56 protein-coding genes, 2 tRNA genes, 2 pseudogenes and 1 riboswitch (1 of these 61 running past the window's edge) are annotated in these 55,490 nt (G+C 64.5%); of the genes and pseudogenes, 14 read left to right on the top strand and 46 right to left on the bottom strand.

The window, feature by feature from the left end; all coding sequences use genetic code 11:
* Positions 1-1,878, top strand: partial view of a metallophosphoesterase gene (locus tag N7640_RS01875; RefSeq protein WP_279901666.1) — the 3' portion only. 942 nt of this gene lie to the left of the window's left edge; the window shows 1,878 of its 2,820 coding nt (coding positions 943-2,820); its start codon lies off the left edge, out of view; it ends in the stop codon at positions 1,876-1,878.
* 128 nt (positions 1,879-2,006) lie between these two features.
* Here N7640_RS01875 and N7640_RS01870 read toward each other — a convergent pair whose 3' ends face one another.
* The 32 genes and pseudogenes from N7640_RS01870 to N7640_RS01715 all read right to left on the bottom strand — a co-directional run bounded on the left by N7640_RS01870 (position 2,007) and on the right by N7640_RS01715 (position 29,738).
* The gene (locus N7640_RS01870; RefSeq protein WP_279901667.1) at positions 2,007-2,282 is read right to left on the bottom strand and encodes a hypothetical protein; all 276 of its coding nucleotides are present in this window, start codon (positions 2,280-2,282) and stop codon (positions 2,007-2,009) included.
* Positions 2,275-3,257: pseudogene (locus tag N7640_RS01865) on the bottom strand (integrase domain-containing protein). Before N7640_RS01865 ends, N7640_RS01870 begins: the two are co-directional and overlap by 8 nt.
* 103 nt (positions 3,258-3,360) lie before the next feature.
* Positions 3,361-3,908 (bottom strand): annotated as a pseudogene (locus tag N7640_RS01860) (integrase arm-type DNA-binding domain-containing protein); the annotation flags it as partial.
* A gap of 161 nt (positions 3,909-4,069) precedes the next feature.
* Positions 4,070-4,145, bottom strand: a tRNA-Thr gene (locus N7640_RS01855).
* 356 nt (positions 4,146-4,501) lie between these two features.
* Positions 4,502-5,707 carry a methyltransferase gene (locus N7640_RS01850; protein ID WP_279901669.1) on the bottom strand — a complete coding sequence of 402 codons (1,206 nt, stop codon included), beginning with the start codon at positions 5,705-5,707 and terminating at the stop codon, positions 4,502-4,504.
* Positions 5,708-5,778: 71 nt separating this feature from the next.
* On the bottom strand, positions 5,779-6,468 hold the full coding sequence (locus tag N7640_RS01845; RefSeq protein WP_279901670.1) for an ABC transporter permease: 690 nt from the start codon (positions 6,466-6,468) through the stop codon (positions 5,779-5,781).
* Positions 6,468-7,160, bottom strand: coding sequence for an ABC transporter permease (locus N7640_RS01840; RefSeq protein WP_279901671.1), 693 nt, complete (start codon positions 7,158-7,160; stop codon positions 6,468-6,470). Before N7640_RS01840 ends, N7640_RS01845 begins: the two co-directional genes overlap by 1 nt.
* A 56-nt stretch (positions 7,161-7,216) precedes the next feature.
* Positions 7,217-7,969, bottom strand: a complete 753-nt coding sequence (locus N7640_RS01835; RefSeq protein WP_279901672.1) for an ABC transporter substrate-binding protein — start codon at positions 7,967-7,969, stop codon at positions 7,217-7,219.
* A gap of 13 nt (positions 7,970-7,982) precedes the next feature.
* The gene (locus N7640_RS01830; protein ID WP_220812357.1) at positions 7,983-8,756 is read right to left on the bottom strand and encodes an ABC transporter ATP-binding protein; all 774 of its coding nucleotides are present in this window, start codon (positions 8,754-8,756) and stop codon (positions 7,983-7,985) included.
* A 260-nt stretch (positions 8,757-9,016) separates the two neighbouring features.
* Positions 9,017-9,667 (bottom strand): DedA family protein, encoded by a 651-nt coding sequence (locus N7640_RS01825; protein ID WP_279901673.1) that lies wholly within the window; start codon positions 9,665-9,667, stop codon positions 9,017-9,019.
* 617 nt (positions 9,668-10,284) lie between these two features.
* Positions 10,285-10,875, bottom strand: a complete 591-nt coding sequence (locus N7640_RS01820; protein ID WP_279901674.1) for a hypothetical protein — start codon at positions 10,873-10,875, stop codon at positions 10,285-10,287.
* On the bottom strand, positions 10,872-11,246 hold the full coding sequence (locus tag N7640_RS01815) for a helix-turn-helix transcriptional regulator (protein ID WP_279901675.1): 375 nt from the start codon (positions 11,244-11,246) through the stop codon (positions 10,872-10,874). The genes N7640_RS01820 and N7640_RS01815 overlap by 4 nt, the downstream gene beginning before the upstream one ends.
* Positions 11,247-11,816: 570 nt before the next feature.
* Positions 11,817-12,431 carry a hypothetical protein gene (locus N7640_RS01810; RefSeq protein ID WP_279901676.1) on the bottom strand — a complete coding sequence of 205 codons (615 nt, stop codon included), beginning with the start codon at positions 12,429-12,431 and terminating at the stop codon, positions 11,817-11,819.
* On the bottom strand, positions 12,428-12,763 hold the full coding sequence (locus tag N7640_RS01805; protein WP_279901677.1) for a hypothetical protein: 336 nt from the start codon (positions 12,761-12,763) through the stop codon (positions 12,428-12,430). Before N7640_RS01805 ends, N7640_RS01810 begins: the two co-directional genes overlap by 4 nt.
* Positions 12,763-12,966, bottom strand: coding sequence for a hypothetical protein (locus N7640_RS01800; protein WP_279901678.1), 204 nt, complete (start codon positions 12,964-12,966; stop codon positions 12,763-12,765). Before N7640_RS01800 ends, N7640_RS01805 begins: the two co-directional genes overlap by 1 nt.
* Positions 12,967-12,979: 13 nt before the next feature.
* The gene (locus N7640_RS01795) at positions 12,980-15,298 is read right to left on the bottom strand and encodes a hypothetical protein (RefSeq protein ID WP_279901679.1); all 2,319 of its coding nucleotides are present in this window, start codon (positions 15,296-15,298) and stop codon (positions 12,980-12,982) included.
* Positions 15,298-16,755 carry a hypothetical protein gene (locus N7640_RS01790; RefSeq protein ID WP_279901680.1) on the bottom strand — a complete coding sequence of 486 codons (1,458 nt, stop codon included), beginning with the start codon at positions 16,753-16,755 and terminating at the stop codon, positions 15,298-15,300. The genes N7640_RS01795 and N7640_RS01790 overlap by 1 nt, the downstream gene beginning before the upstream one ends.
* A gap of 781 nt (positions 16,756-17,536) precedes the next feature.
* The gene (locus tag N7640_RS01785) at positions 17,537-17,839 is read right to left on the bottom strand and encodes a hypothetical protein (RefSeq protein WP_279901681.1); all 303 of its coding nucleotides are present in this window, start codon (positions 17,837-17,839) and stop codon (positions 17,537-17,539) included.
* A 67-nt stretch (positions 17,840-17,906) separates the two neighbouring features.
* A complete protein-coding gene (locus N7640_RS01780; RefSeq protein ID WP_279901682.1) occupies positions 17,907-18,206 on the bottom strand; it encodes a hypothetical protein in 300 nt (99 codons plus the stop codon).
* The gene (locus N7640_RS01775) at positions 18,206-19,744 is read right to left on the bottom strand and encodes a DUF3631 domain-containing protein (protein ID WP_279901683.1); all 1,539 of its coding nucleotides are present in this window, start codon (positions 19,742-19,744) and stop codon (positions 18,206-18,208) included. Before N7640_RS01775 ends, N7640_RS01780 begins: the two co-directional genes overlap by 1 nt.
* Entirely contained in the window at positions 19,737-20,657 is a 921-nt protein-coding gene (locus N7640_RS01770; protein ID WP_279901684.1) for a toprim domain-containing protein, read from the bottom strand. The genes N7640_RS01775 and N7640_RS01770 overlap by 8 nt, the downstream gene beginning before the upstream one ends.
* Before the next feature lie 88 nt (positions 20,658-20,745).
* A complete protein-coding gene (locus N7640_RS01765) occupies positions 20,746-21,453 on the bottom strand; it encodes a hypothetical protein (protein ID WP_279901685.1) in 708 nt (235 codons plus the stop codon).
* 108 nt (positions 21,454-21,561) lie between these two features.
* The gene (locus N7640_RS01760; protein WP_279901980.1) at positions 21,562-21,864 is read right to left on the bottom strand and encodes a hypothetical protein; all 303 of its coding nucleotides are present in this window, start codon (positions 21,862-21,864) and stop codon (positions 21,562-21,564) included.
* 284 nt (positions 21,865-22,148) lie between these two features.
* Positions 22,149-22,805, bottom strand: a complete 657-nt coding sequence (locus N7640_RS01755) for a hypothetical protein (protein ID WP_279901686.1) — start codon at positions 22,803-22,805, stop codon at positions 22,149-22,151.
* Positions 22,802-23,035 (bottom strand): AlpA family phage regulatory protein, encoded by a 234-nt coding sequence (locus N7640_RS01750; RefSeq protein WP_279901687.1) that lies wholly within the window; start codon positions 23,033-23,035, stop codon positions 22,802-22,804. The genes N7640_RS01755 and N7640_RS01750 overlap by 4 nt, the downstream gene beginning before the upstream one ends.
* A 111-nt stretch (positions 23,036-23,146) precedes the next feature.
* Positions 23,147-23,761 carry a hypothetical protein gene (locus tag N7640_RS01745; protein WP_279901688.1) on the bottom strand — a complete coding sequence of 205 codons (615 nt, stop codon included), beginning with the start codon at positions 23,759-23,761 and terminating at the stop codon, positions 23,147-23,149.
* A gap of 104 nt (positions 23,762-23,865) precedes the next feature.
* Positions 23,866-25,089, bottom strand: coding sequence for an integrase arm-type DNA-binding domain-containing protein (locus N7640_RS01740; protein WP_279901689.1), 1,224 nt, complete (start codon positions 25,087-25,089; stop codon positions 23,866-23,868).
* 175 nt (positions 25,090-25,264) lie between these two features.
* A tRNA-Phe gene (locus tag N7640_RS01735) sits at positions 25,265-25,340 on the bottom strand.
* Positions 25,341-25,521: 181 nt separating this feature from the next.
* The gene (locus tag N7640_RS01730; RefSeq protein WP_220812355.1) at positions 25,522-25,794 is read right to left on the bottom strand and encodes an oxidative damage protection protein; all 273 of its coding nucleotides are present in this window, start codon (positions 25,792-25,794) and stop codon (positions 25,522-25,524) included.
* Positions 25,791-26,858, bottom strand: a complete 1,068-nt coding sequence (mutY, locus tag N7640_RS01725; protein WP_220812354.1) for an A/G-specific adenine glycosylase — start codon at positions 26,856-26,858, stop codon at positions 25,791-25,793. The genes N7640_RS01730 and mutY overlap by 4 nt, the downstream gene beginning before the upstream one ends.
* Positions 26,855-29,077, bottom strand: a complete 2,223-nt coding sequence (locus N7640_RS01720) for an AsmA family protein (protein WP_279901691.1) — start codon at positions 29,075-29,077, stop codon at positions 26,855-26,857. Before N7640_RS01720 ends, mutY begins: the two co-directional genes overlap by 4 nt.
* A 262-nt stretch (positions 29,078-29,339) precedes the next feature.
* Positions 29,340-29,738 (bottom strand): acetyl-CoA sensor PanZ family protein, encoded by a 399-nt coding sequence (locus tag N7640_RS01715; protein WP_279901692.1) that lies wholly within the window; start codon positions 29,736-29,738, stop codon positions 29,340-29,342.
* 149 nt (positions 29,739-29,887) lie between these two features.
* On the opposite strand from N7640_RS01715, the gene hisB reads away from it, so the two are divergent.
* From hisB to N7640_RS01675, 8 genes are all read left to right on the top strand, one after another.
* A complete protein-coding gene (gene hisB, locus N7640_RS01710) occupies positions 29,888-30,481 on the top strand; it encodes an imidazoleglycerol-phosphate dehydratase HisB (RefSeq protein WP_279901694.1) in 594 nt (197 codons plus the stop codon).
* A complete protein-coding gene (gene hisH, locus N7640_RS01705) occupies positions 30,482-31,120 on the top strand; it encodes an imidazole glycerol phosphate synthase subunit HisH (RefSeq protein ID WP_279901696.1) in 639 nt (212 codons plus the stop codon).
* Positions 31,120-31,377, top strand: a complete 258-nt coding sequence (locus tag N7640_RS01700; protein ID WP_279901698.1) for a DUF2164 domain-containing protein — start codon at positions 31,120-31,122, stop codon at positions 31,375-31,377. Before hisH ends, N7640_RS01700 begins: the two co-directional genes overlap by 1 nt.
* Before the next feature lie 34 nt (positions 31,378-31,411).
* Positions 31,412-32,155, top strand: a complete 744-nt coding sequence (gene hisA / locus N7640_RS01695; RefSeq protein WP_220812348.1) for a 1-(5-phosphoribosyl)-5-[(5-phosphoribosylamino)methylideneamino]imidazole-4-carboxamide isomerase — start codon at positions 31,412-31,414, stop codon at positions 32,153-32,155.
* A 74-nt stretch (positions 32,156-32,229) separates the two neighbouring features.
* Complete coding sequence (gene hisF, locus N7640_RS01690; RefSeq protein ID WP_279901700.1) at positions 32,230-32,988, top strand: imidazole glycerol phosphate synthase subunit HisF; 759 nt, start codon at positions 32,230-32,232, stop codon at positions 32,986-32,988.
* Positions 32,989-33,088: 100 nt separating this feature from the next.
* Positions 33,089-33,823: an ABC transporter substrate-binding protein gene (locus N7640_RS01685; RefSeq protein WP_279901701.1), complete on the top strand. Its 735-nt coding sequence runs from the start codon at positions 33,089-33,091 to the stop codon at positions 33,821-33,823.
* 220 nt (positions 33,824-34,043) lie between these two features.
* Entirely contained in the window at positions 34,044-34,799 is a 756-nt protein-coding gene (locus N7640_RS01680) for an ABC transporter substrate-binding protein (protein ID WP_220812345.1), read from the top strand.
* Between the two features lie 155 nt (positions 34,800-34,954).
* A complete protein-coding gene (locus N7640_RS01675) occupies positions 34,955-35,713 on the top strand; it encodes an ABC transporter substrate-binding protein (protein ID WP_220812708.1) in 759 nt (252 codons plus the stop codon).
* 60 nt (positions 35,714-35,773) lie between these two features.
* On the opposite strand, the gene N7640_RS01670 is transcribed toward N7640_RS01675, so the two are convergent.
* Complete coding sequence (locus tag N7640_RS01670; RefSeq protein WP_279901702.1) at positions 35,774-37,180, bottom strand: adenosylmethionine--8-amino-7-oxononanoate transaminase; 1,407 nt, start codon at positions 37,178-37,180, stop codon at positions 35,774-35,776.
* Positions 37,181-37,587: 407 nt separating this feature from the next.
* Between N7640_RS01670 and N7640_RS01665 the strand changes: the two genes are divergently transcribed.
* Entirely contained in the window at positions 37,588-38,142 is a 555-nt protein-coding gene (locus tag N7640_RS01665; RefSeq protein WP_279901703.1) for a cytochrome b, read from the top strand.
* Positions 38,143-38,160: 18 nt separating this feature from the next.
* The gene (locus N7640_RS01660) at positions 38,161-38,733 is read left to right on the top strand and encodes a YceI family protein (protein ID WP_279901704.1); all 573 of its coding nucleotides are present in this window, start codon (positions 38,161-38,163) and stop codon (positions 38,731-38,733) included.
* Positions 38,734-39,032: 299 nt separating this feature from the next.
* Here N7640_RS01660 and N7640_RS01655 read toward each other — a convergent pair whose 3' ends face one another.
* The 7 genes from N7640_RS01655 to ahcY form a co-directional block, all read right to left on the bottom strand.
* Complete coding sequence (locus N7640_RS01655; RefSeq protein ID WP_279901705.1) at positions 39,033-40,904, bottom strand: DEAD/DEAH box helicase; 1,872 nt, start codon at positions 40,902-40,904, stop codon at positions 39,033-39,035.
* 257 nt (positions 40,905-41,161) lie between these two features.
* Positions 41,162-41,545, bottom strand: a complete 384-nt coding sequence (locus tag N7640_RS01650; RefSeq protein ID WP_279901706.1) for a DUF805 domain-containing protein — start codon at positions 41,543-41,545, stop codon at positions 41,162-41,164.
* A complete protein-coding gene (locus tag N7640_RS01645) occupies positions 41,538-42,008 on the bottom strand; it encodes a hypothetical protein (protein WP_279901707.1) in 471 nt (156 codons plus the stop codon). Before N7640_RS01645 ends, N7640_RS01650 begins: the two co-directional genes overlap by 8 nt.
* 1 nt (position 42,009) lies before the next feature.
* A complete protein-coding gene (locus tag N7640_RS01640) occupies positions 42,010-42,594 on the bottom strand; it encodes a hypothetical protein (RefSeq protein WP_279901708.1) in 585 nt (194 codons plus the stop codon).
* 180 nt (positions 42,595-42,774) lie between these two features.
* On the bottom strand, positions 42,775-44,151 hold the full coding sequence (ppnN, locus tag N7640_RS01635; protein WP_220812337.1) for a nucleotide 5'-monophosphate nucleosidase PpnN: 1,377 nt from the start codon (positions 44,149-44,151) through the stop codon (positions 42,775-42,777).
* A 113-nt stretch (positions 44,152-44,264) separates the two neighbouring features.
* Positions 44,265-45,110: a methylenetetrahydrofolate reductase [NAD(P)H] gene (gene metF, locus N7640_RS01630; protein ID WP_220812336.1), complete on the bottom strand. Its 846-nt coding sequence runs from the start codon at positions 45,108-45,110 to the stop codon at positions 44,265-44,267.
* 101 nt (positions 45,111-45,211) lie between these two features.
* Positions 45,212-46,621: an adenosylhomocysteinase gene (ahcY, locus tag N7640_RS01625; RefSeq protein ID WP_279906173.1), complete on the bottom strand. Its 1,410-nt coding sequence runs from the start codon at positions 46,619-46,621 to the stop codon at positions 45,212-45,214.
* 8 nt (positions 46,622-46,629) lie between these two features.
* Positions 46,630-46,758: riboswitch (S-adenosyl-L-homocysteine riboswitch) on the bottom strand.
* Positions 46,759-46,972: 214 nt separating this feature from the next.
* Here ahcY and N7640_RS01620 point away from each other — a divergent pair.
* Positions 46,973-47,377 (top strand): hotdog domain-containing protein, encoded by a 405-nt coding sequence (locus tag N7640_RS01620; protein ID WP_279901710.1) that lies wholly within the window; start codon positions 46,973-46,975, stop codon positions 47,375-47,377.
* A 62-nt stretch (positions 47,378-47,439) separates the two neighbouring features.
* Positions 47,440-47,889, top strand: a complete 450-nt coding sequence (locus tag N7640_RS01615; RefSeq protein WP_279901711.1) for a cytochrome c — start codon at positions 47,440-47,442, stop codon at positions 47,887-47,889.
* Here N7640_RS01615 and N7640_RS01610 read toward each other — a convergent pair.
* The 6 genes from N7640_RS01610 to N7640_RS01585 all read right to left on the bottom strand — a co-directional run bounded on the left by N7640_RS01610 (position 47,883) and on the right by N7640_RS01585 (position 54,122).
* On the bottom strand, positions 47,883-48,440 hold the full coding sequence (locus tag N7640_RS01610; protein WP_279901712.1) for a YbhB/YbcL family Raf kinase inhibitor-like protein: 558 nt from the start codon (positions 48,438-48,440) through the stop codon (positions 47,883-47,885). The two genes, N7640_RS01615 and N7640_RS01610, sit on opposite strands and share 7 nt — an antisense overlap.
* 77 nt (positions 48,441-48,517) lie before the next feature.
* The gene (locus N7640_RS01605; RefSeq protein ID WP_279901713.1) at positions 48,518-49,324 is read right to left on the bottom strand and encodes an AraC family transcriptional regulator; all 807 of its coding nucleotides are present in this window, start codon (positions 49,322-49,324) and stop codon (positions 48,518-48,520) included.
* Between the two features lie 179 nt (positions 49,325-49,503).
* Positions 49,504-51,165, bottom strand: coding sequence for an NAD-dependent DNA ligase LigB (gene ligB, locus N7640_RS01600; RefSeq protein WP_279901714.1), 1,662 nt, complete (start codon positions 51,163-51,165; stop codon positions 49,504-49,506).
* Positions 51,166-51,237: 72 nt separating this feature from the next.
* Complete coding sequence (locus N7640_RS01595; protein ID WP_279901715.1) at positions 51,238-51,627, bottom strand: DUF1090 domain-containing protein; 390 nt, start codon at positions 51,625-51,627, stop codon at positions 51,238-51,240.
* 295 nt (positions 51,628-51,922) lie between these two features.
* On the bottom strand, positions 51,923-53,113 hold the full coding sequence (metK, locus tag N7640_RS01590; RefSeq protein ID WP_220812328.1) for a methionine adenosyltransferase: 1,191 nt from the start codon (positions 53,111-53,113) through the stop codon (positions 51,923-51,925).
* Between the two features lie 13 nt (positions 53,114-53,126).
* Positions 53,127-54,122: a metalloregulator ArsR/SmtB family transcription factor gene (locus tag N7640_RS01585; RefSeq protein WP_279901716.1), complete on the bottom strand. Its 996-nt coding sequence runs from the start codon at positions 54,120-54,122 to the stop codon at positions 53,127-53,129.
* Positions 54,123-54,293: 171 nt separating this feature from the next.
* Between N7640_RS01585 and cptA the strand changes: the two genes are divergently transcribed.
* On the top strand, positions 54,294-55,490 hold a 1,197-nt coding region (gene cptA, locus N7640_RS01580; protein WP_279906172.1), incomplete at its 3' end, for a phosphoethanolamine transferase CptA.

The following is a 55,490-nucleotide window of genomic DNA, read 5'->3' as shown; positions in this document are numbered from 1 at the left end:
AGAATCCACGATGAATGGCATTTTCATCTCCCACAGCCATTTGCTCCCGTCGATGCACAAGCCCCAAAAAGAATTACGCCCCCGGGAGGCTGGGAAATTGCAAGATTTGAGGTTCTACAGGGATACATTAAGCCTATTCCTGAAGAGCTAGCCATTTACTTCTTTGATGGTGCAAGTCCAACTTGGGAAGTTTCATTGTCAACATCTATCCCCAGAAGGGAGATCGTTGGCGAGATCGTAAGTACTTACAACAAACTAGTAGCTAAAGGGTCTGGCCTACCTTGCGTTTGTACATTGCTAGCGGCAGGCTGTGAAGGGAAAACTACGGCACTACTTCAAGCCAGCTACGAGGTATTGCAACAAGAACCATCCAAGCGAATCTTGCACAGGAAAAATAACCTACGCCCATTTGATGTGGAAAACCTTCTACCTGTACTGAGCACACATAACAATTGGCTTATCGTAGTCGACGAAGCTGACCAAGTTGCGAAACATATCCAAGGTTTTGCTGAAGCCGGACTTTCTGGATATACGGGACGAATCGACTTTTTACTAGCTTGCAGGGACTCGGACTGGCGCTCAAATGGTGCCGATACTATTCCTTGGAATTTCTCCTGCACCTACAAAGAAATCGTACTCAAGGATCTAAACAAGACCGATGCTGAAAAGATAATTCATGCTTGGGAGGCATTTGGTGACCGCGGTCTAGGCGAAGGTGGTTTGGCTAATCTAGATACTACGAGCCGAGTTGAAAAGCTGCGATTCTTTGCAAAACAGGAGTCTAGGAGCAAATCGGGAGCATTTTTCGGTGCCCTATTGCTAAGCCGACATAATGGAAAATTACTTGACCATGCTGGAGAAATGCTTTCAAGGCTAGAAGAAGCAGAAGTGAGCTTGGGGAAAACGCTCAGAGACGCCTTGGCTTATATTGCCGCAATGCATGCTGAAGGCTTTGAGAAGCTCACCTACGATGTTTTGGCAGCAGCAATGGGGATGACTATATCTAAGCTGAAAAACGTTGTGATCAATAAGCTCGGGCAAGAAGCAGCCGCGACAGGAACCGCGACGACAATCTATACTAGGCACAAATATATTGCTGAAGCGATTATTGAGGTTTTAGAAGAAAAATTTGAAGTGGATACGGCTTCGTTATTTATCGACTTGGCGCTCGCGGCAGAGGAAAAGTCCAAGACCGAACGTGTAGAAAATTTAGAGTTTTGGCGTTTCAAAATGGCCGACACGTTTTTCGAAAACGGTAAAAATACTGTAGCCACCTCGCTGTCAAGGGCCTTGTTAGAGACGGATACCAGCAACTACAAGCTACTGACAAAGCTTGCTAGTTTCTATCGAAAAGAAAACAGCCCGGATGATGCTCTGGTTCTGTTTAGAAATTACGACGGAGCCCTCCCTGAGCGTGGCTTCTATTATGAGTGGTCGCTATGTGAACTTGAAGCACGAAACACCGTAGAAAGTGCTGCTCTCGTACTTTTCTCGATCTCCGACGACACGGATGCTTCTCAGCTAGATATTCACACTGCACTTTCATACCTAGTGGGCCTAACGGATATTTTATCTACACTTCATAGAGATTACGCAGATGAGATTTTTGTAAATGCTTCTGATGCAGCATGGTCGATAATCAATTGGTTCGTAATTCCCCGACCTGATCTATACCCCGTAGGGCTAAAAGCCTTTCTTAATAAAGTCGATAAAAAACGCGCCACTCTATATAAAGGTATAGAAGCTCATAATATGCTGATTACATTGAGCGCTCGTATCGGGAGTTACAAATCACAACTGACCCTTCCGCAAAATTGTCGAGTACAGCATCTGCTGTTTGATTCATTAAAAATGCTGATCAAAAACGCGTCAAGATAAGTATGGGTACCCAAGGCCGATTTTAATAGAATCAGCCGATTTCTACCTGTCGCCACCGGCATCTATGGGTCGGACAGACTGCTCCTGGCCGATTTCTGCCGGTGGCGACAGTCAGGGTCAGGACCCACTCAGAGATTGAAAACCCACGACGTTTGCAGACGTTGAGCAAGCAGCCGAACCGTCAGTAAGTAGTAATACCGCGTCGCCTCACTCCGTTGGCTAAGCCGGTGTTCGAGAAACCAAGCCAGATGCTTTCTCTGCCAAGCCCACGGGGTTTCTCGCTGCCAGCGTGCCGCGATTTCAGCTTGGATGATTTTCGCCTGACGCAAGTGGCGTTGCCGGGGCGCGTACGAGCCGGTCAGCACGCCGACTAGGAACAGTTCCATATCGAAGGGCTTACGCATGTCTGCCACCTATATAGGCAGAGACCACATCGATTCGGCCGTGCCCCAGCTCATAGCTGATTTGTGCCCGGGCATCACGATCAAGGCAGCTATCTATCTCGTAGCAGCGACCGTCATTGATAGGCGCTCGGTGCTGGGTGATCTGCTCATAGCGCTCACATGCGTAAGCCGCTCGCAGTTCATGAAAGCCTTTGAGGTCATGTGTGTGCAGGACATCCCGTGCTGGGCGTACCACTTGTTGCAGCACGCCTATATAGCTTTCGTCAGTCGCAATCAGGTTTCGGCTGCCCGCAGGCGAAATCCGCTTCGCAAATCCAAGCGCATCGCTAACGTGCTGATCCACTGAAATCCAGCGCGGCGCTGATGCGCCGGCACGGCCGCCTTTGGTGCCCTCCTGAATGTTGATCTTGCCGAGGTTTTTGGCCCCCCGGCATAGCCGTGGCAGGTCAGCCAGGATGGCCTCACGCAAACGCATGCCAGTGGCCCGTGCTAATTGAACGATGGCAGCGGCACGTGGCATCTGCTGCTCGCAGAGTGCGTCGACTATCCGCTTAACCTGTTCGCGGTTTTGGCCTTGCGGCACTGAGCGACGAATGCCGGCGCGCGCATTTCCAACGTCTTGCTTGGACTCGGCACTTTCACATGCGGATCACCGCGAAGCGCCGCCATGGTTCGGTTCACACTGGACAATCGGTTTTGCGTGGTGGCGATGGCGAGTTCGCCTTGTTCAACTTGCTGGCGCAGATATCCGGCGTAATCCAGCAAGGTCTGTCGGTTGATCTGCCGTGCATCATTAAACCCCGGCCCATCGTCCGACCGGCACCAGCGTACGAAGGCCTGCCACCGATCAGCGTGTGCCTTCACCGTGCCGTAATGCCCGCCGCCAAACATGTCCTGCAACGCCTGCGGCCCGGCATAACTCAATTGCCGGCCATAGCCAAAATTCCGCCCATCCCGCCTGCCTACCAATGCCATGATCCAGCGCCTCTCGAAGCCAAGCTTTGAAATTTTCCCCACGTCATCCCGCCAAGAATGTTGAGTGTTATTAGGGATCAAGGCCCCTGCAGCCTGTGGGGTTGAGCCGTTTTGCTTCGCGAATGATGCTCTGCAGGTAGTTTTGTACTCTTAAAGCAACGTCGATAGTGCCGCGCTTTTTGATGGCTTCCAGCGGCTGCATCAGATCATAGGTATCCAGATCGACGATGGCTCGTGCACCCAGAATTGGGAAGACGTGAGTCTTTAGGCGGCTCAGCACCGTCTTGGCATAGCCTGGTGCCCACTTGGCCGACATCATCCTGTGCCAGTCGAGCGCGACGCTTTCAAATGTTCTGCCTAGGATGACAGCTATGGCTTTGGCCTGCTGCTTGTTCTCCACTGGGTCGACACCATCTGCTTGAGTTCCAGGCGCTTTGCTCGTGCATCAGCCAGCCCGATGACGGGGTAGTTACCGAGCGAGGTAAGTCCTTCCCGGCCGTCAGGCTTCACGTACCTGAAACGCCAGCCTTCTCGGCCGTTGGGTTGCACCAGAAGGTAGAGACCCTCGCCATCGAAAAGCTTGTAGGCGCGGTCAGTGGGTTTTGCCATGCGGCAGGCAGTGTCAGTCAGTGGAGCAGTCGTGCGAGCCATAAGGGTATAAACCTTTATCGAATCGACATGTACCCTTAACCGTATCCTTATTAGTGTTAGCTGCCAGCAGATTCCGACGGAACGCCAAAACGAAAAAACCCGCCAGAGGGCGGGTTTTCAAGGGTTCCAGCGATGTTGGTGGACTTCAGTGGAACCTCAAATGGTGCCGGCACCAGGAGTCGAACCCGGGACCTACTGATTACAAGTCAGTTGCTCTACCAGCTGAGCTATACCGGCGAAAGGGCTGCCATTATAGCCATTGCCTTGATCCTGTAAACCGAGTCGAAGCTGAATCTTCTTAAGGATCGGCAGGTGGCCCTTCACGACCATCCTCACCGGGCTTTTGCCCCTTGGTTTCTCTGGTTGCGGCATCAGCCGATCTATGTTTATGCACAAAAAGAAGCCGGGGTTAGGGCGCGCTGCACGCATTCTGTGCGGCTTGTCCTGTTTTTCTATAAGTGGCTGTTTTTATTTGTATTTATGGCGTTGCTCAAGAAGCGGCCAATTGATCTGTCGTCCAGGGCGGCCGGGCTTCACAGCTGTTTCTTCAGAAAGTGCTCACAGACTTATCCACAGCTTCTGTGGATGGACTGTTAGCCTCGCTCGGCGAGCAGCAGCAGGTTGCGTGGCGTCAGTTGGTGCTCGCAGAAGGTGCCCAGGCGTACCTGATAGCCGCGTTCTTCGAGAAAGAGCGCGCGGTCCAGCAGTAGCCACAGTTCCATCGGGCGACGGAAGAGGCTGCGTACCAGTTCCAGGTTGCGTACCTGGGCCAGGCGCGGCCAGCCCGCTGCTTCCAGGGAAACCCAATCGATGTCGCGATTCAGCGCCACATCCTTGAGCTCGGCCAGGTCGCGACAGTACTGGGCGAAGTTCTTGTCCAGCCAACTGACCGGCAGCGACGGTGTCGGCAGGTATTCGTCCGTCCCGCGCTGTTCGCGTTGCAGCAGGTCGAAGGCCAGGCGGCGTGCCATGGATTGGTCGCGCTGACGGCGCTGGCGCTGGCCGGCCGTGACGGTTTCGGCCAGGGGCAGGCCCAGGTCGTCCTTCGACAGTTGCAGGGTGGACTGCCGCGCGGGAGCCGACAGCGGCAGATAGTATGTGCTGGCGATACGGTTGTAGCAGCAGGGCGCCACGGCGAGCTGGGGGCAGCCCGAGGCGCTGGCCAGTTGCAGCAGACGCACGTGCAGGTCGCCACAGGCGTGCAGGGCCACCGGGCTGTGTTCGGCGGAAAGGTGCGTTTGCGCGTCATCCGCCAGGACGTCCTGCAGCAGGTGCTGGACATCCATGTGCAGGCGATCGCTGAGGTGCCGGCCGGCAGCTACCAGGCGCTCGTCGTGTTCCAGGCAGGTGAGGCGCTGCCCTCCTTGGGCCAGCAGGCGACCGAGGTGCCCCTTGCCGGAGCACCAGTCCAGCCAGTGCGTCGGTACCCGTTGGAACTGCAGGCGCCCGGCGAAGGCGACTATCTGCTGCCATTTGCGTCCTGGCACGTCGACGCCGAGGCGCTCGGGCAGCGAACCCAGCCGGCACTCCGGCAATTCCCCCAGTGCCGAGAGCGCGGAGGCCTGCCGTGCCAGTTCGGGGAAAGGAGCGGGGGCCGGCAGGCGCTCCAGGTGATTGTGTTCGGTCTCGGCCTGTTCCAGGCTGCGTTCGCGCAACCAGGCGGCCAGCGCGGGATGCTCGGCTTCCCAGGGCAGGGCGAGGCAGGTGAAGGGCTTCGGTCGCCACAGCGCCTGGTGGGCGACGAGGAAGTCGTCCAGGGCCTGGAAGCGTTCGCGCAGGGCGGGGCCGGTGAGGATCATGCGAGCGGTGAAGTGAGGGCGATGCCGCGCATTCTATCCCTCTCGCGCGGCGGGAGAGGGATGACGATGAGTCAGCGGCCCTGGCAGGCGTCGACGCGCAGCTTGCGCTCCAGCAGCTTGAAGGCGCGCACCATCACGTAGGCGATGACCAGGTAGAAGATACCGGCGGCGAAGAAGATCTCCACCGGCAGGTAGGTGCGGGCGATGATGGTCCGCGACATGCCGGTCAGTTCCAGCAGGGTCACGGTGCTGGCCAGGGCGCTGGCCTTGAGCATCAGGATGACTTCGTTGCTGTAGGCCGGCAGGCCGATGCGCGCGGCGCGCGGCAGGATGATGTAGATCATCGCCTGGGCGCGGGACATGCCCAGCGCGCGGGCCGCCTCGATCTCGCCGGGCGGTACGGCCTGGATGGCGCCGCGCAGGATCTCGGCGATATAGGCGGCGGTGTGCAGGGTCATGGTGATGATGGTGCACCAGTACGGGTCACGCAGGTATGGCCAGAGCGGCCCCTTGCGCACCGCGTCGAACTGGGCCAGGCCGTAGTAGACCAGGAACAGCTGCACCAGCAGCGGTGTACCGCGGAAGAAGAAGATGTAGCCGTAGGGCAGGGCGCGCACGTACCAGTGGCGCGAGGCCCGGGCAATGCCCATGGGCAGGGCGAGGATCAGGCCGGCCACGACGGCGATGGCGACCAGTTCCACGGTCAGCCAGGCGCCCTCGAGCAGCTTGGGCAGGTACTTGTAGATCACGTCCCAGTTCATCAGGCGCTCCGAACGAAGCCGCGGCTGGCGCGCTTCTCGAGGAAGTGCATGCCGATCATGGCGATGATGGTCAGGCCTAGGTAGATGAAGGCGGCGACCATATAGAAGGTGAAGGGCTCCTTGCTGGCGGTCACGGCGATCTGCGAGCGACGCATGATTTCTTCCAGGCCGATGACCGAGACCAGGGCGGTGTCCTTCATCAGGATCATGAACAGGTTGCCTAGGCCGGGCAGGGCGATGCGCCACATCTGCGGCAGGATCAGCTTCCAGAGGATGCGGCTCCTGCTCATGCCGAGGGCCTGGCCGGCCTCGCGGTGACCCTTGGGAATCGCCAGGATGGCGCCGCGGAACACCTCGGTGGCGTAGGCGCCGAAGCACAGGCCGAGGGCGATGGTGCCGGCGGCGAACGGATTCAGCTCCAGGCTGCCGATGCCGAGGAACTCGCCTAGGGCCGCCAGGCCCTGGACTGTGCCGAAGTAGATGAGCAGCACCCAGAGCAGTTCGGGGATGCCCCGGACGATGGTCGAGTAGCTGCCGCCAAGCCATTGCAGGGGCTTGTACGGGGAAGTCTTGGCCAGCGCGCCGAGCAGTCCGAGTACCAGGCCGAGGGCCAGGGCGGACAGGGCCAGCTGGATGGTCACCAGCGTGCCGGCGACGAGGGCGGGGCCGAAGCCGTGCAGGTCGAGGATCATGGGAGGCTACTGCAGAGGACGGCCGCCGCCCGGCTGGGCGGCGGCGGTCGGACGCATCAGTAGATGCTGAACGGGAAGTACTTGTCGTTGATCTGCTTGTAGGTGCCGTCTTCGACGATGGCCTTCAGCGCGGTGTTCAGCTTCTCGCGCAGCGGGTCGCCCTTGCGCACGGCGATGGCGATCTTGTCGTTGTCGAACACCGGGTCGCCCTTGAACTCGAAGTCCTTGCCGGCGTCGCTCTTCAGCCATTCCCAGTTGACGAACTTGTCGGCCAGCACGCCGTCGAGGCGACCCGAGGACAGGTCGAGGTAGGCGTTTTCCTGGGTGTCGTACAGCTTGATCTCGACGGTGTCGGCCATGTTGTCCTCAAGCCAGGTACCGGCGATGGTGGCGCGCTGGGCGCCGATCACCTTGCCTTTCAGGCTGGCCTTGTCGGTCTTGAGGTCGGCGGTCTTCGGCGCGATGAACTGCAGCTTGTTGGTGTAGTAGGGCTCGGTGAAGTCGACGGCCTGCTGGCGTTCCTCGGTGATCGACATGGAAGCGGCCAGGAAGTCGAACTTCTTGGCGTTCAGGGCCGGGATGATGCCGTCCCAGTCGGAAGTGACCACTTCGCACTCGGCGCCCATCTTGGCGCACAGGGCCTGGGCGATCTCCACGTCGAAGCCACCGACCTTGCCGCTGGCGTCGATCAGGTTGAAGGGCGGGTAGGCGCCTTCGGTGCCGATCTTCAGTTTGTCCGCGGCGACTGCCTGGGTGCCGAATGCCAGGGTGGCGACGGCGGCCAGCAGGATCTTCTTATAGTTCTGCATGCGTGTTGCTCCGTTAGTGATTGCTGGACATGAATTGTTTGCAGCGTGCCGATTGCGGGTTGGTGAAGACCTGCTCGGGCGGCCCCTGCTCCTCCACCAGACCCTGGTGCAGGAATACCACCTCGCTGGACACCTGGCGCGCGAAATTCATCTCGTGGGTGACCAGCAACATGGTGCGGCCTTCCTCGGCGAGCGCACGGATCACGTTAAGCACTTCCTGTACCATTTCCGGATCGAGTGCCGAAGTCGGCTCGTCGAACAGGATCACCTTGGGCTGCATGGCCAGGGTGCGGGCGATGGCGGCGCGCTGCTGCTGGCCGCCGGAAAGCTGGTTGGGGTAGGCGTGGCGCTTGTCGGCGATGCCGACCTTGGCCAGCAGCGCCTCGGCCACCTCGGTGGCTTCGGCCTTGCTCTGGCCGAGCACGCGACGGGGAGCCTCGATGATGTTGTCGAGGATGGTCATGTGCGGCCACAGGTTGAAATTCTGGAAGACGAAGCCGATCTCGCTGCGCAGGCGGTTGATCTGGCGGTTGTCGGCGGCGATCAGGTCGCCGTTCTTCGCCGACTTCAGCTTGAGCTGTTCGCCGGCGACGAAGATCTGTCCTTCGTGCGGGTTCTCCAGCAGGTTGATGCAGCGCAGGAAGGTCGACTTGCCGGAACCGGAGGAGCCGAGGATGGAGATCACGTCGCCGTCGCGAGCGGTCAGCGAGATGCCCTTGAGCACTTCAAGGTCGCCGTAGCGTTTGTGCAGGTTGCGGATTTCCAGCGCGGGCGTTGCCTCGGCCATGGGTGTTCCTCTTGTTATTCGGATGCGCTCCGGCTGCTGGCCGCCTTCCTAGCGTGCGGCTGAACCTAGCATAGCCCCAGCGGAGCGCCAAGCCGGGTTCCGGCCACGTTCGCCACGGCCGCGGCGTGTTGTCGCATCATGACAGTTGCGTGTCGCGCCCAAACAAAAAATGCCGGGAGCAATGTGAGGCGCCGCTTGCGGCGGCACCAGGGATTGGGGGGGGACAAAAAAGCCCGATGCGCGGATTGGGCTTCTGTCGGCTAGCCGGCCCGGGCCGCGGCGCGGCGATGGCGGATGATCTCGATCACGCCCGGCAGGATCGACACGAAGATGATCGCCACGATCAGGTAGTGCAGGTTGCTCTGCACCACCGGCAGGTTGCCGAAGAAGTAGCCGGCGTAGCTGAACAGCGTCACCCAGACGATGGCGCCGATCACGTTGTAGGCGGCGAAGCGGCGGTAGGGCATGTGGCCCATGCCGGCCACGAAGGGCGCGAAGGTGCGGACGATGGGCACGAAGCGGGCGAGGATGATGGTCTTGCCGCCGTGCTTCGCATAGAAGGCCTCGGTCAGCTCCAAGTAGCGGCGGCGGAAGATCTTCGAATCCGGGTTGGCGAACAGTTTGGCGCCGAAGAAGCGGCCGATGCTGTAGTTGACCGCGTCGCCGAGGATCGCGGCGATGATCAGCAGCACGACCATCAGGTGCACGTTCATCGCGTCCTGGGTGGCGATGGCGCCGGCGACGAACAGCAGCGAGTCGCCCGGCAGGAAGGGCGTCACCACCAGGCCGGTCTCGCAGAAGATGATCAGGAACAGGATGCCGTAGATCCACGGCCCGTAGGCGGCGGTCAGCTCCGCCAGATGGCGGTCGATGTGCAGGATGAAGTCGATGACAAGCTGGATGAATTCCATGGGGGCCTCACTCGTCCGGGACGGCACGCTTCCTGCGCCGTGAATAGCAAAAAACCCCGAGGAATCGCTTCGCTCGGGGTTCTCGGTATTAGCAGGGACGGAATCGAACTGAGCGCTACAAGCCTTGATAATGCTGACTTTTAGCTTCAGGCGATTTCGTCGATGCCCCCAAATATGCCCCCAAAACGAAAAGTACCCCTCGGGAAAGGGTGGCGCATGGTATGTCGGACCATGGGGGTGAGCAAGGTGTGGGCTATTCATAAAAGTCGTTGGGGGCGGCCCCAAAAGACCGCCCCCTTCGACCTTAGAACAGGGTCATCTGACCCGGGTGAGAACGCCAGTGTTGGCAAACGCTTTCCCAGCGGCCGAAACGGAACCGCAGGTATGCATGCACGAACACTGTCTTGATGCTGGAGCGAGCCATAGTTGGGCCCTCCTTGCGACAGGTGGAAGGGTTTTGGCTTGCCCGACACAGTCGCTAGAACTACACTGCCCAACGTCTTCCCCAAGACATCTGTGCAGGTATCGGGTGGTTCGGTAGACCCTCGTTCACCTCACCAAGAGCTCATTAGTGTTAGCGCACTATTGAGCTTTTTTATTTCCTGTTCCTTTTGCGTTTACCAGAACAATCTCCTTTGCCCTTTCAGGGGGCCGTACTTCCTGAGGTTGTCCAGCCTAAATGTGGCACTGGTCACGCTGGTTCCACACAGCTCCGCAAGGCTTTCGGCTGTCCCAGCTTCAATACAGGCTGGAAGGGGCATCATTAACGCGGCTGTGATTGCTTTTGCCTGCCATTCAGAGTCTTCGCAGAAGCGATGTTGACCGAGTACAACTCCTCGATGGAGCGTTACCGCGTGCTCAAGCACTATGTGCCCCATCTCATGTACCACTGTGCTGCGCCCAAAAACGTTTCCTTGATGGAGCAGGTCGTAGATATCCCCCCGCACCACCACCAGGCCCTTTTCTGGGATGGTGAAAGCTGCGCACTCGTCCAAGTCTTCTACCTCAGCAATCTTGTACATGAAGCCAAGATTCGGAAGTGTCTGTTCCAAGATCCGAACGCAGTCCAAGCTGTAACGCTCGCCCGATTGGAGTGGTAGTGCCGCACGTATACCTTCAGCAACCTCCTCTATGGAGGCGTAGCTATGAGGACGAACCTTGAGCCCTTGCGGGCTACGGATGGCTCCGTTCGTGTAAAGTGTCGTCAATCGCGAGGTTCCTTTGGTGGGTGGGATTCAAGCCACTTTCTAATTTCTTCCGTTGGTGCTGCCCCTTCTTGGAGCCTGCGCGCAAAGGCAGCAACTAGGCCGCGTGCATCAGAGCTCAGCTCAGCTGTATTCACGACATCCTTCGAGCGCTCCGCAGCCAGCCTGATTTGGTGCAGCTGTTCTGGGCTAGCGTGCTGCGTGAAAAAGCTGATTGCTGCATCTATGTGCTTGTCCGAGAGGCGTTTTTCACCGTACTCGATGCCGCTCAAATGTGCGGAACTGATACCCATAGCTTCGGCCATTGCCTTAAGAGACAAATCGAACTTCATCCGAAGCAGTCGTACCGCTTCGCCAAAGGGTGTAAGTCTCATCTAGTCACCTTCATGTGGTCCCCGTACCCCCATCACATACCTTCCTGGCTATGATGTTCTCCTTTTAGAGAAGATCGTAGCTGCTGCTATAGTGCCCGTCAACTACGTGGCGTGAAGCTCTCCTCTGGTATGCCGTCTCATACGTTTCTCGGCACTGAGAAGGCCCCGTCCAGCGGAGCCTCCTCTGAGCAAATTGCCGACCACCATCCTACGGAAGGGCTCAAACGAACCTGGCGAACGAGTACTCAGGAATATCGCCATCCATTCCTGTGAGCCGGTACTCAAGCACTTCGTAATCCAGCGGCGGCCCGACCATGGATCCAGCAGGACATCCCCCTTTTCGGCTATGAATCATGTCGATTTGGATAGTCTCTTGTACCTCGCTCATCGAGTAGTCTGGCTCCATGAGGGGCAAGAGATTTGGGTGGGGCAGGATTCGGACTTTCATAGGTAACTCTCCGCTGTGGCGCCGGCCTGTCCGACGCCTACGGAGAGTGTTCACAATCAAAGTGCGAGGTATCCAACCCTACAGGGGGTCAGTCGCGTAACTCCTGGCTTCCAAGGGCCTTGCTACTCTCCCAGCAACCGCCGCAGCCGCTCCTCGTAGGGCTCCTCGTGCTCCTGCTCGTCGAGGTTGTATGCCTGGCGCTCGAGGGCGATCAGCACCTTCAGCGTTTCGGCCAGCTCCCGCATGTTTTTGATCCGGTTCGGCAGCGCGATGATCTTCTGGTAGAGGTCGTTCAGCCGGTCATTCCCGAAGCCATCCGGGGTGTGCATCATCTCGCCCAGAGACTCGGCCAGGTCGCGGTGATCCGTCAGTTGTTCCAGCTCCTGCAGCAGCTTGTTGGTCAGGCTGCGCGAGCGCCGGATATCGCCACGATGTGCCATCCGCACGCTGACGATGGCCTCGGCGTTTGCTTCGATGATCTGCCGCTCGGTTTCCACCGGCGAACCAGTGGAAACCCTGGAAACCTGGCTGGAAACCTCCCGCCTGGAAACCAGGGCTTCAGCCTTCGCCTGGATCTTCGGTTTCAGGTCGCGCTCCCAGCCTCCCACCTTGGCGCGCCTGTTGATCGCCGTGTGGGTGCAGCCGTGGCGCACGGCGATCTCTCGAACGGAAAGCAGACCCGCGCGGTAGTCGCGTTCGATCGCTTCCCAGTCGAGAGCCTGCTTATCGGCCTTCAACCCTCACCCTCCTTGGCAGCAGAGAGCGAACCGGCATTCGCAGCCATGGCCACGTAGGCCCGGAGCAACTGCGCCCCATCGTCCAGGCCGAACTGGCGCCTCTCCAGGTTGATCAGCTCTCGCAATGCAATCGACAGATCGCGCAAGGCCGCCGCACGCCGTGGTAGCGCCAGCGCCTGCTGAGCTAGCAGCTCAGGCCCGTCCAATTCATTCGCCTCGGCACTCAGCTCAGCAGCCAACTGGTCCATCGTCTCGCGCACCAGCGCCATGGCTTGCTGGACCTCATGTGTCGACATAGCTGTTGCCTCTTCCATTGCCACCGTTGCGTCCATCAGTGCAGCCCTCGATCGTTGAAGGTAGTGCGGCGCAGATTCGGATCAAGAGCCTGCGTCCAGGACCAGCCGCGGTACCGGCGCTTGCGCACCGTTTCCCACTTCAGGCCGAACTCTTCAGCCCACTCCTGGGCCGTTTTGGTCACCTGCAGGGTCAGCGGCAGATCCTTGTGGCAGAAGGTGTTTTCGAGATCGTGGCCCATGTCGTTTCCCTCCCTACTCCGATTTCATCTGAATGCGCCACTCGCGATCGCCCGTCTTGGCTACGATAAAATTCCCCGAGCCAGCCAGGTCACGCAGAGCCTTGTTGGCACCAGGCACGCTCTTGAACGTCGTGGACATGGCCTGTTGCTCCCGTCGTGCTCTGGCCAGCGCCACCTTGACCGTCGCCCGCGGTGCGCCGGTCTCCCGGGCCATGGTGTCGATATCCGGTTCGAAGCCAGCGGCCAGCTGTTCGCGCATGGAGGGCAGCAGGGACTGGATCGTCGGGCGGGCCGTGCGGTCGGTGTTGGCTTGCACAGTGCCGGCGCCAGCAGCACCGGACAGAAGCATGGAGGGTGGCGTCGGCTGGCCGGCCTGCAGCGCGCGCTGGCGTACCGAGCTCAGCCCGCCTGGCTGGATCAACGCATCGGCCACGGCCTGGTCGGACTTCGCGCGCAGACTGTCGCGCATGCCGCGGCCGGCCTTGCCGATCAGTTGCGAAAACAACCCGCCGACGTGGGTACCCGTCAGGGCGCCGAGCACCAGGTCACCGCCCAGGCTATCGGCGTCCGCCATTTCGGCGGCCCGACGTGCCGTGGCGCTGTTGCCCAGGCTGCGGCCGGCCATCGCCGATGTGCCGACCTCGAATTCCAGCATGTCGTGCCAGCGCTGCCGGGCGGCATCGTCAGGCAGCATGGCTTCGACCTTGGCGCGCATCTCCCGGCTACGCAGGTGCTTGGTCACGTCGGCCAGCTTCGCCGGGTCGTTGCCGATCTTGTTGACGATGGCGGACACCGCACCGATCCGATAGCCCTCCAGCTCCGATGGAGTCATCCGCTTCAGGTTGGCCATCAGCTCCTCGGCGCTGATGTTGCGGGAGAGGATGGTACGGCCGTTCTCCACAGCCTCGACGAACTGGCTGGGCCCGGCCCAGGCGGCACGCGCCTGGCGATAGGTCGGGCTGGCGGCGTCCATCATGTCCACCAGCTTGCTGCGGATGCCCTTGATGACACGTGCCTCATCGCGGTCGCCGGCGCGATCCAGGATGCTGATCTTGGAGTCGAGCGTCTTCTTGATGAAGTCTAGGTCACCGGTGCTCGGCACGCTCTGCACGGTGAAGGTGCCGTCATCCTTCAGGTCGATGAACCTGCCATGGAAGTCTCGGCCCTCGTTACCAGCGCGGCGCGCCGCAGCCCGATAGGCCTCCTGCATGGCCGGGCGTTTGAACAGATCCTCCAGCTCATGCGACCAGGGCACCGGTTCCTGGTAGGCCTTTTCGTACAACGGCCGAGCATCCCTGGAGCGCTGGGTCATGGCCTCTTCAACCGCCTGGCGAGCGGTTCGAGAACTACCGGTTGCCTGGCCCAGATCGTCTGCCATCCGACTGAAGCTGTCCTGCTCGCTCTTGGTCAGCTCCTGCAGGGTGTCGATAACCCGCTGGGGCTGCCCCTGCTGGCGCTCGGTCAACGCTGGTACCACCTGCGACCGGCCAGCTCCAGGCGTTTGCGCAACACGCTCGAGCAGGCCGCGGACATTCTCGCCACCGGCATCGGCCGGCATGGCGGTATCCGGGTAGCGTCGCTGCAGGTCATCCGCCTGGTGGCGGAATTGCTCCATGGTCATTCCGTCACGCTCGACCGCACGCTCAACTTGCGACATGGCCCTGCGATCGGGCGAGCGCGCTGCCCCTACAGCGGCGCGCGTGGAGCCGAGAACCAGCGGCACAGCGCCGCCTACGGCAGCGCCCATTGCTGCCCCTTCGGCGGCGTCCGGCAACCGTTCCAGCAAGTCTCCTTCCGCTGAGCCCAGGCCATACAGCCCGCCGTAGCCAGCACCCAACGCGGCGCTTTCTCCAGCCGCCTGAGCCAGGCTTGGGGCGGCCCCCTGAGAGGCTGCACGGGAGAGCGGACCAGAAGCAGCGCTCCGGCTAGTGGAAATCAGGGATGACGAACCGCCGGTGAGTGCCATGGGCAGGAGGCCGCCCGTTACCCCACCGGCAGCACTGGCTACCGGGTGATGTTCCCGGGCCTGGCGATCCAATGCGCGCTCGCCCTCAACGTTGAGGTCGTACCGATCGCGCCAGGTGTCGGCGTCGTTGCCGCTGCCAATCAGGGGATTGAGGCTTGCCGATAATGCGCTGCTGATCTCGTCGGCGAAACCGAAGGTCAGGCCATCGTTGATACCGCGCAGCAGTGAACGGCCAGTGCCGATCGATGACGTTTGATCGGCGGGCTTCTGCTCGACAGCAGGGTAGTCGCCAAGCCAGGAACCAGCTTCACTCTGCTGCTCGACGGCTGGGAACTCGTCCAGCCAGTTGTTGGAGTTCTCAGCCATTACGGTTTCCTCCGCGCTACGCCATCAGGGCCCATGAAGACAGTGCCGGAAGGCAGCGCTGCTACCTCCTCCGGCGAAGTCACGCGGACAGGTTGGCCCGCTCGCGCGGCGGGATCTGCTTGGCGCCGCCCATCTTTTAGCGGAGCGGCCTTGCGCTCCGCTGTACCTAGGCCGCTCAGGATGGCCCCCAGAGACCTAGTACGCCCTTGGGCCTTCTGGTCGAGCACAGCGTCGCTATCACCCGGCTGTGGCAGGTACATGCGGCCGTAGATGTCCATCTCCTGCTGAGTGATGGCGGCGCCAGTGTCCTTGCGCAGAATCGCAGCCAGCACTTCACGGCCGGCCTGTTCGGCCTGCTGGCGCTCGGTGGACACCAGGCTATTACCCAGCGCCGAATCGCCAATGAGTGGTAGCCCCCGCACCAAGGCATCAATGGCGCCACGGGTTCCGCCGCGCTCCCCAGTCGCGCGTGCGGTCAAGGCGTCACCTTGCTGCGCCAGCAGCGCATTGGCCTCATTGCCGCGGGTGTAGTACCCCAGGTCCTTGCTCTGCTGCTCTGTCAATTTGATGCTGCCGTCGGCGCCCTGGGCTAGCTCCTGCGCCAGCAGGTCCCGCTGCAGCTGTCGCTTCTCCAGGTCGAGCTGGTCCAGGCCCGCCCTGGACTGCTGCTCCATGTACGCCCGGGGGGCGGCAATCATCAGGTAGTTCCGTCCGGCCTGAGCGCGCTCCTCACCCTGCAAGCCAGGCAGGCCTGCCAGGATGCCGCCAAGGGTTTGCTCTCGCTCCATGGCCAGGTTGCCTGACTGGATTTCCTGCTGCAGGCGCTGCCGTTGCAGCTCGGAGATCTTCCGTAGGTCCAGCCCGGCCAGCATTGCCTGCGCGCCCTGCTGGTTCTGCAGGTTGGTCTGTGCCTGCATGGCGTCCAGGCGAGCGTTCTGGATGTCAGCGCGGGATGGCGCGCGGGTGCTGTCCCGCACGATGGTCAGCCGGCCGCCACCCTCGCCGATCTGACCACGCCGGCTTTCCTCGATCATCCGTGCGCGCTCCTGGTTGGCGCGCTCGTAGGTTTCCTGGGCTAGCCTCGCCGCGCCCGGCTCCAGCTGGCTGAAGGTACCGCGGCCGTTTCCCATGCTGCCCATGCCGCCTGAGGGCATCGCTTGAGCACCAGCTATTGCTGCAGGCTCGTTGGTGAATCCTGGGATGCCGTCCGTGATGCTCATCGCCACGCCATTGCCGGCGCGAGTCCAACCGTTGCCGGCTGGGCTCGGCAATCCCCCAGCAAGGAGATCGGCCCCGGTAGCAGCGCCCTTGTATGCCTGCACGCGCTGAGCACGGGCAGGGCCGCCGGGCACTGGTTCAAGGTTGCGCTGCGCGGTGAGCGTGTTGGAGTTATCGAAACTTGTGCGCTTGGTTTTCTGGCTGATGCGCTCGATGTCGCCGAGTTGATGGCTGGGCATTGCGTGTTCCTCTCCACAGGGTTGTGGACGAGGACGCTATGTCACTGGAGGAGCCTCGCAAGCCCGCGAAATGCCGTTTGTCGGCTTGTTTCATGTCCCTTATCTCAGTGGACAGCCGAGCCTAGTCGCTGAGAAGAATCGAACTTTCACCTGTAGAGCCAGTAGGGGGCCAATTCGCCGTAGGGGCAGTACGTGCCCTTCTGTACGCATTCCCAGCTACCCGGCCGAACCACGCCGTAGTAGCGTTTGGCCTTCTATATCGCCAGGGCAGGCCATGAAAACCACTCTTCTAAGCCTCCTGCTTCTCTCTGCCTTCAGTACTGAGGCGTTTGCCAAGAACTGCCGAAACAGCCAACCCTGTGGCAACTCGTGCATTTCGTGGAATAAAACCTGTCGTATAGGGACGACCAGCACCTATCGGCCCCCTTCCAGCTCCGATACCAGCTACCGCAGCTACTCACTGCCAGCAACCGTCGCCCCGACAGCTCAGCCGGCCACGTCGCCCTCCAGGCAGGATGTGGCGCCGCCCGCCATCCAGCAATCCACCCTTTTTGCACAGACGGACGCAGCCTTCGTTTTCGAGCTTCCGTCAAGGTCTGCGCGCCGGGTTCGTCGCCTGGTATTTGGCGAGCAGGTAACGGTTTACGAAAGCCTTGGAGAGTGGATGCGCATATCGGCTGCGGGCTCTCCCGAAGAATGGGTGATTGGTGCATACCTCGGAGAAAACGCGCCATAGGAAGCGGACTTGATTATCCGGGCTCCGGTAGTCGCAGAAGTGGGCTCAGTGGACAGCCGCTCCTGACAGCTCTCGGTACCTGATGAGATACACGGCGTTCAGTTCGGCGACCATCACCTCCGATTCGGCGGCGCTTATCAACCAGCAGAGAAACAGAGCCCGTATAACGCCGGTGGCATGATCGGCGTTCAACTGCAGTTGGTTTAGGTCCGCGGCCTGCTCATGGCATCGACAAAGCCATTGCACAATTTCGCGGGCGGTCAGAGGCCTTTTCCCAAATGCCTCGATGAACTCTGGTCCTAGTCCGAGATAGTCCTGTGCGGCCGGCTGGTCGTTCTGGTCGGTCATGCGCGTATTCCTCGCTCATCAGAGTAGTGGTGCTCCCGCTTGGCGGGGGATTGATGTTTGTGAGTGGTCACCCGCGCTCGACATCCGCATCAGGCCAGCGCCAGCGAGCCGCCTCCAAGGCTTCGGCGTAGGTCATCGGCTCACCGATCATCGTGCAGAGTGGCTTGTTGTTGCGGCTGACTCGCCAGTGGCTGCGGCGCTCCTGGCCATCGTTTGCTGCCAGCTCGGCAAGCAGCTCTAATCGGTGGGCCTTGATGTACTTGCGCACGTCCGGGGTGAGCTTTGAGGCAGGTGAAACAACCAGCCTCTGGCCATTCACCTTGGCGGTCAGGCCGCGCTCCCGAAGGAAGTCGATAGCGGCGCCCATCAGAAGGCCTCCGTATCGTTTTCATCCCATTCCGGCATGACTTGCCCGGCACCTTTCGGCTGAGGGGGTGTTTTATCCGCGACAGCGCGACAACCCTCGTCACTACTGGGCTGCATGGATTTTTTATCCGCGACATTGACCTGTCGTGTCGCGGATGGAATATCGCTGAACCCCGCGCCATCACTGGGCTGTCGCGTTGTCGCGGATTGAGAGAGGGTGTCGACGGAAAGGTATCGACCGAAGGCATCCCGAAAGTCGGAGTGGTCGTACCCTTTTTTGTTGGTGGAGCCGATTCGGATGTCCTTCGACTTGGCTCCAAAGTCAGCCAGCTTCGCCGACAGCTGCCGGGGTGACATTGGCTTGCCGCGGTTCCAAGTTGCCCAGGGCGCTTCCTCGTCGGCGATCAAGGCCTCGAGCAGATCGGCGCTGAAAATCTTGGTCGCTTTCTTGGCATCGAACACCGCCTTCACATCGGCCAGCAGCTCGGCGCCGACGCTGGGTGCGTCACCCTCCAGGCCGTGCAGCGTGATGGCGGCATTGCGTGCGGACTTGGGCCAGTGCTCGCCTGCCAGATCGGCGATGGCCAGCAGCGGCTCCCAGGCATCGTTGGCGCGATCGTTCAGGCCGGCGATGGGGGAGGGCCTGGCCTTGCCGATGGCCTCGGCGCTATCGAGCGCGAAACGCGCCAGGCGCGACCTCAGCCGCTCCCACAGCACCGGATCGGAGTGGCGCAGGCTCTCCACGCTCTCGCCCGGAGTACGCCGGCGCAGGCGCAGGGGCACGCTGCGGTCGGCCAGGGTGTCGGCGATCTTGCCGATGCCACACAATGCCTTGGCGCCCCACACGTTGAAGGGCGTGGGCATGTGATCGTCTCCCACGCAGCGGATAACGATGGCGCTGTCCCGGGTGAAACCGGCATTGAGGATGCCCCTGGCATCGTCGTGGGCGGCCAGGAAGGCGTCCACCTCGTCGATTAGCAGCGTGGGTGACCACAGCTCGATCGAGCGGAACAGCGCTGCCGGTGCGATGTTGGACACCTGCAGCGGCCGGTTCGCCAGCTTGCCCAGGGCAGTGAGCAGGATGGACTTGCCGCAGCGCTTCTCCGGCGCGGTGATGTTGGCGATGGGCGCCACCTGCACCACGTCGACGAACCAGGTAAAGGCAGCCCACAGTGCTGCAGCGCGCAGGGTCTCCTTGTCGGCGACCACGTGGCGGGCCAGGGCGTGGGTGAGGTCATCCAGCAGGTCGGCGCCTTCCACTGGATCGGGCCAGGGCTCGACCTCGGCGAAGATCCCCGCATTGGCCGCTTCGCCTTCCGCCTCGCCTGGCGAGGTCAGCCGGTCGAACTCGGTCATGCTGAGCATCTTGGTTTCCTTCACCTCCACGCGAAGGCGGGCGAAGGCTGCCGGGTCTTTCCCGCGCATGGTGCGCAACTGCTCGAGGATGGCCGGTGCGTAAAGCGCCCCGGCATCGGTAGAGAGATTGCGCACCGCTTCCTGGATCGGGCTTTCGGCTTTCAGAGGCAGTACGTTACTCATGCGCCGCCCTCCAGTTGGCCAGGTCGTTGAAGTCGGTCAGCTCCGGCGGGGCATCGGCGGGCCAGTCGGGGAACGTGACCAGGCCACTGACGGCCAGGGCTGCGGCCGTGGCTGCGGTTCGGCCGGGATTGCCCTCGGTCTGGCGGTCATCGTCGCCGGCGATCACGATCTCGGCGGCCGGGTAGCTGGCGCGCAGGGCCAGCGCCACCGGCTTGAGGTTGCCGGCGTTCATCGCGCAGGCCACGGCGCAGCCGCTGTGCTGGTGCAGCGTGGCGCCGGTAGCCCAGCCCTCGCAGATGTACAGCGGGCCGTTGCCGAGGCTGCCCAGTGGGGAATAGCAGCCCTTCACCTGGCCGCCCGACAGAAAGCGCTTGGTGCCGTCCAGGGCGATGCGCTGCAGGTTCACCAGCAGGCCGGCGCTGTACAGCGGCACCAGCAGTTCGTCGTCGTGCTGGCGCAGGCCGTAAGGGCGGATCAGCTTGGCCACCAGGTAGGGGTGGTCGGGGTCGGCCCGGCGGGCGTTCTCCCAGCGCCAGGCGGCATACCGTGCGGCCTGCTGCTGGCGCTGGTGCTGCTCGGCTTCCCGCTGGCGCCGGGCCTGCTCGATTCGCTGGCGCATCTGCTCGGCCTCCACCGGGTTGGCTGGCTCACGGCTGCTCCAGGTGTGCGAGGTGCCGGCCTTCCAGCTGCCGAAGCAGCCGGAGGCGATACCGTCGGCGAACAGCACATACCAGCCGTTCTCCGTACCGGTACGGTCGCCAGGGACGTGGAAGCGATGGATCGAGCCATCGGCCACCGGCAGCCAGTCGAGCCGGCCGAATACGGACTGAAGTTCGTCACGAAAGACGAGTTCGGCTTTTTCCAGGCAAGCCGAACCCGTCCCCGCCAAATGGCGGGGAGGGAAGTTCGTCATGGATTACTCCTTGGGTTTCGCGGCCAGAGCTGTTCGGCGTGGTTCAGAGGTCAATGCGTCGAAGTCCTCGGAGGTAATGCAGCTTTTTTCAATGTTCATGCTTAGCCCTCGGCATGACTGCTATTGGGGCTTTTCGGTGGCTATCATGTAACTTGTTCAGTTCGTTATAAGCTGCCGTGTAAGTTTCCTCGTCAATAAGGCCGACGTTAAAGAGAGCGGAAACTTCTCCCTCTGCCCGAGACACATAAAGATCGAACAGCGCACCTGTCTGCTTCTTGGCATCCCTGAGGCTCTTGGCAATTAGCTCCTTGGCTGTGCTGGGCCGGCGCTTGGCAGGTTTATCTTTCTCGTATGGAGATGCGCCGCGCTGGAGGTAGCGCATTCCTACTATCGCAAGCGCTGCAATCCCAGCAGAAAATCCACTTTCCTCTCCATGACCGCAAACCTTCCAAGTAGGCGAATTAAAGGCGAACTGAATTGCGTGGAAAGATTCCTCTTCATTTTCACCATGAAGTTCAATCAACTCATTAGCCATTTTCTCCCCGAGGCCATACCCAATGCTCCATTGATTTATTTGCCCAGGAACTCTTATAGGAAGCCAGTTATTCAGGGTCGGGTGCTCCGGATAGTCTTCTCGATGGATAAGGGCTGTGAAGCTGAGATCAAAACGACTTGCGATCTTTTTTTCTGGTTTCAATTGCTTTTTACTTTTTCTCTTCACCAGTGGCCGCGGCGACTTCTGGATGCTGAGAGAGATACTGCTCTTAAGATTTACTGGTTTGGCTTGGGCATTCATTTCACACCTCCAACGATCATGGTTTCGAGGGCGCGTACGCGCCGCATGTGAGCGTTGTAGTGCCTTGCTGGGTGCGCAAGGTAAGCAGTCGGGCTGGCAGTCAGTTGGTTACGCATGGCGCACCTCCTGCACACGCACCTTGCGCCCGGTCAGTTCGGGACGCTGCTCCAGATCGTGGATCGGTGTGCTTGCGGGGTAGGGGCCGTGAAGAGCCAGTACGGCGCCGGAGGCGTCCAGCACTTCGACCAGGTACTGACGGGCTTCATGCTCCAGGCGCGCGGCATGGTGGGTATGGTTGTCGTACCGGGCCTGGCGGTGACGGCGGGAGGTGTTGGCGTGGAGTGCTGCCAGGGCCATGGCGCGGTGAGCGCGGGCGCGGTGGCGAATTGCGGACGGATTGCGGGTGGTCATGGGTGCTGCTCCGTGTGTGTTATTGGAGCTGCCACGAACCGTCGCCAAACGATTATGGGTGGCAGCTGTGCGCGGGTTGGCGAACCGGGACACACGGAACCCGGCAGACCCGAAGGTCTCCCACGCACAGCCGCCATAACACGATGCTGCAGGCACAAAAAAAGCGCCTGCAATCGGGTGGTGGGCGCTTGTGCGCCGTGTGGTGTTCGGGTCGCCAAACCCGGCCACGGGATTGACCGTGACGGGCAAACCATAGCGCCGAGGCGAGGAGAGCGCAAGCTGGCTCATTGCTGCGCTTCCTGTTGTGCCTGTTGTTCCAGCCAGGCTTGAAGTGTCTGGTGGCGCTCGCTGAAGGGAGCTCCACCATCGATTAGGACTTGGTCGAGCTGGTTCAGGCCCCGCAGGGTTGTGGCGCTCACAGTGTCTGCGAAGCAAGCGGCAGCGCTTTGTGGCGTGCTGTTATCAGAAGGGGCGGGCGTACCGATTCCGTGCTGCTCCAAGGCCTGGGCGATGAATTCGGCCAACGGGCTTGGTTTCCAGGCTTCACCGCGACATTCGAGCCAGCGAGCTAGGTCTATGGCCAAGCCGGCATGAACCCATAGGCCCGGTGCGTAGTCTCGGACCCCGTTCCCGGCAACGCCAAGCGCTGCAGAAACTTGGCGGCCAGGTGTACCGGCGACGCTACGGATAATCCTGGCCGCATCCAGGGCCCGGAGGTAGTCAGGCTTGCGGTGGATGCGGAGCTGATTGTCTTGCCACTGAGCGGCCAGGGGGTTGCCGTTGCTCTCGGCTATCTGGGCAAGGCGCAGGTGGCTCTCGTTGAGCATCAAGAACTCGTCAGGGCGCCGGCCGAAGTGTTTGGCCAGCAGCGAGGCGTTGATCAGCCCTTCGGCATCGATCGCGATGGTGGCGCGGTCGTGGTGGAGGATAGCCAGGCTCATGCGGCGGCCTCCTCGCGGCTTTCCGCGATGCGGGCCTCACACCAGGCCGTCACCTCGGCCTCGATCCAGACAGCGGACTTCGGCCCAAGCATGACTTGGCGGGGGAAGGTGCCGGCAGCAATGCGTCGATACAGCTCGGATGTGGAGAGGGTGGTCAGGGCTTTGACTTCACGCAGCTTGATAAAGCGGCAGGGCTGCCCTGCTGGGGCTGCTCGGGATGGTGCGGCCATGTTATCGCCTCCTTGGGTGGCGTTGGGAACATGGGCACAGGTTGGCGAGGTGGTAGGGGCTAGTAATCGCAATTGCGGTAAAGAAAACCGCAATTGCGGCGCAGGGGGTCATTATTCTGCGGTTTTTCGGGCTTCTTCTGCTGCCTTGTTTGCCGCTGCGAATATTTTTTCCAAGGTGCGCTTTTTAAGGCCTGGCCAGTTGAATCGCTCCAGCAGTTGGGACTTGATGCCTTCTTGGTTTTGCCCGGTTTGCCTTGGGGCTTTGAGCAGCTCCAGTAAGGCCGCTATCAGCAAGAGATGTGATGGTTTGGCTTCTTCCTGGGCGTTAGAGCGGCGTTCCCGTTGATCTTCAGCCCTGTAGACAGCGGCGATAAACGGCCCCGGCAGCAATCCGCGGAGATCGCCCGAGACATCGCGCTCCAAGGCAAATTCGACAAGCTCTCTCGGTGAGCAGGGAATCTTCAGCTGGCTGGCATTCTCCTGTTTAAGCTGCTGCTCCGCCTCATACCCCTCGGATGGGGCAAGGCGTATAGCATCTTTGACCTGCTTCTTACTCCAGCCGGATTTGCCCTTATTTTTGTTGGGATGAAAACGGATGCCGTCAGATTTCACCGAGTACATACCAAGCTTGCCGATCTTGCCGATATTGACTCCGGTGATTTCCAGCCAGTCATCGAAGCTCAGCTCCGACTTTTCAGCCAGCTCAGCCGCCCTTCTCGCATCCATCCGTCATGCCCTCCCAGGTGCTCCCACTGCTCGAATAGATCGGCCAGCCAGGCAGGTGGGAAATCTGCTCTTCGCCCCGTCGAGCTAGGCTGGCCGAGTAACCGTTACGCCTTCCGCTTGATGCTCACCACATTGGCACCGGCGCACAGTGCATCCACCGAATCAGCCCAGGCCTGCATCATTTCGCGGCGCTGCTCGAGGTAGGTGGCGTGGTTGTAAGTGTCGCGGATCTCGTCGGCGTCGCCGTGGGCCAGTTGCCGTTCGATCCAATCCCGGTTGTAGCCGCGGCTGTTGAGCTCGGTGCTCAGCAGGTGCCGGAAGCCGTGGCCGGTCTGGCGCCCCTCGTAGCCCATCAGGCGCAGGGCCTTGTTGATGGTGTTCTCGCTCATGGGCCTTTCCGGGTTTTGCTGGCCAGGGAACAGCAGGGCATAGCGCCCCGTCACGTCCTGGAGCTCGCGCAGGATGGCGACGGCTTGGCGGGGCAGGGGGACCAAGTGCGGCCGGCGGGCCTTCATGCGTTCCTTGGGGATGGTCCAGGTCGCGGCGTCCAGATCGAACTCGGCCCATGGGGCAGCGCGCAGCTCGCCAGGGCGGACGGCCGTGAGGATCAGCAGGCGGATGGCCCAGCGGGTCTGGGTGTGCAGGCGGGTGGCTTCAAGCTTCTCCAGGAGGTCGGGCAGCTCGGCGAAGGGGACGTGCGGATGGTGGCGCGTGGCCTTGGCTGGTGCTGCCACCACGTCCAGATCGGTGGCCGGGTTAGTTTCCACCACGCCCCTGGCCAGGCCGTAGCGGAATATCTGGTGCAGCCACTGGCGGATCTTGCCGGCGGCGTTCAGGGTGCCGCGTGCCTCGACCTTGCGCACCAGCTCCACCAGGTCGGGCCGGGTGATGCCGGCGACCGGCCGGGAGCCGATGCCGGGGATCAGGTCGTTCTCCAGGTACAGCTTGGCCTTGTAGGCGGTGCTCTCGGCCCAGCGCGGGGCGTTGTAGGTGTACCACTCCCGCGCCAGCGCCTCGAAGGTCAGCCCTTCGGCCTTCTGCGCCTGCCTGGCGGCCTTCTTCTGCTCGCCCGGGTCGATCCCCTCAGCCAGTTGCTGGCGCGCTTCCTCGCGGCGCTGGCGGGCCTTCTGCAGGGGGACTGTCGGGTATGCGCCCAGGGCCAGGCGCTTCTCCTTGTCGGAGTGGCGGTACTTGAGGCGCCACAGCTTGGAGCCGCTGGGCATCACTTCCAGGTACAGGCCCTGGCCGTCAGCGAGCTTGTAGGGCTTGTCCTTGGGTTTGGCCACCTTGATGGCGCTGTCCGTCAGGGGTGGGGCTTTGCGGGGCATGGGGGCACCGTTTTGGGGGCATGAAACACGACCGAACCGGCCATGCCCCCAACGATGCCCCTAAAACTTCGGGCTTACAAGGGAACACCTGGGAAGCGTAGACAACAAAAAGCCCGCACGGGGCGGGCTTCTTGTGGGCTTTCGGGTGGTGTTGGCACCACCTGAAAACGAAAGGTGGTGCCCAGGGACGGAATCGAACCGCCGACACGGGGATTTTCAATCCCCTGCTCTACCGACTGAGCTACCTGGGCAACGGGGCGCCATTAAACGGATTTGGCTTTGCAGTGTCAAGCGAGGCCGATAAAAAATTTCAGTGCAAACGGGCGGTTAGCGTTGCGGCGTGGGAGCCACTGGGTGGAGCTCCGGTTGCCGCGAAGCGTTTCCTTTAGTTGCTTCGCGGCCAAGGCCGCTCCCACGAAGATCACACGGAGGTTATGCGCTCGGCGGCACGTAGCCGTCGGCCTTGGCGTAGTCCTCGCCGGAGAGGAACTTGTCCATCTCGGCCTGGAGGAACTTGCGGTCCTCGGCGTTCATCATGTTCAGCCGGCGCTCGTTGATCAGCATGGTCTGGTGCGCCTGCCACTCGTCCCAGGCCTTCTTCGACACGTTGTTGTAGATGTCCTCGCCCTTGGCGCCGGGGTAGGGCGGGCGATCGAGGCCGGGCAGGTCTTCGTTGTACTTGCGGCAGTGGATGGTGCGGCTCATGGCTGTTCTCCTGCATTCAGTGCGTCCGCGGCTCGTTTGAGGAGCTTCTTCACCGGGGCGGCCAGGCCCAGGCGCGGCGGGCTGGCGAGGTTATACCAGAGCCAGTCGCCCTCGGCCATGACGGGGCTGGCCTGTTCCACCCGGACCAGCCAGGGCTCGATGGCCAGCTGGAAGTGGCTGAAGGTATGGGTCAGGCCGGACAGTTCGCGAGGCTCGCCGAGTCGCAGGGCATGCTTGCTGGCCAGCGGGGCGAGGGCGCCGAGATCGTCCAGTTCCGGCAGGCTCCACAAACCGCCCCACAGGCCGCTGGAAGGGCGGCGATAGAGCAGGATGGCGCCTTCGTGGTTGGCCAGCAGCGGCATCAGCGTGCGCTTCTGCGGCAGCGCCTTGCGCGGCTTGGGTTCGGGGAAGTCGGTCTCGCGGCCGAGCAGGTGGGCGCGGCAGCCGTCGCGTACCGGGCACAGCAGGCAGCTCGGTTTGCTGCGGGTGCACAGGGTGGCGCCCAGGTCCATCATCGCCTGGGTGTAGTGGTTGACCCGCTGGTGCGGGGTCAGCTGCTCGGCCAGCTGCCAGAGCTGGTCGGCCACCTTCGGCTCGCCCGGGTAGCCGTGCTGGGCCTTGTAGCGGGCCAGCACGCGCTTGACGTTGCCGTCGAGGATCGGCGCGCGGATGTCCATGCTCAGGCTGGCGATGGCGCCGGCGGTGGAGCGGCCGATGCCGGGCAGTTCGGCGAGTTGCTCGACCGAGCGCGGGAATTCGCCGCCATGCTGTTCCACCACGGTCTTCGCCGCCTTGTGCAGGTTGCGCGCGCGGGTGTAGTAGCCGAGCCCCGTCCACAGGTGCAGTACCTCGTCCTCGGGCGCCTCGGCCAACGCCTGGACGCTGGGCAGTGCGTCCATGAAGCGGTCGAAGTAGCCGAGCACGGTGCTGACCTGGGTCTGCTGCAGCATGATTTCGGAGACCCACACCCGGTATGGGGTGATGCCCTGTTGCCAGGGCAGGTCCTTGCGCCCGTGCAGGTCGTACCAGGCCAGCACGGCGCCGTTGAACTGCTCGGGGGTCATCGCTTGAACAGGCCCTTCAGTGCGTCCTTGAGTTCCGGGGTGACCTTGTCGCCGAGCTTCTCTTCCAGTTTCTCGCTGAGCTTGTCGCCGGCCAGCCTGGCGGCGACCTTGCCGAGGCCGTCCTTGTCCAGGCGGCAGGCCTTGGCGCCCAGTTCCAGCGGGCCGCGGCAGCGCAGCGGCCACTCCAGGCCGACGTAGCGTTCGTTGACCTGGCAGGCCGGGTCCGGCATGGCGCGCTTGTCGCCCTCGATGACGATGCCGACGCGGTAGTCCATGCCCAGCACGCGCAGGTCGAGGGCGCCGTCGCCATTGACCGTCAGGCCGGGAATGCGCGCCTTGAGGTCCGGGTTGCTGGCCACGCCGTTGTGAAAGTTGAGGTTGCCGTGCAGTTCCTCGAAGGGCGTGTCCTTGCCGCGCGGCTCGCCGGACAGCGACTTGCGGTTGAGGGTGGCGATGCCCTGGCAGAGTTGCTGCTCCAGGTTGGCGTCGATCAGCACGCCGTTGCTCAGGCTGAAGCTGGCGGTGCCGTTGAGGGCGTCGATCCAGGCCTTCTCGCTGTTGCCCTGGGTGCGCAGGTCGGAGTTCAGGTCGAGCTGGCCGCGCACCGGCGCCTTCTCGCCGCGGGCCTCGATCAGCTTCTCCAGCGGAACGCGCTTGAGCTGCTTGTTTGCGGTCAGCACCGGGACGGCCGGGCGCGCATCGAGCTGCGAACGCACGGCGAACTCGCCGCCGTGCAGGTCGCCGCGCATTTCCTTGAGGTCGATCAGGCCGCCCTTGGCGGTGAGGGAGATGCGCGCGTCCTCGATCGGCAGCTTGCTCAGGGTCAGCTGGCCGAGGCCCAGGTCGGCCTGGACGTCGAGCTTGCGCAGGGTGTCCAGCGGCAGCAGCGGTGCCTCACTCCAGGCCTGCTGGGTCGGGGCGTTGGGCAGCGGCGTGGTGCCGCTGGCGCCAGCGGCGGCCGTGGCTTCCTTGACTTCGTTCTTGCGCGCCGCGCCGGCGCTGGCGTCCTTGGCCTCGGGCGGCAGGTAGCGGTCGAGGTCGAGGCGGTCGCCCTTCAGCTGCACGCGCAGGGCGCGCTTGGCGAAGTCGCTGACCGCCAGGCTGCCGCCCAGGGTGCTGTCGTCCAGCTTCAGTGAGAGGTCGTTGAAGGCCAGGCTGTTCGGCGTGCCGGCCAGGCGGGCGGACAGCTCTACGCGGCTCAGCGTGCCGTTGTCGCGCATGGGCGGCAGGGCGATGCCCAGGCCGTCGAGGAATTCGCGCAGGTTGAACTGGGCCAGCGACAGGTTGCCCTCCAGCTGGGCGGTCTTGTCCAGGTCGCGCAGCTTGAGTTCGCCGAGGGCGCGCAGCTGGTTGGCGGAGAGCTTGATGCCGGTCCACTCGGCCACCTGGGCGGATTGGTCGAGCAGCAGCTGGCCCTGGCTGGAGAAGGTCAGGGTCTTGCCGTTGAGCGGCTCGCCCGAGGCCTCGCCGGCCAGCTTGAGGTCCTGCAGCTGGTAGCGCTTGAGCCCGCGGTCGAAGCGCAGCAGGCCCTGCAGTTCGGTCTTGGCGCGCAGCACCGGCTGGTTGGTGCCGAGGAAGGCGAGCAGCTTGACCGGGATGTCGGTGCCCTCGCGGATGGCGCCGGTGGACAGTTCGATGCCCTCGGCGCTGAACTGCTGGCCGCTCTGGGCGTCGTGGAAGTCCACGCGGGAGTTGCTGATGGTCAGGCTGTCGATATCCAGCTTGACCGGCCTGCCGCTCTCGTCGGTGGTTTGCGCGGTCGGCTCGCGCGGCTCGGCGGGGGTCTGGGCGGTGCTCTCCTCACCGGTGGCCGATGCCGGCCGGCCGATGCCTTCCCAGTTGCTGCGGCCCTTGTCGTCGCGCTGCAGGGTCAGGTTGAGGCCGTCGACGCGGATGTCGCTCATCTGCACTTCGCGATAGAGCAGCGGCAACACGCGCACGGAGAGGCCGAGCAGGCGCAGGTCGGCGAAGGGCTTGTCCGGCGTCTCGGCGCTGGCCAGGGTGGCGTCGGTCAGTTCCAGGCCAAGCCAGGGGAACAGGCTCCAGCCGATGTCGCCGTTGAGGGTCAGTTCCAGGTTGGCCTTGTCGCGGGCCAACTGGCGGATCTCGTCCTTGTAGTCGTTGGGGTCGAACAGGTGGGTCAGGGCGAAGCCGAGGCCGACGACGACCAGCAGCAGCCCGAGAAACGCCAGACCCAGGATTTTGCCGAAGGCTTTCATGGACCAAGTCCTTGTATGGGTTCTTTTATATGGGGCGGGAGTATACCGCTGCCGGGTGATGCGGCGGGCACCGTGTCGAGCCGTGCTCGGCTCGGCGTTGGATGGCCGGGGCGGCAGGCGGTTCCCCGGTGGCATGGTCGGTTGTGGGTGAGTTCAGCCCGTGGGAGCGGACTCGTCCGCGAACAGGACTGAAAACAAGGCTTCGTGGCCAATCGGAATGCCAACCCAAGCGAACAGCATTACTCCGGCGTCGGGCTTTCTGCTACAGCGGGTCCAGCGGAAGACCGGTGCGCGCGGCCAGGGCCTGGCTTTCCAGATGGTCCTTCGGCGCCGCCAGGTGCAGCGGCTTGCCGGCCTCGGCGGCCAGGCGCCTGGCCTCGTCGAGGATGCGCCGGGCCACGCCGCGCTTGCGGGTGACCTTGCGCACGCACAGGTGCGACAGGCTCCAGTGCGCCGCGCCACGCTCCAGCAGGGCGCCGCCGAGCAGGCGGTCGTTGAAGCGCCCGGCGATCAGCTTGCCCGAGCCGATGCCATCGGCCAGCAGGGCGTCGACGCTGGCGTAGGGCGCCAGCAGCCAGTCCGGGGCGTCGGCGTAGACCTTGCCCAGGTCGGTGTGGTCCTGGGCGGACGGACGGCTGACGATTTCGACCAGAACGGGCATGGCGGCTTCCTCGGGAGAGCTGGTCGGGCAGTGTAAGGCCAGGTCGATCACGCCGATAGCCATTGCCCCGACCGCCGCCGGTAGCCGCCCAAGCCACGGCCCGCCTATAATGGCGGCCTTTTCCCGTGAGCAGCCCTGGAGCTGGAGAGATGGCCGAACGTACGGCATCCGTCGAGCGCAACACCCTGGAGACCCAGATCAAGGTCTCGATCAACCTGGATGGCACCGGCAAGGCCAAGTTCGACATTGGCGTGCCCTTCCTCGAGCACATGCTCGATCAGATCGCCCGTCATGGCCTGATCGACCTGAATATCTACTGCAAGGGCGACCTGCACATCGACGACCACCACACCGTGGAGGACGTCGGCATCAGCCTCGGCCAGGCCTTCGCCAAGGCCGTCGGCGACAAGAAGGGCATGACCCGCTACGGCCACTCCTATGTCCCGCTGGACGAGGCGCTGTCGCGCGTGGTGATCGACTTCTCCGGCCGCCCCGGCCTGCAGATGCACGTGCCCTTCACCCGCGCGGTGGTCGGCGGCTTCGACGTGGACCTGTTCCAGGAGTTCTTCCAGGGCTTCGTCAACCACGCCCAGGTCAGCCTGCACATCGACAACCTGCGCGGGCACAACACCCACCACCAGATCGAGACCGTGTTCAAGGCCTTCGGCCGCGCCCTGCGCATGGCCGTGGAGCTGGACCCGCGCATGGCCGGGCAGATGCCGTCGACCAAGGGCACCCTGTAAATGCAGACGGTCGCAGTAATCGACTACGGCATGGGCAACCTGCACTCGGTGGCCAAGGCGCTAGAACACGTCGGCGCCGGCCGGGTGCTGGTGACCAGCGACGCCGCGACGATCCGCGAGGCCGACCGGGTGGTGTTCCCCGGCGTCGGCGCGATCCGCGACTGCATGGCCGAGATCAGGCGCCTGGGCTTCGACGAGCTGGTGCGCGAGGTCAGTGTCGATCGCCCGTTTCTCGGCATCTGCGTCGGCATGCAGGCCCTGCTGGAGCGCAGCGAGGAGAACGGCGGAGTCGACTGCATCGGCCTGTTCCCCGGTCAGGTGCGCTTCTTCGGCAAGGACCTGCACGAGGACGGCGAGCACCTGAAGGTGCCGCACATGGGCTGGAACGAGGTCGCCCAGGCGGTCGACCACCCGCTCTGGCACGAGATTCCGGACAACGGCCGCTTCTACTTCGTGCACAGCTACTACATCGAGGCCGGCAACCCGGCCCAGGTGGTCGGCCGCGGCCACTACGGCAAGGACTTCGCCGCGGCGCTGGCCGACGGCTCGCGCTTCGCCGTGCAGTTCCACCCGGAGAAGAGCCACAGCCACGGCCTGCAGCTGCTGCAGAATTTCGTCGCCTGGGACGGCCGCCGCTGATGAGCCGGGGCCGCAAGATCGCGCCGCTGGAGTTGGAGGGCGCCGCGCAGCAGGCGGCCCTGCAGGCCCTGGAGCGTTTCCTGGAAGACCGCTTCGAACTCGAGCTGGGCTCGTTCGAGGTGCAGGAAGTGCTCGACCTGATCGCGCGCGAGATCGCCCCGCACTACTACAACAAGGCGATCGCCGACGCCCAGGCGTTGCTGGCCGATCGCTTCGCCAGCCTGGAGAGCGACCTGTGGGCGCTCGAAAAGGCCTGACGCCACAAAATCACGACTCGAGCAGGTTCAACCGATGCTGATTATCCCCGCTATCGATCTCAAGGACGGCGCCTGCGTGCGCCTGCGCCAGGGCCGCATGGAGGACTCCACCGTGTTCTCCGACGACCCGGTGAGCATGGCCGCCAAGTGGGTCGAGGGCGGCTGCCGTCGCCTGCACCTGGTAGACCTGAACGGCGCCTTCGAGGGCCAGCCGGTCAACGGCGAAGTGGTCACCGCCATCGCCAGGCGCTACCCGAACCTGCCGATCCAGATCGGCGGCGGCATCCGTACCCTGGAAACCATCGAGCACTACGTCCGCGCCGGCGTCAGCTACGTGATCATCGGCACCAAGGCCGTCAAAGAGCCGGAATTCGTCACCGAGGCGTGCAAGGCCTTCCCGGGCAAGGTCATCGTCGGCCTGGACGCCAAGGACGGCTTCGTCGCCACCGACGGCTGGGCTGAGGTCTCCACCGTGCAGGCCACCGACCTGGCCAGGCGCTTCGAGGCCGACGGCGTGTCCGCCATCGTCTACACCGACATCGCCAAGGACGGCATGATGCAGGGCTGCAACATCCCGGCGACCGTGGCCCTGGCCAACGCCAGCCGCATCCCGGTGATCGCCTCCGGTGGCATCCACAACATCGGCGACATCCAGGCCCTGCTGGACGCCAACAACCCCGGCATCATCGGCGCCATCACCGGCCGCGCGATCTACGAGGGCACCCTCGACGTAGCCGAGGCCCAGGCCGTCTGCGACCTCAAGCACAAGGTCGAGTGAGTTGAACGGGGTGCGCCGCGCGCACCGCTGACGGGTTACCGGTGCGCGTGGCGCACCCTACGAGAGAAGTCGCCATGGCACTGGCCAAACGCATCATCCCCTGCCTCGACGTGGACAACGGCCGCGTGGTCAAGGGCGTCAAGTTCGAGAACATCCGCGACGCCGGCGACCCGGTGGAGATCGCCCGCCGCTACGACGAGCAGGGTGCGGACGAGATCACCTTCCTCGACATCACCGCCAGCGTCGACGGCCGCGACACCACCCTCCACACCGTGGAGCGCATGGCCAGCCAGGTGTTCATCCCGCTGACCGTGGGTGGCGGCGTGCGCACCGTGCAGGACATCCGCAACCTGCTCAACGCCGGGGCCGACAAGGTCTCGATCAACACCGCCGCGGTGTTCAACCCGGAGTTCGTCGGCGAGGCCGCCGCGCGCTTCGGCTCCCAGTGCATCGTGGTCGCCATCGACGCCAAGAGGGTCGCTCCGGGCCGCTGGGAAATCTTCACCCACGGCGGGCGCAAGCCGACCGGCCTGGACGCCGTGGCTTGGGCCAAGAAGATGGAAGACCTGGGCGCCGGCGAAATCCTGCTCACCAGCATGGACCAGGACGGCGTGAAGAGCGGCTACGACCTGGGCGTGACCCGCGCCATCAGCGAGAACGTGGGCATCCCGGTGATCGCCTCCGGCGGCGTCGGCAACCTGGAGCACCTGGCCGCCGGCATCCTCGAAGGCAAGGCCGACGCGGTGCTGGCCGCCAGCATCTTCCACTTCGGCGAATACAGCGTGCCGGAGGCCAAGGCCTACCTGGCCAGCCGCGGTATCGTGGTGCGCTGACGGCCCGCTGTGCGGGAGTCGCTAACCGGCCATGACCACGGCCGGCTAGAATAAGAGGGTCCGTTCGCCACCGCGAACCCCTCTTCGACAAGGAGTCCCTATGCTGCTCTCCAGGCTGCTGACCCTGTTCCTGCTGTTGGTTGGCACCACTCTGGCGCGCGCCGAATCGCTGGTGCTGCTCACCGAGAACCTTCCCCCCTTCAACATGGCCGTCAGCGGTGGCAACTTCGCCCGCGACGACGGCATCACCGGCATCAGCACCGAGACCACGCGCCTCATCTGCGAGCGCGCCGGCATCGAATGCCAGCAGATCCTCCGCTTCCCCTGGGAGCGGGTCTACACCCAGGCGCTCAACGAGGCCGGCTACGGCTTGTTCTCGGTGGCGCGCACCGCCGAGCGCGAAGACCTGTTCAAGTGGGTCGGCCCTATCGCCGGCGAGGACTGGGTGCTGCTCGCCCGCGCCGACTCGCCGATCCAGCTGACCAGCCTGGACCAGGCCGGCCAGTACCGGCTGGGCGGCTACAAGGGCGACGCGCCCAGCGAGAAGGTGGTCGAGAGCGGCCTGCAGGTGCAGCAGTCGCTCTACGACAAGGAGAACCCGGTGCGCCTGGCCGAAGGCCAGATCGACCTGTGGGTGACCTCCTCGGTGGCCGGCCAGTACCTGGCCCGCCAGCAGGGCTACGCGGACTTCCGCGTGGCGCTGACCTTCGGCCGCGGCGACCTCTACCTGGCGCTCAACAAGCAGACGCCGGACGCCACCGTGGACAAGCTGCGCACCGCCCTGGAGCAACTGCGCGGCGAGGGTCGCCTGCAGGCCATTTCCCAGAAGTATTGAGTTTCGCCGCCTACACTTGGGTGGGCGCCGTTTCGTCGCATCTGGTTCGCTTCTTGCGTGATCGCCGGGAGCGATTTCTCCGGCGCTGGCCGCCGTGACGTAGTTCCATGTGCTGTCATCCTGGCGTGGCACTATGCGCGCTCCAGCCGTGCCACCCGTGTGCGCACGGCCACTTGCAGAGAAGTCGCCCGAACAACCACAACTCTGGAGCTGTACTGCAATGTTGAAGTATCTGCACAAGGCGCTGTTCCTGGCGCTGCTGGCGCTGGCCGGCGGCGCGCGAGCCGAAGTCTCCGACGACTACAAGATGATCCTGCTGACGGAGAACTTCCCGCCGTTCAACATGGCCATCGACGAGAAGAACTTCGCCCGCGACGACAGCATCGACGGCATCAGCGCCGATATCGTGCGCGAGGTGTTCAAGCGCGCGGGCATCAACTACAACCTCAGCCTGCGCTTCCCCTGGGACCGCATCTACCGCCTGACCCTGGACAAGCCCAACTACGGCCTGTTCTCCACCACCTACACGGAAGAGCGCAAGCCGCTGTTCAAGTGGGTCGGCCCGCTGGCCAAGAGCGAGTGGGTACTGCTCGCCGCGCCGGGCAGCACGATCAAGGTCAACAGCCTAGACGAGGCCCGCCAGTACACCATCGGCGCCTACAAGAACGACGCCGTCAGCCAGCACCTGGAAAGCAAGGGGCTCACGCCGATCAACTCGCTGCGCGACCAGGAAAACGTCGCCAAGCTGATGAGCGGCAAGATCGACCTGTGGGCGACCACCGACCCGGTCGGCCGCTACCTGGCCAAGCAGGAAGGCGCCAGCGGACTGCAGGTGGTGCTGCGCTTCAACAGCGCCGAGCTGTTCCTGGCGCTGAACCAGGAAACCCCGGACGAGGTGGTCCAGCGCCTGCAGAAGGCCCTGGACGAGCTGCGCGCCGAAGGCTTCGTCGACGAGATCACCAGCAACTATCTATAAGCCGCGGCGGCCGGCCGGTGTAAGGGCCTGCGCGCCGCCACCGCCCGGTGGTTCGTGCTAACCTTCTGCCGCTCCGGTTGGCTGATGGCCACGTTCAGGGCACAGGAGAGCGGCCCGCTCTCCCGCCTTCCCCGACTGTCAAGGATACGGATATGTTGTTGAAGCGACTGACCATGGTGTTGCTGGGCGCAGGCCTGCTGCTGTCCACCCTGGCGCGAGCCGAACTGCCCGCCGACTACAAGGTGGTGCTGCTGACCGAGAACTTCCCGCCCTACAACATGGCCACCAACGGCAAGAACTTCGCCCGCGAGGAAAACCTCAGCGGCATCGCCGTGGACGTGGTGCGCGAGATGTTCAAGAGTGCCGGCATCGGCTACCACATGACCCTGCGTTTCCCCTGGGCGCGGGTCTACAAGATGGCCCTGGAGAACCCCGACCACGGCGCCTTCGTGATGGCCAAGCTGCCGGAGCGGGAGCGGCTGTTCAAGTGGGTCGGCCCCATCGGCCCGGACGACTGGGTGATGCTGGCCCGTGCCGACAGCACCATCAACCTGATCAGCCTGGAGCAGGCCAAGTCCTACCGGGTCGGCGCCTACAAAGGCGACGCCATCGAGGAGCACCTGCTCGGCCAGGGTCTGCAGCCGATCAGTTCGCTGCGTGACCAGGAGAACGCCCACAAGCTGCAGGAAGGCAAGATCGACCTGTGGGCCACCGGCGATCCTGCCGGCCGCTACCTGGCCAAGCAGGAAGGCATCACCGGCCTGAAGACCGTGCTGCGCTTCGACAACACCGAGCTGTACCTGGCCCTCAACCCGGAGACTCCCGACGAGGTGGTCGAGCGCCTGCAGAAGGCCCTCGACGGCCTGCGTGCCAGCGGCAAGGTCGACCAGATCTTCCAGAACTACGTGCAGTAATGCCATAGAGGGGGCTGTGCGTGCCGCGTTCCCTGCGGCGGTGCACCCCGTGGGTTTCTATCAGCCCGGATCGCGGTGGTTGGGATAGAGGTCGGAGGCGACGCCGACGCTCACCGATTCGCGGGTGGCGATGTCGATGCCTTCCGTGGCCACTTCGGCCAGGAAGTCGATCTGCTCCGGGGTGATCACGTAGGGTGGCAGGAAGTACACCACGCTGCCCAGCGGGCGCAGCAGGGCGCCACGCTCCAGGGCGTGCTGGTACACCGCCAGGCCTCGCCGCTCCTGCCAGGGGTAGGCGACCTTGCCAGCCTTGTCCTTGACCATCTCGATCGCCAGGGCCATGCCGGTCTGGCGCACCTCGGCCACGTGCGGGTGCTCCTTGAGATGCTCGGTGGCGCTGGCCATGCGCGCGGCCAGTGCCTTGTTGGCCTCGATGACGTTGTCCTGCTCGAAGATGTCCAGGGTCGCCAGCGCCGCCGCGCAGGCCAGTGGGTTGCCGGTGTAGGTGTGCGAATGGAGGAAGGCGCGCAGGGTGGCGTAGTCGTCGTAGAAGGCGCCGTACACCTCGTCGGTGGTGAGCACCGCGGCCATCGGCAGGTAGCCGCCGGTGAGCGCCTTGGACAGCACCAGGAAGTCCGGGGTGATGCCGGCCTGCTCGCAGGCGAACAGCGTCCCGGTGCGGCCGAAGCCGACGGCGATTTCGTCGTGGATCAGGTGCACGCCGTGACGGTCGCAGGCCTCGCGCAGCAGCTTGAGATAGACGGGGTGGTACATGCGCATGCCGCCGGCACCCTGGATCAGCGGCTCGACGATCACCGCCGCCACTTCGTGGGCATGTTCGGCCAGAGTCTGCTCCATGGCGGCGAACATATTCCGCGAATGCTCCTCCCAGCTCATGCCTTCGGGACGCAGGTAGCAATCCGGGCTCGGCACCTTGATGGTATCCAGCAGCAGTGCCTTGTAGGTGTCGGTGAACAGCGCCACGTCGCCCACCGACATGGCCGCCACCGTCTCGCCGTGGTAGCTGTTGGTCAGGGTGACGAAGCGCTTCTTGCCGGGCTTGCCGCTGTTGATCCAGTAGTGGTGGCTCATCTTCAGCGCCACCTCGATGCCGGACGAGCCGTTGTCGGCGTAGAACACCTTGTTCAGCCCCGGCGGGGTGATCCGCACCAGGCGCTCGGACAGCTCGACCACCGACGCGTGGGTGAAGCCGGCCAGCATCACGTGTTCCAGGCTGTCCAGTTGCTCGCGGATGCGCGCGTTGATGCGCGGGTTGCCATGGCCGAACACGTTGACCCACCAGGAGCTGACCGCGTCCAGGTAGCGCTTGCCGTCGAAGTCCTCCAGCCAGACGCCGTCGCCGCGCCGGATCGGGATCAGCGGCAGGCGCTCGTGGTCCTTCATCTGGGTGCAGGGGTGCCACAGCACGGCGAGGTCGCGCTGCATCCATTGGCTGTTCTGGTTCATGGGGGTTCTCCGAAACGACAGCCGGTGAGACTACCAGAAGCCCCTGCCGGATAGGTCTGGCCCGCGTCGGGCCATTGCCGGCGCTGAGCGAGATCGCCCTGGTTTCGTCGCCGGCAAGTCGCTCGTGGAAGACGCCGGCCTACGGTCAGCTGTGGCCCAGGGTGCGTCCAATGGGAATAGGCCGGCTTCTCGCCTCGCCTGTTCACCGAGATGGAGGCCGCTCATCACCCGAAAGGCGCCATCCAGAGCCTTCGCAGCGAACCTACGCGCGGCCGTGCTGACCAAGCAGCACGGCCGCCGCATCGATGTAATCATCTGGTTACCCGATATTTCGAAGCGAAAAATTCCGCTTTTAATCGATGCGTTTGCCGCTAGGCTGTCTCCATCGTTTGTTCGGAAGTTTTCTCATGCAGTGGCGCAATTCGGATTCCACCTACGGCCTGGTCAGCATCCTGCTGCACTGGCTGGTGGCGCTCGCGGTGTTCGGCCTGTTCGGCCTCGGGTTGTGGATGGTCGGGCTGGATTACTACAGCAGCTGGTACCGCACCGCGCCCGACCTGCACAAGAGCATCGGCATCCTGCTGTTCGTGGTGATGCTGGGCCGCGTTATCTGGCGCTTCATCACCCCACCGCCGCCCGCCCCGGCCAACCACGGGCCGCTGACCCGCCTGGCTTCGAAGTTCGGCCATGCGCTGCTCTATCTCGGCCTGTTCGCCATCATGATCTCGGGCTACCTGATTTCCACCGCCGACAACCGCGGCATCAGCGTGTTCGACCTGTTCGAGGTCCCCGCCACCATCACCAGCATTTCCGAGCAGGCCGACCGGGCCGGCGCATTCCACTTCTATGCCGCCTGGGCGCTGGTGATCTTCGCCGGCCTGCATGCGCTGGCGGCCCTCAAGCACCATTTCATTGACCGTGACGCCACCCTGGTACGTATGTTCGGTCGTACCGGCAAGTAACCCACAAGGAGATCGTTAATGCTCAAGAAACCCCTCGCCGCCCTCACCCTGGGCGTCGCCTTGTTCGCCGGCCAGGCCATGGCCGCCGACTACGCCATCGACAAGGAAGGCCAGCACGCCTTCATCAACTTCAAGATCAGCCACCTGGGCTACAGCTGGCTGTACGGCACCTTCAAGGACTTCGACGGCAGCTTCAGCTTCGACGCCAAGGCGCCCGAGGCGAGCAAGGTCAGCGTCAAGATCAACACCGCCAGCCTGGACTCCAACCACGCCGAGCGCGACAAGCACCTGCGCAGCGCGGACTTCCTCAACACCGGCAAGAATCCGACCTCGACCTTCGAGTCCACCTCGGTCAAGTCGACCGGCGAAGGCACCGCCGAGATCACTGGCGACCTGACCCTGAACGGCGTGACCAAGCCGGTAGTGATCAAGGCCAAGTTCCTCGGCGAAGGCAAGGACCCGTGGGGCGGCTACCGCGCCGGTTTCGAGGGTGGCACCACCCTGAAACTGGAAGACTTCAACATCAAGGGCCCGGGCCCGGCTTCCCAGGAAGTCGAGCTGATCCTGTCCGTCGAAGGCGTCCGCCAGTAATCCGGGTTTGTTGCGCGCCGGCCATGGGGCGTTGGAAAAGGGCTCGGACAGTGGCTTGCCGCTGAGCGTGCCCGGAGCATCTACAGCTTGTAGACTCCGCGCCCTCGGTCCTCTTCCGCCTGGCCTGCCGCTGGCTCGCTAAACCCTCATCTCTGCGGCACAAAAAAAGCCGGCCCTTGGGCCGGCTTTTTCATGGGCGATATCCCCGTTGCCTGGTGTTGTACCGATCCCGCGTTGCAGGAGCGGATTCATCCGCGAATTCGGCAATATTTAACGGGGACATGGCCTTTTCCAGCCGTCTACGACTCCTTGCGGGTCAGCAGCGCCGGCTTCTCGCCGCGCGGGCGAGTCTCCTGCAGGCTTTCCAGTTGCTCCAGCGTCGGCAGGCGCTCACCCTTGCGGATGATCAGCGGCTGCTTGGCTGCGCGGCTGTCCTGCACCGCCGGCTCCTGGCGATCGTAGCGCGGCTCCTCGCGGCGACCGCCGCCGTTGCCGCGACCCTGACCGCCGCTGCGGCTGCGGTTCTGGCCGTTGCTGCCCTGGCGCTGGCCGGGCTTGCCCTGTTGCTTCTGGCCGCCTTGGCCGCCGTTGCCCTGGCGCTGACCGCCCTGGGCCTGGCCGCGCGGCTGAGCGCCGCCCTGACTACCACGGCGCTGGTTGCGTCCCTGGGGCTTGGGCTGGGCCGGCGGCACGTAGTCGGCGCGGTTGCCAAAGTTGTCGTAGTCGTCGTCGAGGAATTCCTCTGGATCGCGCTCCGGCGGCATGTCCTGCGGCGTGGCAGGCTTCCTGGCCTTGGCCTGGCGCGGCTGGCCCTGTGGCTGCGACGGCTGCTGGCCCTGGACGGTTTCACTCTGGCCTGGCGTCTTTCCCTTGCCGCGCCGACGCTTGCGCTTCTTGCCCGGGCCTTCTCCGGTTTCGCCATCGGCCTTGGGCTCGTGCCTGGCTTCGTGCCTCGGCTTGTCGGCGCGCGGCTGGCGTTCCGGGCGCGGGCCACGCGCTTCCGGCTTCTCGACTTCGACGCTGGCCGGGTCGAAGCCCTGCATATCGCCATCCGGAATCTGCTGCCGGGTCATGCGCTCGATGGCCTTGAGCAGTTTCTCCTCGTCCGGCGCCACCAGCGAGATGGCCTCGCCGCTGCGCCCGGCGCGGCCGGTGCGGCCGATGCGGTGGACGTAGTCTTCCTCGACGTTGGGCAGCTCGTAGTTGACCACGTGCGGCAGCTGGTCGATGTCCAGGCCGCGGGCGGCGATATCGGTGGCCACCAGGATGCGCACCTGGTTGGCCTTGAAGTCGGCCAGGGCCTTGGTGCGGGCGTTCTGGCTCTTGTTGCCGTGGATCGCGGCAGCCGGCAGCCCGTGCTTGTCCAGGTACTCGGCCAGGCGGTTGGCGCCATGCTTGGTACGGGTGAACACCAGCACCTGTTCCCAGGCGCCGAGGGTGATCAGGTGCGCCAGCAGGGCGCGCTTGTGTGTGCTCGGAGTGCGGAACACACGCTGCTCGATGCGCTCGACCGTGGTGTTCGGCGGCGTTACCTCGATGCGCTCGGGGTCGTGCAGCAGCTTGTTGGTCAGGGCGATGATGTCCTTGGAGAAGGTCGCCGAGAACAGCAGGTTCTGGCGCTGGGCCGGCAGCCTGGCCAGCACCTTCTTCACGTCATGGATGAAGCCCATGTCGAGCATGCGGTCGGCTTCGTCGAGGACCAGGATCTCCACATGGGACAGGTCGACGCTGCCCTGGCCGGCCAGGTCGAGCAGGCGACCCGGGCAGGCCACCAGCAGGTCGACGCCCTTGGACAGGGCCTGGACCTGCGGATTCATGCCGACACCGCCGAAGATGCAGGTGCTGACCAGCGGCAGGTCGCGGGCGTAGATCTTGAAGCTGTCGTGCACCTGGGCGGCCAGCTCGCGGGTCGGCGTCAGCACCAGCACGCGGGCCTGGCGCGGGCCACGGCGGTGTTCGCGGTCCGGATGACCGCCCGGGAACAGGCGTTCCAGAATCGGCAGGGCGAAGCCTGCGGTTTTACCAGTACCCGTCTGGGCGGCGACCATCAGGTCGCGGCCTTGCAGCACGGCGGGAACGGCCCGCTGCTGCACCGGAGTGGGCTGGGCGTAGCCGGCGGCCTCAACGGCACCGGCCAATGCCTCGGAGAGACCGAGGGAAGCAAAGGACATGAGTAATCCTGTCTAAGTGGGGCGAAGGCCCATTGGGAAGTTGCCTGGCTTGAATCGCTCTCGTTGAACGATCCCGTCCGGTACTGCTGGGCGATGGGTGGCCGAGCATCCGGGCGCAAGCCTGGCGGGAACGGTAAGTATAACAGAGCAATGTGGCTGCACCGCTAGTTGCCTGTCGTCTGAATTTTCCGGCTAGCTCGCTCCTGGGGGCGTGCGGCGGTGGACTCATCCGGGTGAGGCTCAGATGAGGTGCTTGCTCAATAGTTCCCGTGCCGTGGATCGGGACCATAGGGATTGTCCCGATTGTCCGGCGACAGGAACAGGGACACCGCCACGACTACGGGCGCGGCCGCCAGGCAGTAGGCGAGGCACAGCAGTCCCGAGCGATTGCTGTCGTGCAGCCGCCTCACGTTGTAGCTGAGCGTCACCAGCAGGGAGAACAGCCCCAGACCCGCGAGCACATCATGGGAAAGGTCGAGCATGCCGCCCTGGGTGATCAGGAGCAGCAAGCCGTAGTGGAGCGCCAGGAACGCCGCGAAGCTACGCCGGGTCTCCCGCCCGGAGAAGACCACGATGCGCCGGTAGCCTCGCAACCAGGGGCTTATCAGGTGTGCGTAGAAGAGGGCGACAACCCTATGCATGGGTTCGTTTGCCGAAGACCAGGGCCAGCAGAACACCACCGGCCAGGAGACAGGCGGCCGGGATCACGCCCGCCAGATACAACGGGATTGCGCCTATCTCCATTGATGAGTCGATGATCCGGGCGCTGGCGATCGACTGGACATGGTCGCGGAGCTTGATGATCGTCACCGTCGTGGCGCTGGCGGCGATGGCGGCCAGCGTGAACAACGACAGCGATCTGCGGAGGCCAGAGGCGGGCTTCAGGCAATGACGCAACGCCAAGCCCATACACAGTCCGAGCAGCACGAGCGAGCCTATGGTCTTGGCCCGGTGCATGAAGACGGCTTCTGGCGTCAGGGCGATAAGCGCATGGGCTTGCCCGGCTGTGACCTGTTCCAGCAGCCAGTCGTAGATCGCGTTGCCGCACAGCGCCAGGATGAGCACGGGTAGAAGCGACAGGGCCCAGATCGAGATACGCCTCACCTCAGGAGGCTCTTCTGGTCTGCGTCTGCTTGGCCTCGAACTCCCGGATGGCCAGCTCGATTTCGTTGGCGCTTTCCAGCATCACGAGTTCGCCGGTATTGCTGTTGAAGCGAGCGATCGCGGTCGACGGTGAAGTGCCGCCGTTGACCTGCCTGAATACGCTGCGCGGATTCCTGTAGAGGCGGGTCTCGGGTATCGGGTCGGTACCGAAGATGTATGGGCTGGGCGTGCGGAGGAGATATTGCCGGGTCAGGCCCTTGGGAAGGGTATCGCCCAGCTTGGGCAGCGGCTGGATTTCATTGGTGAAACCGGCGTACTCCAGCTTCGTGGCGTATTTGCCGTTGGCGGCCGTCGTGATGTTGATGCCCAGCGCCCCCTTTATCTGCTGCCATAGCGTTGCAGTTGAAGGAGTCACCCGTTGTCCGTCGATATAGGTGTCGTGCAGCGAGTGGAGTTGATACACCTGACGGTATATCTGCTGCATGCTGGGGCCTATCGTGTTGCCAAGGCTCGGCATCCCGGTTTTTGCATGCAGCTGTTCAATGAGAATGTACAGCCCCGTGGGCTGTCCGTAGGTGACGTCCATTTCAACCTCGTCGATGTAGAGCGAACTCGCCGGCCGTGGGGCCGGCTGGCCGCAGTTTATGTGCAACGTCCTTCGATGGGCAGCCACAAGTAGCGGGTTTGAGAGCTGCTTCGGTTTCTGGGAGAAGGGCCGTCCGATCCGGACGAGCCTGCCAATGGCTCCAGGAAAGCGCAGGCCGCTCTAGCTCACCACCCGATAGCACGGCACGTAGGCGCTGCCGCCCGGCAGCTTCATCCGGTGCTGTTCGACGAAGGACTGCAGCAGGCGGTCCAGCGGCTGCATGATGTCCTTTTCTCCGCGCAGCACGTAGGGACCGTGTTCCTCGATCAGGCGGATGCCGTTCTCCTTGACGTTGCCGGCGACGATGCCGGAGAAGGCCCGGCGCAGGTTGGCCGCCAGCTGGTGGAGCGGCTGGGCGCGGGTTAGGTTGAGGGCGGCCATGGCCTCGTGGGTCGGCTCGAAGGGGCGCTGGAAGCTCTCGTCGATCCGCAGCAGCCAGTTGAAGTGGAAGGCGTCGTTGCGCTCGCGGCGGAAGCGCTGCACCTCCTTCATGCCGGCCGCCATGTGGCGCGCGACTTCGGCCGGGTCGTTGGGGATCAGCACGTAGCGCTTCTGCGCCTCCTCGCCGAGTGTCGCGCCGATGAAGGCGTGCAACTGCTGCAGGTAGGGTTCGGCGACCTTCGGCCCGGTGAGCACCACCGGGAACGGCAGGTCGGCGTTGTCCGGGTGGGTGAGGATGCCGAGCAGGTAGAGGAATTCCTCCGCCGTGCCGACGCCGCCGGGGAAGATGATGATGCCGTGGCCGACGCGGACGAAGGCCTCCAGGCGCTTCTCGATATCCGGCAGGATCACCAGTTCGTTGACGATCGGGTTCGGCGCCTCGGCGGCGATGATGCCCGGCTCGGTCAGGCCCAGGTAGCGTGCGCCGGCGATGCGCTGCTTGGCGTGGGCGATGGTGGCGCCCTTCATCGGTCCCTTCATCACGCCCGGGCCGCAGCCGGTGCAGACGTCCAGGCCGCGCAGGCCGAGTTCGTGGCCGACGCGCTTGGTGTACTTGTATTCCTCGGTGCTGATGGAGTGGCCGCCCCAGCACACCACCATCCGCGGCTCGACGCCGGCGCGCAGGGTGCGGGCGTTGCGCAGCAGGTGGAAGACGTAGTCGGTGATGCCCTGCGAGCTGTCGAAGTCGACGCGCTGGTTCTCCAGTTCGCTCTGGGTGAAGACGATGTCGCGCAGGGCGCTGAACAGCATCTCCCGGGTGCTGGCGATCATCTCGCCGTCGACGAAGGCGTCGGCCGGCGCGTTGCGCAGCTCCAGGCGGATGCCCCGGTCCTGCTGGTGGATGATCACCTCGAAGTCCGGGTAGGCCTCGAGGATGGTCTTGGCGTTGTCGCTGTGCGAGCCGGTGTTGAGGATCGCCAGCGCGCACTGGCGGAACAGGGCGTAGACGCTGTCGGAACCGGTCTCGCGCAGTTGCTGCACTTCGCGTTGGGAGAGGATTTCCAGGCTGCCCTTGGGGCTCACCGAGGCGTTGATCTTGTTGCGTACCAGAGTCATCTAGGCTTCCGTGTCGGACGGCGCGAGCGCGCCGGAATGACGACGCGCGGGGAGGGATTGTCTGTCATCAGATCGCGCCGCCGTTGCGAAGTTGCCACGGCGGCGCGGTCGCCTCAGCGCGGCAGGCCGAGGTTGTTCCAGATGGCCAGGCTCGGTTCGGCCTGGTTGAGGGTGTAGAAATGCAGCCCCGGGGCGCCGCCTTCGAGCAGGCGCTCGCACATTTCGGTCACCACCTGCTCGCCGAAGGCCTGGATGCTGTCCAGGTCGTCGGCGTAGGCCTCCAGCTGCTTGCGGATCCAGCGCGGCAGCTCGGCGCCGCAGGCGTCGGAGAAACGCGCCAGCTTGCTGTAGTTGGTGATCGGCATGATGCCCGGCACGATCGGGATTTCCACCCCGATGCGGCGTGCGCGCTCGACGAAGTAGAAGTAGCAGTCGGCGCTGAAGAAGTACTGGGTGATGGCGCTGTCGGCGCCGGCCTGGCACTTGCGCGCGAAGTTCTTCAGGTCGTCCTCGTAGCTGCGGGCCTGCGGATGCACTTCCGGGTAGGCCGCCACTTCGATATGGAAGTGGTCGCCGCTCTCGGCGCGGATGAACTCCACCAGCTCGTTGGCGAAGCGCAGCTCGCCGCTGGCCATGCCCATGCCGGATGGCAGGTCGCCGCGCAGGGCTACGATGCGCTTGATGCCGGAGTTCTTGTACTGGCTGAGCAGGCTGCGCAGCTCTTCCTTGCTGTCGCCGACGCAGGACAGGTGCGGCGCGGTCGGCACGCCGACATCACCGTCCAGCTGCAGGACGGTGTTGAGGGTGCGGTCGCGAGTCGAGCCGCCGGCGCCATAGGTGCAGGAGAAGAAATCGGGGTTGTAGGTGGACAGCTGACGGGCGACGTTCAGCAGTTTTTCATGCCCGGCCTCGGTCTTGGTGGGGAAGAACTCGAAGCTGTAACGACGTTCTTGAGACATGGAGAAGGGTTCCTTCTCAGCCGCAGGCCACAAGCCTCAAGCGGCAGGCAGAGCGGTTCGACGCCTGCTTGCTGCTTGTGGCTTGTCGCTTGCCGCTGCGGTTAGTAGCGGTAGCTGTCCGGCTTGAACGGACCTTCGACGGTCACGCCGATGTACTCGGCCTGCTTCGGAGTCAGCTGGGTGACCACGCCGCCGAAGCCCCTGACCATTTCCAGCGCCACTTCCTCGTCCAGCTTCTTCGGCAGCACTTCGACGGTCACCTTGGCGGCCTTGTCGGCGGCCGGCAGGGCGGCGAACTGCGCCTCGTACAGGTGGATCTGCGCCAGCACCTGGTTGGCGAAGGAGCCGTCCATGATCCGGCTCGGGTGGCCGGTGGCGTTGCCCAGGTTCACCAGGCGGCCTTCGGCCAGCAGGATCAGGTAGTCCTCGTTGCGCGGGTCGAAGGTGCCGGCGCCGGTGCGGTGGATCTTGTGCACCTGCGGCTTGACCTCTTCCCAGGCCCAGTTCTTGCGCATGAAGGCGGTGTCGATCTCGTTGTCGAAGTGGCCGATGTTGCAGACCACGGCGCGCTTCTTCAGGGCCTTGAGCATGCCGGCGTCGCAGACGTTGACGTTGCCGGTGGTGGTGACGATCAGGTCGATCTTGCCCAGCAGGTCGCCGTCGATGCTGGCCTCGGTGCCGTCGTTGAGGCCGTTCTTGTAGGGGGAGACCACTTCGTAGCCGTCCATGCACGCCTGCATGGCGCAGATCGGATCGACTTCCGAGACCTTGACGATCATGCCTTCCTGGCGCAGCGAGGCGGCCGAGCCCTTGCCCACGTCGCCGTAGCCGATCACCAGGGCCTGCTTGCCGGACATCAGGTGGTCGGTGCCGCGCTTGATGGCGTCGTTCAGGCTGTGGCGGCAGCCGTACTTGTTGTCGTTCTTGCTCTTGGTCACCGAGTCGTTGACGTTGATCGCCGGGATTTTCAGGGTGCCGGCCTTGAGCATGTCGAGCAGGCGGTGCACGCCGGTGGTGGTTTCCTCGGTCACGCCGTGGATCTTGTCCAGCATCGCCGGGTGGCGCTCGTGGATGATCTGGGTCAGGTCGCCGCCGTCGTCCAGGATCATGTTGGCATCCCACGGCTGGCCGTCCTTGAGGATGGTCTGCTCGATGCACCACTCGTACTCTTCCTCGGTCTCGCCCTTCCAGGCGAACACCGGGATGCCGGCGGCGGCGATGGCGGCGGCGGCCTGGTCCTGGGTGGAGAAGATGTTGCAGCTGGACCAGCGTACTTCGGCGCCGAGGGCGATCAGGGTCTCGATCAGCACGCCGGTCTGGATGGTCATGTGGATGCAGCCGATGATCCTGGCGCCTTTCAGCGGCTGGCTGGCGGCGTACTTGCGGCGCAGGCCCATCAGTGCCGGCATCTCGGACTCGGCGATGATCAGTTCCTTGCGGCCCCAGTCGGCCAGGGAAATGTCGGCGACCTTGTAATCGTTAAAAGCAGCGCTCATGCAAAAGCTCTCCATTCGTTGTGTGCGAATGGGCGCCGTTGATGCGTTGGGTAACGCCCCGTCCGAGCCTGACAGGCGGGAGCCTGATTCGAAGCGGGCGGGCGCCGGTTTCGAAACGGGTCTTGCGGCCTGCTGCAGCGCCCCTCGGACGGGAGGCGGGCACGGCCGGAGCGGAGCCGGCCGTGTGAAGCCGGGCGATTATAGCCAGCCGCGCGGCGCAGCCCAAGGTCTTCCGTCGCGGCGCGGGCAATCGGGACGCCTCCGTGCCGGCCAGGCTATCGCCGTCATTGAAAACATTGCCGGGACAACCGCCGTCCCGCTCGGCCATGATGGCGGCAGAAACTGACCGACAAGACAGGAGTGGCGATGAAATTCCACACACGCAAATGGGTGAAACCCGAAGACCTCAATCCCAACGGCAGCCTCTTCGGCGGCAGCCTGCTGAAGTGGATCGACGAGGAGGCGGCGATCTACGCCATCATCCAGCTCGACAGCCAGCGGGTGGTGACCAAGCTGATCTCCGAGATCAACTTCGTCAGCTCGGCGCGCCAGGGCGACATCATCGAACTGGGCATCACCGCCACCGAGTTCGGCCGTACGTCCCTGACCCTGCGCTGCGAAGTGCGCAACAAGATCACCCGCAAGAGCATCCTGACCATCGACCGGCTGGTGTTCGTCAACCTGGATGCGGAAGGGCTGCCGGCACCGCACGGCAAGACCCAGATCAGCTATATCCGTGACCGTTTCCCGGAGGCGGCTGCGGCATCCTAACCCTTGGCCGCGGGGCGGAGAGTGGCAATACTGTCGCCCTCCGTTCCCACCCAGCCGTCACGATGAAGTCGAAAATTTTCCTGGCCCTGCTCGCCTGTACCCTGCTCGCCGCCTGCGACCGGGTCGATCCCGATTCGCCCCTGGGCAAGCGCCAGGCCCTGTTCAAGGACATGCTGCGCACCAGCGAAGACCTGGGCGGCATGCTGCGTGGGCGCCTGAGTTTCAACGAAAAGCGCTTCGCCGAAGGCGCCACCCGCCTCGACGAGCTGTCGCGCCGGCCCTGGCAGCACTTCCCCCAGGCGCAGGACTCCACCGACCACAGCCAGGCCCGCGACGAGGTGTGGCAGCGCCATGAGCGTTTCCAGCAGATGGCCCGCGAACTGGAGGCGGCCACCGCCGAGCTGCGCACCGCCGCCCAGGCCAGGCCGCTGCAGGCCGAGGTGCTGGTCGCTCCGGTCGACAAGGTCGAGATGGCCTGCAAGGCCTGCCACGAGGAGTTCCGGATCTACTGAGCCGGCCGCCCGTAGGTGGCCGTGAGGCTGGCGCGTCCCAGGCCGTTGGCGTTGAGCATGTAGCCGACCAGCGCCGGCATGGCGCGCTCGTCCAGCTCCAGGCGCGGCACCTTCAGCGCGTGCACGGTGAAGATGTAGCGGTGCGGCTTGTCCCCCGGCGGCGGGCAGGCGCCGCCGAAGCCCGGCTGGCCATAGTCGGTCAGGCTCTGTACGACGCCTTCCGGCAGCGCCGCTCCGCCCGGCTGGCCAGCCGTGGCGGGCAGGCCCTGGCTGTCCGCCGGGAGGTTGAACAGCACCCAGTGCCACCAGCCCGAGCCGGTCGGCGCGTCCGGATCGTAGACCGTGACGGCGAAGCTCTGGGTACCGCTCGGGGCGTCCTTCCAGTTCAGGGCCGGGGCGCGGTTGTCGCCGTTGCAGCCGAAGCCCTGGAACTCCTGGGCGCGGGTCAGGGGCTGGCCGTCTGCGATGTCCGGGCTGCTCAGCTCGAAGGCCTGGGCGCCGCTGGCGAGCAGCAGGCCGAACAGGGACAGGACGTGACGCGAAATCTTCATGGAAGACCTCCTTGTGATGGGTGGTCCCCCACTATGCCGCCCCGGAATCGCCGCCGCGCGCCCCGGGCGCGCAACGACTAGCCCGTTCCGCTCATCTGCCGCAGGCTGCTGGGGGCGCAGCCGAACTGGCGCTGGAAGGCCGCGGCGAAGCGCGATGGCGACTGGTAGCCGCAGGCGGCGGCGACCTCGCCGAGCGGACGTTGCGAGGCGTTGACCAGGCCGAGCGCGTGCTCCATGCGGGCGTCCTGGAGCAGGCGGCGGAAGGAGATGCCTTCGCCGGCCAGCTTGCGCCGCAGGGTCGCCGGGCTCATGGCCAGGCGCGCCGCGACCGCGTCGGCCTGCCAGTCGTGGCTGAGGTCGCTGCGCAGCAGGTTGAGGATGCGTTCGCGCACCGGGTATCTGCGCCGGTTGAGCAGCACGCCGCCCTGGCCGGCCTCGGCCAGGGCCAGCATCAACCCCTGCCAGGCATGTTCGGCCTGGGCCGCTCGCAGCCCGCCGCATTCGGCCAGCGGCAGCAGTTCGAGCAGTCTGGCGAACGCCGCGCGGGCGTCTTCCGACGGTGCGAAGACCTGGGCCGGCGCGTTGCGGTCGCGGCCGGCCAGCTGGGCGCCGAACAGCTCGTGCAGGCGCTGCTGCCAGCCCTCCTGCTGACCCAGGGCCCAGGCCTGATAGCTGCCGTGCGTGCCGGGGCGATTGATCAGCTGCACCCGCTGCTCGCCGGCCAGGGCCAGCCAGGAGCCGGCTGGGCAGCGCCACTCCTGCTCGCCGATGCGCAGCCATTTCTCGCCCTCGACCACGGTTACCAGCAGGGGCGCCAGGATCGGCGTGCGGTTGAGCCGCTGTTCGGCGTAGCTGTGGAAGGAGAGCAGGGGCAGTGGATGCATGGCGGCCTCGCGAATCAGGCTGCAGTGGAAACGCCGGGGCGAAGCCTGTCAACCGCCGGGCATGGCGCACGCCGGAAGCGGGACTGGGGACGATTGGTGCGACGCCGGTAGGGTGCGCCGTGCGCACCGGGAGTTGGAGCGATTACCCAGGTGGTGCGCACGGCGCACCTTACTGCAGGCTAGAAGCCTGCGACGCCGGCCTGGCGCAACTGCTCGCGCAGACGCAGCACTTCTTCGTGGCGGAAGAATTCGACCAACTGTCTGGCGCGGGTCGCACCGATGCCGCCGTAGGCGTCCCAGTCCGCGGCATCGCGGCTGGCCAGGGCGTCCCAGTCACCCTGCAGCGGCGCCGAGCCGCTGGGCGGCAGCCCCAGGGCGGCCAGCCATTGCTGGAATGGCCGCTGCCGCGCGCCGGCGAAGCTGCGGTGCAGGGCCGCGGCGCTGCGGTTGCCCAGGCCCGGGCGCTTCGCCAGTTCGTCTTCCCGCAGTTCCAGCCAGTCCAGCAGCCCCTGCAGGCGCAGCTTTTCCCAGGTGCCCGCGCCGACGCCGGGTAGCGCCAGGCCGCGCCTGCCACCCAGCCACTGCTGGCGGGCGGCGAACTGGCCCTCGCAGCCGGGCGTCGGTCGCCAGCAGCTGAGCGGATGGTGGGCCGCCGGATCGGGCACGGCCAGGACGGAACGCTGCTCGCTGCGCCAGACGACATCGCCGACCTGGGGAATGGTCAGGCCGGCGAGGGTGACGGCCACTTGGTCGCCGGGGCGGATGTCCAGGGCCTGCCAGCGCTGCAGCGAGCCGAGGCCGACGCGGCTCACCCGGCGCCCGTCCAGTTCGACCGGCCGCAGGCGCAGCAGCGGGGTGATGCGCCCCGTGCGGCCGATCTGGAACTGCACGGCGCGCACTTCCGCCAGGGCCTGGCCGGCAGGATATTTCCAGGCCGCAGCCCAGCTTGGCGGCTGAGCGATCCAGCCTGTGCCGGCGGGCCGATCTCCCTGGCGCAGTACCACGCCGTCGCTGGCGAACGGCAGCTCGGCGCGGTACCAGCGCTCACGCCATTGCCCGGCTTCCTCGGGCGTTCGTACCGGCAGTGTCAGTTCCGCGCTGTCGGCGAAACCCATTTCGCGCAGGCCCCGCAGGCGCTCGGCCATGGTCGCTGGCCCGTTGGGCCAGTCCCAGACGAACAGGCCGACCCGCTTCGTCTCCGTCGCGTTCGCCTCGTGGCGGGCCATGGCCCCGGCCGCCTTGCCGCGCAGGCCGTTGCCGCCGTCGCGCGCCTGGACGTGGTCGATGGCGCGCCAGTACAGCTCGCCTTGCAGGATCGTTTCCTGGCGGCGCGACAACCGTGCGGGAACGGCTTCGAGCGCGCGCACCCGCGTGGTCCAGTCCTGGCCGCTGCGGCCGTCGCCACGGCTGATCGCCTGCTGCAGGCGACCGTCGCGGTAGTGCAGGGTGACGGCCACGCCATCGACCTTGGGCTGCACCCACAGGTCGTCGCGGCCGGCCATCCAGGCTTGTACCGCCGCTTCGTCACGCAGCTTGGCCAGGCCGGTCTGCGCCACCGGATGACGGACCGGTCCGCCGGCGCCCCGCAGCGGGTCGCCAGGCGCGGCATCGTGTCCGGGGAAGCAGGCCCGCCACTGGCCGAGCAGCTCGCGGCTCTGATCGTAGAGTTCGTCCGCGACCAGGGCGCGGCCGTCGACGTGGTAGGTGTGGTCCCATTCGGCGATGCGCCGTTCCAGGGCGGAGATTTCCCCGGCGGCCCGGGTGGCGGGCCAGTCGGGGCAGGGGGCGGCGTGGGCCGCGCAGGCGAACAGGGCGAACAGCGGGGCGATCCGTCTTGGCATGGCGAGCATCCTTGCTCCATGGGGGACTGACGCCAGCGTAGTCGCTCGCCGACGGATTGCACGAAAGTGCCGTCAGCGCTGCAGCGCTTCCTGGGCCTGGCGCAGTTCCTCGCGCGCCTCGGCCAGCTTGGTCTTGCGCTTGTCGATCTTGGCCGGATCGCCTTTCTTCAGCGCTTTCTCCAGTTCCGCCTCGCGGGTGCGCACCTCGTGTTCGGCCTCCAGCACCTTTTCCTCGCGGGTCTTGTGCAGGCTGGCGTCGTCGCAGTGATCGACGACCTGGCCCAGGGCCTTCTCCAGCCCGGCCTGGCGGTCGCGGTTGCCCTGCGACTTGGCCTCTTCGAGCTGTGCCTCCAGGCGCTCGCGCTTGGCGGCGCAACCGGTGGCTTCGGCCGCGCCAGCGGGCAGGGCGAGGGCGGCGCAGCCGGCCAGGAGCAGGGCGGACAGCAGGGGCGTGTGGGTCATGGCATGTTCCTCGTTCGGGTGTCGGATGAGTCGACCCTTCGGGAAGGGGAATGGTTGCAGCATGGCACGGAGCAGGCGTGTGTCGACTGGCCCTGGAGGGCGAAACCAGATGTATCGGAACACTCAGCAATCGACTGGAAACCCAAGCGCCAGACCAATGCTCCCGGATTTCATCCGGGCTACGACCGGTGCACGCGGCGCACCCTACGGCAGCGCTAGTCTCACAGCTTTTCATGGTGCCGTAGCCAACAAAAAAGCCCCGCCAAGGCGGGGCTTTTTTGCTGCGACGCAGGCCTTACAGGCCGGCCGCGGCGCGCAGGGCGTCGACCTTGTCGGTCTTCTCCCAGGTGAAGGTGGTGAAGCTGTCGTCGCCGACGGTCTTCTGCTGCGGCGTGCGGCCGAAGTGGCCGTAGGCCGCGGTTTCCTGGTACATCGGGTGGAGCAGGTCGAGCATCTTGGTGATGGCGTACGGGCGCAGGTCGAACACTTCGCGCACCAGCTTGATGATCTTGTCCTCGGCGATCTTGTGGGTGCCGAAGGTGTTGACCGAGATGGAGGTCGGCTGGGCCACGCCGATGGCGTAGGAGACCTGGATCTCGCACTTGTCGGCCAGGCCGGCGGCGACGATGTTCTTGGCCACGTAGCGGCCGGCGTAGGCGGCCGAGCGGTCGACCTTGGACGGGTCCTTGCCGGAGAAGGCGCCGCCGCCGTGGCGGGCCATGCCGCCGTAGCTGTCGACGATGATCTTGCGGCCGGTCAGGCCGCAGTCGCCCACCGGGCCGCCGATCACGAAGTTGCCGGTCGGGTTGATGTGGAACTGGGTGTCCTTGTGCAGCAGTTCGGCCGGCAGGGCGTGCTTGATGATCAGCTCCATCACGCCTTCGCGCAGGTCGGCCAGCGAGACCTCCGGGTTGTGCTGGGTGGACAGCACCACGGCGTCGATGCCGACCACCTTGCCACCTTCGTAGCGGCAGGTGACCTGGCTCTTGGCGTCCGGGCGCAGCCACGGCAGCAGGCCGGACTTGCGGGCCTCGGCCTGGCGCTCGACCAGGGCGTGGGAGAAGCGGATCGGCGCCGGCATCAGCACGTCGGTCTCGTTGCTGGCGTAGCCGAACATCAGGCCCTGGTCGCCGGCGCCCTGGTCTTCCGGCTTGGCGCGGTCGACGCCCTGGTTGATGTCCGGGGACTGCTTGCCAATGATGTTCATCACGCCGCAGGTGGCGCCGTCGAAGCCGACGTCGGAGCTGGTGTAGCCGATGTCGCAGATCACGTCGCGGACGATCTGCTCCAAGTCGACCCAGGCGCTGGTGGTGACTTCGCCGGCGATGATGGCGACGCCGGTCTTGACCAGGGTCTCCACGGCCACGCGGGCGTGCTTGTCCTGGGCGATGATGGCGTCGAGGACGGCATCGGAAATCTGGTCGGCGATCTTGTCCGGATGGCCCTCGGACACGGACTCGGAGGTAAACAGGGAGTATTCGCTCATTTCAAGATCCTATTCATTCCTGGGTTTGCTTCGCATCCGGCTTGGCGAAGTGCCGTACCTGAATCTGAAAGCCGTTCTTGAGGCCCACATAGAGGCTCTCGCCGGGCGTGAGCCCCGCGGCATCGGCCCAGTGGGCCAGATCCTCCTGATCGAAGCCGAGCCAGAGGTCGCCGCAGGCCGTCCTGGCCCAGCTCTGGTCGTGGCTGCACAGCTCGGTGATCAGCAGGCTGCCGCGCGGTTTCACCAGGCGGGCCAGCCTCTTCAGCGCCTCGGCCGGGGCGGCGAAATGGTGCAGCACCATGTTCACCACCACGCAGTCGGCGGCGCCGATGTCGTCGTGCAGGGCATCGGCGAGCTGCAGCTCGACGTTGTCCAGTCGTTCCTTCTGGCAGTGCTGGTGCGCCAGCTCCAGCATCGCCTCGCTGTTGTCCAGCGCGGTCACCCGGTCGAAGCGGCGGGCCAGCTCTGGGAGGAAGCCGCCGTCGCCGGGGCCGACTTCCAGCGCCGTCGCCTCGCGGGTAAAGCCCAGGGCGTCGAGCAGGGCCAGCAGGCTGTCGCGATACTGCGGTAGGCCGGCGATCAGGTCCTGGCGGGCCTGGAACTTGTCCGCGGTGCGGGCGAAGTAGTCGCGGCTGGCCGCGGCGCGCTGAGCGTGCACGGCGGCGATGCGCGCCAGCACCTCGTCCGGCAGCTGCAGTTCGTCCACCGCCTGCAGCAGCGCGCCGTGCAGGCTGGCGCCGGGCAGCTCGCTGCGCTGCAGGGCGCGGCGATAGAAGATCGCGTTGCCCTCGCGGCGGGTCGCCACCAGCCCGGCCTGTGCCAGCACCTTGAGGTGGTGGCTCATGCCGGACTGGCCGATGGCGAAGATCTGTGCCAGCTCCAGCACGCCGAAGGAGTCGTTGCTCAGCGCGCGCAGCACGTTCAGGCGCAGCGGATCGCCGCCGGCCTTGCACAGGGCGGCCAGGTCGTCGGCTGGCTCGAAACGGAGCTGGGGAACGCGCATGTTCATGGGGCCGGCAGTCTAGTCGGTCACTTTTCACGCAGCAACCGCAATATCAAAAAGTTTTGATATTGATTGAGCGGCTCCGCTCCGCCGGGGCGGCATTTGACGAAGTTTTCACGCCCGCCCGGGCAGATTGCCGGGCCACAAGGGGACTTCCCGCTTCGTTCTGGGGCTGTAATGACAAACGCGCAACGCGCCGGCGCCTCCCGCGGCGCCGCGGATCGGGCCGGCATCGACTGGGCCGGCCTGGGCTGGGCCTTCCTGTTCTTCTGGTACTTCTCGGGTGTCACCCAGGTCCTGATCTACGCCAGCGACAGCGCCGGCTTCGCCGGCCTGCGCCAGTCGCTGGTGCTGAGCCTGCTGTGGCTGGTGCCGCTGCTGCTGTTCCCCGCCCGCGCCAGGTTGCTGGCGGCGCTGATCGGCGTGCCGCTGTGGTTCTGCTCGCTGGCCGGCTTCGGCTACTTCCTGATCTACGGCCAGGAGTTCTCGCAGAGCGTCATCTTCATCCTGTTCGAGTCGAACGTCAGCGAAGGCAGCGAGTACCTGGCGCAGTACTTCGCCTGGTGGATGGTGCCGGCCTTCCTCGCCTACGGCCTGGGCGCCTGGCTGCTGTGGCGCAAGGTGCGGCCGGTGTACCTGTCGCGACCGGTAGCGCTGCTGGCGTCGCTGTTCCTGCTGTTCTCCTCGCTCGGCTACCCGGCCCTGCGCCAGTTCAGCAAGCACGACGACCCGCGGATAGCGCTGGAGAACTTCGAGGAGCGCATCGAGCCGGCGACGCCCTGGCAACTGGTGGTCGGCTTCCGCCAGTACAGCGCCCAGCTGGCCAGCATGCAGGCGCTGCTGGAGGGCCGCCAGCGCATCGCGCCGCTGACCGGCCTGGTCGACGCCCATGCCGGCAAGCCGGCGACCCTGGTGCTAGTCATCGGCGAATCGACCAACCGCCAGCGCATGAGTCTCTACGGCTACGGCCGCCAGACCACGCCGGAACTGGACAGGCTGCGCGACCAGCTGCAGGTGTTCACCGGCGTGGTCACCCCGCGCCCCTACACCATCGAGGCGCTGCAGCAGGTGCTGACCTTCGCCGACCAGGAGAACCCCGACGCCTACCTGGAAACGCCGTCGCTGGTCAGCGTGATGAAGCAGGCCGGCTACAAGACCTACTGGATCACCAACCAGCAGACCATCACCAAGCGCAACACCATGCTCACCACCTTCTCCAAGCAGGCGGACGAGCAGTTCTACCTGAACAACAACCGCGAGCAGAACGCCCGCCAGTACGACGGCGACGTGTTCGCGCCGTTCGCCAAGGTGCTGGCCGAGGACGCGCCACGCAAGTTCATCGTGGTCCACCTGCTCGGCACCCACATGAGCTAC

Origin of the sequence: Pseudomonas sp. GD04015 (assembly GCF_029837675.1) — a bacterium.
Taxonomy (GTDB): Bacteria; Pseudomonadota; Gammaproteobacteria; order Pseudomonadales; family Pseudomonadaceae; genus Aquipseudomonas; species Aquipseudomonas paralcaligenes.
This window is presented reverse-complemented; position numbering and strand designations above follow the sequence as displayed.

Coding starts and splice junctions, on each gene's coding strand:
- N7640_RS01595 (WP_279901715.1), bottom strand. CDS start 51,627: ATGACCCACACGCCCCTGCTGTCCGCCCTGCTCCTGGCCGGCTGCGCC.
- hisB (WP_279901694.1), top strand. CDS start 29,888: ATGGCCGAACGTACGGCATCCGTCGAGCGCAACACCCTGGAGACCCAG.
- N7640_RS01830 (WP_220812357.1), bottom strand. CDS start 8,756: ATGGCCGAGGCAACGCCCGCGCTGGAAATCCGCAACCTGCACAAACGC.
- N7640_RS01750 (WP_279901687.1), bottom strand. CDS start 23,035: ATGGCCGCACCATCCCGAGCAGCCCCAGCAGGGCAGCCCTGCCGCTTT.
- N7640_RS01870 (WP_279901667.1), bottom strand. CDS start 2,282: ATGCGTAAGCCCTTCGATATGGAACTGTTCCTAGTCGGCGTGCTGACC.
- N7640_RS01685 (WP_279901701.1), top strand. CDS start 33,089: ATGCTGCTCTCCAGGCTGCTGACCCTGTTCCTGCTGTTGGTTGGCACC.
- ppnN (WP_220812337.1), bottom strand. CDS start 44,151: ATGACTCTGGTACGCAACAAGATCAACGCCTCGGTGAGCCCCAAGGGC.
- N7640_RS01805 (WP_279901677.1), bottom strand. CDS start 12,763: ATGGACGCAACGGTGGCAATGGAAGAGGCAACAGCTATGTCGACACAT.
- N7640_RS01585 (WP_279901716.1), bottom strand. CDS start 54,122: ATGAACATGCGCGTTCCCCAGCTCCGTTTCGAGCCAGCCGACGACCTG.
- hisH (WP_279901696.1), top strand. CDS start 30,482: ATGCAGACGGTCGCAGTAATCGACTACGGCATGGGCAACCTGCACTCG.
- N7640_RS01615 (WP_279901711.1), top strand. CDS start 47,440: ATGAAGTCGAAAATTTTCCTGGCCCTGCTCGCCTGTACCCTGCTCGCC.
- N7640_RS01655 (WP_279901705.1), bottom strand. CDS start 40,904: ATGTCCTTTGCTTCCCTCGGTCTCTCCGAGGCATTGGCCGGTGCCGTT.
- N7640_RS01720 (WP_279901691.1), bottom strand. CDS start 29,077: ATGAAAGCCTTCGGCAAAATCCTGGGTCTGGCGTTTCTCGGGCTGCTG.
- ahcY (WP_279906173.1), bottom strand. CDS start 46,621: ATGGAGAGCTTTTGCATGAGCGCTGCTTTTAACGATTACAAGGTCGCC.
- N7640_RS01730 (WP_220812355.1), bottom strand. CDS start 25,794: ATGAGCCGCACCATCCACTGCCGCAAGTACAACGAAGACCTGCCCGGC.
- metK (WP_220812328.1), bottom strand. CDS start 53,113: ATGAGCGAATACTCCCTGTTTACCTCCGAGTCCGTGTCCGAGGGCCAT.
- N7640_RS01700 (WP_279901698.1), top strand. CDS start 31,120: ATGAGCCGGGGCCGCAAGATCGCGCCGCTGGAGTTGGAGGGCGCCGCG.
- N7640_RS01610 (WP_279901712.1), bottom strand. CDS start 48,440: ATGAAGATTTCGCGTCACGTCCTGTCCCTGTTCGGCCTGCTGCTCGCC.
- hisA (WP_220812348.1), top strand. CDS start 31,412: ATGCTGATTATCCCCGCTATCGATCTCAAGGACGGCGCCTGCGTGCGC.
- N7640_RS01795 (WP_279901679.1), bottom strand. CDS start 15,298: ATGGCTGAGAACTCCAACAACTGGCTGGACGAGTTCCCAGCCGTCGAG.
- N7640_RS01825 (WP_279901673.1), bottom strand. CDS start 9,667: ATGGAATTCATCCAGCTTGTCATCGACTTCATCCTGCACATCGACCGC.
- N7640_RS01680 (WP_220812345.1), top strand. CDS start 34,044: ATGTTGAAGTATCTGCACAAGGCGCTGTTCCTGGCGCTGCTGGCGCTG.
- N7640_RS01740 (WP_279901689.1), bottom strand. CDS start 25,089: ATGCCCCGCAAAGCCCCACCCCTGACGGACAGCGCCATCAAGGTGGCC.
- N7640_RS01800 (WP_279901678.1), bottom strand. CDS start 12,966: ATGGGCCACGATCTCGAAAACACCTTCTGCCACAAGGATCTGCCGCTG.
- N7640_RS01660 (WP_279901704.1), top strand. CDS start 38,161: ATGCTCAAGAAACCCCTCGCCGCCCTCACCCTGGGCGTCGCCTTGTTC.
- N7640_RS01765 (WP_279901685.1), bottom strand. CDS start 21,453: ATGAATGCCCAAGCCAAACCAGTAAATCTTAAGAGCAGTATCTCTCTC.
- ligB (WP_279901714.1), bottom strand. CDS start 51,165: ATGCCAAGACGGATCGCCCCGCTGTTCGCCCTGTTCGCCTGCGCGGCC.
- N7640_RS01840 (WP_279901671.1), bottom strand. CDS start 7,160: ATGATCCTCGACCTGCACGGCTTCGGCCCCGCCCTCGTCGCCGGCACG.
- N7640_RS01790 (WP_279901680.1), bottom strand. CDS start 16,755: ATGCCCAGCCATCAACTCGGCGACATCGAGCGCATCAGCCAGAAAACC.
- N7640_RS01845 (WP_279901670.1), bottom strand. CDS start 6,468: ATGAACTGGGACGTGATCTACAAGTACCTGCCCAAGCTGCTCGAGGGC.
- hisF (WP_279901700.1), top strand. CDS start 32,230: ATGGCACTGGCCAAACGCATCATCCCCTGCCTCGACGTGGACAACGGC.
- N7640_RS01815 (WP_279901675.1), bottom strand. CDS start 11,246: ATGAGACTTACACCCTTTGGCGAAGCGGTACGACTGCTTCGGATGAAG.
- N7640_RS01640 (WP_279901708.1), bottom strand. CDS start 42,594: ATGGACGTCACCTACGGACAGCCCACGGGGCTGTACATTCTCATTGAA.
- N7640_RS01745 (WP_279901688.1), bottom strand. CDS start 23,761: ATGGATGCGAGAAGGGCGGCTGAGCTGGCTGAAAAGTCGGAGCTGAGC.
- N7640_RS01715 (WP_279901692.1), bottom strand. CDS start 29,738: ATGCCCGTTCTGGTCGAAATCGTCAGCCGTCCGTCCGCCCAGGACCAC.
- N7640_RS01760 (WP_279901980.1), bottom strand. CDS start 21,864: ATGACCACCCGCAATCCGTCCGCAATTCGCCACCGCGCCCGCGCTCAC.
- N7640_RS01785 (WP_279901681.1), bottom strand. CDS start 17,839: ATGACCGACCAGAACGACCAGCCGGCCGCACAGGACTATCTCGGACTA.
- N7640_RS01780 (WP_279901682.1), bottom strand. CDS start 18,206: ATGGGCGCCGCTATCGACTTCCTTCGGGAGCGCGGCCTGACCGCCAAG.
- N7640_RS01755 (WP_279901686.1), bottom strand. CDS start 22,805: ATGAGCCTGGCTATCCTCCACCACGACCGCGCCACCATCGCGATCGAT.
- N7640_RS01835 (WP_279901672.1), bottom strand. CDS start 7,969: ATGCAGAACTATAAGAAGATCCTGCTGGCCGCCGTCGCCACCCTGGCA.
- metF (WP_220812336.1), bottom strand. CDS start 45,110: ATGTCTCAAGAACGTCGTTACAGCTTCGAGTTCTTCCCCACCAAGACC.
- N7640_RS01650 (WP_279901706.1), bottom strand. CDS start 41,545: ATGCATAGGGTTGTCGCCCTCTTCTACGCACACCTGATAAGCCCCTGG.
- N7640_RS01670 (WP_279901702.1), bottom strand. CDS start 37,180: ATGAACCAGAACAGCCAATGGATGCAGCGCGACCTCGCCGTGCTGTGG.
- N7640_RS01620 (WP_279901710.1), top strand. CDS start 46,973: ATGAAATTCCACACACGCAAATGGGTGAAACCCGAAGACCTCAATCCC.
- N7640_RS01605 (WP_279901713.1), bottom strand. CDS start 49,324: ATGCATCCACTGCCCCTGCTCTCCTTCCACAGCTACGCCGAACAGCGG.
- N7640_RS01850 (WP_279901669.1), bottom strand. CDS start 5,707: ATGATCCTCACCGGCCCCGCCCTGCGCGAACGCTTCCAGGCCCTGGAC.
- mutY (WP_220812354.1), bottom strand. CDS start 26,858: ATGACCCCCGAGCAGTTCAACGGCGCCGTGCTGGCCTGGTACGACCTG.
- N7640_RS01665 (WP_279901703.1), top strand. CDS start 37,588: ATGCAGTGGCGCAATTCGGATTCCACCTACGGCCTGGTCAGCATCCTG.
- N7640_RS01770 (WP_279901684.1), bottom strand. CDS start 20,657: ATGACGAACTTCCCTCCCCGCCATTTGGCGGGGACGGGTTCGGCTTGC.
- N7640_RS01775 (WP_279901683.1), bottom strand. CDS start 19,744: ATGAGTAACGTACTGCCTCTGAAAGCCGAAAGCCCGATCCAGGAAGCG.